Source organism: Corynebacterium sp. KPL1824, from assembly GCF_000478095.1.
Classification (GTDB): domain Bacteria; phylum Actinomycetota; class Actinomycetes; order Mycobacteriales; family Mycobacteriaceae; genus Corynebacterium; species Corynebacterium accolens.
Window position 1 is genome coordinate 1,132,656 of record NZ_KI515750.1, and the last position, 54,397, is coordinate 1,187,052.

The following is a 54,397-nucleotide window of genomic DNA, read 5'->3' on the forward strand; positions in this document are numbered from 1 at the left end:
CCTTTCTGTGGGGGTTGCAGCCCCCTTGCTCTCTTGCTTACATGATCTACTATACCCCATGGTTTACATTTTGTAAAATAATAGGGTTATTGCAGGCCATTACCCGATGAGCCAAACCCGTCTTCAGCACGCTCCGACTCCCCCAGCGCATCAACCCGCTGTAGCTCCACCCGAGGCAACTCCTCCACCACCAGCTGCAGTACAAACTCCCCCGCATGAAACCACACTGGATCCCGCGACTCATTATGCAAGCTCGCCTTAATCGTCCCCGTGTAGCCCGCATCAATAATCCCCGTGCCATTCGATAGGCACACGTGCCGCTTCACCCCAACGGAGGAACGCACAAATAGCTTCCCCACGTACCCGGCGGGGATATTCACCCGCACCCCAGTATCGGCCACCGTATGCCCACCCATCGGTACCCGGGTGCGCTCAATGATGGCGAGGTCAAACCCGGCATCATCGGGGTGAGCGCGGCGCGGCTCCCGCGCCCCATCCTCCAGCATGAATGGAATCGTCAGCATCAAAAATATCCTTCCTATCGTAAAAATTGTTTACATTAGGCCTGTGCCAGGGCTGGTGCGGCCCGCCGGTACAGCTCCCGCTCCCGCGCCTCCTTACCGGGTGGGCAGTCCTTGGGTGGGCACGGGAACCATAGCCCCGCTCGGACGAGGCCAATATTATTATTTTCCAACACATCAGCGGCGCATTCAGCGAGCACCGGGCACCCCTCGCATAGCTCCTCCGCTATGCGGCCTTTCTCATCCCGGCGGATACTCCGGTCGCGATCCAGGTCGTACCGGTTGGGGTCATCATTCCGGCATTTGGCGCGGTTCCACCAGTTCTCTGGCTCGGTGCTGGTTTCAGGCTCAAACGGGGTGTTGCTCATAATGGGGTCTTATTCTGCGGCCTTGCGGCGGTGCTTGCGGATGAGGTCAGCGGCGTGGCGTGGCTGGGACATGTTCTTCGGGTTGTGCTTTGACTTGCTCATGGTGGTATCTCCTGCGGGTGATTATGGCGTGTGGTGGGTTGCGGTTGGTGCGCGTGATTATGGGTTGGTGTTGCAGCTTGGTGTCTTAGAATTAGCTGGTTGCCAATCGTGGGGAATGCGCGCCCCTCCCCGGGGGGCCGGAGGGGTTATCCGGCTACTTGGTTCCATTCTTCGGGGGTGAGGCTGCTCGGCCCGAGGGTGGGCGTATCGTGAGCTTCTTCGTACTCCCTGAGGGAGTGGCAGAGTGGTTCGTACTCGGGTTTGATGTACCAGTCTCTGGTGGTGTACCGGTGGCCCCACTGGTCTACCCGGCTGCCGTCGATGCGGCGGGCGATCCCTTTTGCTACGAGGCTGTTTTTCACGAGAGTGCTTTTGCCTTCGATGCGGAGGGCTCCATCGTCGCCGCGTTCATTATTGATGGCGGCCCAGGCGAGTAGCATTTTTTGGGGGTGGGTGAGTTTGATGATTTCCATGATGTTTCCTTTTCTGACTGGCGCTTCGCTTGCAGGCGAGGGGTGGGGGTTATAGGGAGTTGTTGGCGACTACGTCCCAGAAGTCTTTGGTGTCATCGATGCGGAAGCCGGTATCGGTGGAGGTGATGAGTTCGTCTGCGATGGCGTCGATGTTGTGCTCCTTGGCCCATTCGCCGAGTGGTTCGATGATTTCGTACTGGATGGCGTCGTTCTTGGTGGTGTAGGTGGTCATTGTTTTAGCCTTTCTTTGTGCTCTCTTGCTTACATTTATTACTATACCCCACCGTTTACATTTTGTAAAATCATGCGTGTTGGTTAGGTGAAATAAGGTTTTGGAGGCCCCTCCGCCACCCATAAATCAACCCACAATTTCCCCTGCTTACCCCGCTCTGGAGGCCACAAAATGGGCTCCGGCTTCCCCATAAAATACGGGGTATCATCCTCCACGATCCCCAGCCCGGGAATCCGCTTCGATCCGCCCGCCAAAGCGTCCATAAGGGGCTTACTAGAGGCCGTCACATTATCCGTATCCCGCCGTCGCCTATCTGGCACGCGGTAATTCATCTGCACCAGCAGATATCGCTTCCCCTCCGGCATACGCAGCCCCCGGCCTAATAGGTGCAGGGTCTCCTGAATCTCCCGCTTCGCCGCAGCACGCCCATACACCGCACCCCGCGACGCGGGCGACGCATCATTCATCGACAACGGCGGCTTAGACCACGGCAGCTCAACCCGCTTCCAGAAAGTCAGATCCTCGGGATAAGTCATCACCATCGGCGGATACTCAAGCATGACCTACATCCCCGCCTCAAAAAGTGGCATTTGCACCGCGAGGACAGTATTCCGCTTCGGCGGGGCACTATGCCTCCTCCGGTCGATGTGCTTCCGCAAGCCCCGGTGGGCGCTACCCACATTGTTCTCCCGCTTCCATGCGGTATAAGCCGACCGGCACTCGGTACAGAAGCCCCTCGCATAGTGCTTCACATAGCCGTCGGGGGTGATGGCGCGGTGCCACTTCACCATCGGCTGGTGACAGTTCCTACAGCGATCTGGGGCCTGGGCGCGCTGCTCCCGCGCCGCCGTCGGTACCTCCTCCCGCTCCGCTATCTGGGAGAGTCGCATCATCGTCTCAAAATCGCCGTAGCACACCACCCCGGCCTGGATTACATCGGAGGCGGGGGCGGTGCCGGAGTCATTGAGGCCACTGCCGGAGGTGAGGGCATTTTGTGCGCATTCCCGTCGTATCGGGCATTGCTCGCACATTGTGATGGCGGCGCGGACAGCGGCGGGGTTCGCGGCGTTAGGGTTGATGAATGCGGTGTTTTTAGTCTTGTGGCAGGCGGCCTGGGTGGGCACGTGAGGCTCCTAAAAAGGGGTGGTTGGGGTTGTCCCTGCCTATTTTTGTTGCCTCGATCCTATGTACCAATAAAGTCCGCACACATGTATCGGTGCGGACTCCATCGAACAGGTTGGGGGTGCCCCTCCTACCCCATCCGTGTGAGGTTCGACTGCAGCGCCTCAATCAACTGGCCCGCTTCCTCACGATTCAAATCAAACTGCGACCCACCAGCATCAAGGGTGACTACAGAATACTCATCCCCCGGCGTATCGTCCGAGAAATTAGACACGGTCAATGTCCCCATCGGGGTGCTAATGCGCTCCATTCACGTCTCCTGCTCGTCGAAAATTAGTGACCACAAGAATAGAACACCCTAGCGACATGCGCCGGGTGCTCCACCCCCACGATTCCGGTTTACCGCTGCTTAGAACGGAGGTTCGGAACCCCCACCACCGAAACCACCGGTCTCGGAACGCGGCTGCGAGTTCCACGGATCACCCTGCGTACCACCGGAAGCGCCGTTCGAGGCGTACCCTCCACCATTATTCTGCGCGGATACACGGCTAACCTGCGCCTCCTGCCCAATCATGGATACGCCGACGTGCTGCGCCATCATGGTGAATACGGTTTGCTCCCCCTGGTCTGAGTTCCATACCTCCGGCTTGAGGTCGCCGGTGACGATAACTCGGTCGCCTTTGCCGAATGTGCCGCAGGCGTGCTCCGCCTGACGGCCGAATACGGTGGCGGAGACCCACACGGTCGGGCCGTCAAAATACTCTCCATTGCGGTCGCGCTGGCGCTCACTCCACGCCACGCTAAGCCGCGTCATTGATTTACCCTGCTGGGTCTGCTTCAGTTCTGGGGCCTTGCCCAGGTTGCCTTGAATGGTTGTGTTTGCCATAAGAGTATCCTTTCTGATGTGGTGCGGCGGTCATCGCCGCCATGATGGTGGGGTTGCAGCCCCAAGGTGGTGTTACCGGTCTCCCGCGAGGATACGGGTCACCAGCGGCCGTGAGATTCCCGTGCGTTCCGCCAAGATACTGGCTGGCACCCCAGCGGCTTTCGCCCTCCGGAACGCCGCCGTTCGACGTTTCTTCGCTTCCTCTATCTGACTGTGTAGAGTGAGAATTTCCTCATGGGTAGCGACGGCCTCGTCTTCAAATTTCTTTTTTCTATCCTGCAGTTCCTGCTCGCTCATGCTCATATCGACCATCTTTCCACACCCCCCTCCTTCTACCTCCGGTTCGCTCATAACTCCTCCCAGTCGCTTTTCCACTGGCGGTGGGTGGGGTCTCCGTCGAAGTAGAATACGTCGGTCATGCCGTAGTGGTCGCCGAGGTATTCGGCGTATTCCCATTTCCCTGCTAGCGGCTGGCCGTTTGGTGCCCAGGCGCGAGGCAGGTCGTAGAGCGGGGCTACTTCGTCTAGTTTGGCGTTGCAGAGAAATGGGTGATGCCGTCCTGGCTTGACGAGTAGGACGCAGGGTACGCGTGGCTCTTCTTTTCTAAGGCGGGTGGGGGTTGCTGTACCAGCAATAATCCATTGTTCCGTCCCGGTTTTTAGTATTGGGTCGGTGTAGTCGCACCACATTCCGACGCATTCTGCGCGCTCTTGTGGTGTCATGTCTGCGAGGGTTTTAGTCATAGCGTGGTGGCTCCTATCCACAGAATGGCTGCTAGTGCGGCGTAGGTGAGGGTGGGGGTGAGGTCGGGTTTCTGTCTCCATTTTGCCCGCCTGGAGACTTGAATTAGGCCTAGGACGGTGGCGCTGAATGTGGCGGCGCACGCCCCGGCAACAATGATTGGGTTCATGCTTCCTCCCAGTCCCCTATCCATCGGCGGATTTCTTGGTGTGGGCCTACGTTCAGGTCTTCGCCTGTGGTGAGGGTGATGCCGTCGGAGTCGGTGTAGTCGTCTTCCCATTCGCCTTGTGGTGGTTGTCCGTCGGGGTGCCAGGCGCGAGGTAGGTCAAATCGCGGTGTGAGCATCCATGGGTCTGGTGCCCATGCTTTAGGTTCTGGTGCTCCGGGGTTGATGCATGAGACGCGGCCCGCTTCGTTAATGTCTTCAATCATGATTACAAAATCTTGCGGTTTACCGCCTTTGAGGTGGCGATTGTATCCGCACCACATGCCTACGCATTCGGCCCGTTCCTCTTCGGTCATGTCTGCGAGTGTTTTCATGCTTCACTCCATTCTGTGACGTGGCGGTACATGAGGGTGCCGGGTGGGGTGTCGAAATAGTGCGGGTCTTTCGCGTCGCCATTCCAGCTTCCGCGTGGGTGGGGTTGGGTTGTGAGGGTTTCGGTGTCCATGTCTGCGATGGTTCGTAGGGCGCGGCGTACGTGCACTTGTGGCACGCGGCCTTCGTATAGCTCCTCTTCGAGCCAGCGCTGCGCTTCTCCGGGTGTCATCGGGGGCATGCTTGCTCTCCGTATTGGGCTTCTGCCAGTAGCGCTAGGGCTAAGGGCTGGAGCTCGAATCGGCGCAGCAATATTGTATCGTCCTGAAAATCGTCTTTGATGGAGACGCTATCCTCTTCCGATTGATGTTCGACGACTATTGTCGTGTCGCCCTCCTCCCCTGGTATCTCTAGCGGCAGTGGGTATCGCGGTAGTGTGACCTCGATTGTGCGGGCGCGCTGGTCGGCGTAGGCCATGGCCCCACGCCAGGTAGCAAATATTCGCTTTTTGCCGTCACAGCAGGCCGCCCATATAACCCTCCTTCTTGGATAGGAGATAACTCGACGGTCTACTTTCCACCGGCTCATGCTTCCTCCTCTGCGTGGTTGGCTGCTGCTAGTAGGGCGAGGGCGAACTGGCGGGCCTGCTCAGTGCTCATGTAGGCCGACGCCTCGTTATATCCGCCGAGTAAGAATTTGACATCCCCGGCCCAGACCCCGACGAGAGCACTATCGTCGTCATACCGCTCGGAGTCATCCCCTATGTTTATGAGGGAGTAGCGCACTGGCACTTCGATACTGTCGTAATCGTGGCGCAACGTGGGTAGGTCTGGTGCGAGTAGGCCTGCGTCATGAAGTGCTTGCGCGTGCTCTTGGCAAGCTGTCTGAGCGGCATGTCCCTCCACCCCTGAGCGCTGATAGAGAATATCAGCGGCTTTGCGAACAGTATCAGTCATTGGTTTCTCCTAGGATTGAGTCGATGTGGACGAGCACTTGGGCGGCAAGGTCTTTCTCGATAGTCATTCGCTGAAGGTCGTTTACGACAGATAGCCAGGCCCTTCTCATGGCGTCAAGCTCGCTTCGCATCCGTAGGACTTCTTCCGCGAGTTCTGGGGCGAGAGTGGCGAGGCGCACGTCTGGCTCGTGCATGATTCCCATGTACTTCCCGGCAGCGCTTATTATTTCGCGGGACGAATCCGCTCGGGGCTCACCGTCGGAATACATACTTGACTCTTCCCATGGCCCTGGTGTGGATTGGTCGAGTAGACGCTGGAGCTGGGTGGTGGTGAGGTCAGTCATTCATTTTCCTTTCGATGAAGTCCAGATATGCTTCCCACTCTGGTTGTTCGCGGGTGAGCTGGGCTTTTTCTTCCTGCGTTGCTTCCTCGCGTAGGTGGAGGTCCATGTGGACATCTTGGGCGAGCTGCATCTGGGCGGTGAAGTGAAGTTCATCCCAGTGCTCCATGACCCACCTGGTGGTGCGTCGGAGGAGGAGGGATTGCCTTTCACGGCAGTGGCGCATTGCGCTCACGATGATGTGCTGGTCATGTGGTAGCAGCATGGGTTCGGGCATGATTCTCCTGGTGTTGTAGGCTTGTGGGTGTACACCGCGTCCGCTCACGATTGTGATGACGCGGTTTTCTCATTCCGCTAGCTCTTGCTCGTAAGCGTTAATTGCTTCCCGGGTGAATTTCACCGCCAATTCCGGGGTGACTCTACTGACACGCAATACGTGGTCTCGCTTGGCATCATCCTCGAGGTCGTAGACATTTACACTGATGGTGTCTTGCGAGCCTTCGAATGATGAGCCGACTATCGTGTAGGGGCCTTGGTAGTCGTGCAGTTGATAGTCGTGCACGATGCAATCTATGCCACCGTGGCTTTCCCAGAAATCGTTAACTTGCACGTGGCATCCCAGAAGCTCAAAGAACTTTTCAACGGTTGAAATAGCGGTTTCTTTCGGGGTCATTATTTCTCCTCTTGGAGTACGTAGCGTCGGCCGGTGGGTGCGAGCCATTTCGGTGGTAGGTGCTTTATAAGCCACTCATTGCCGCAGTATTGGGCGACGGTGATTAGACCATTTTCTGGGTCTTTATCTAGCATGACGTTTTTCGACTGCGCTGGGCCTGCGGCTTCTGCGAACTTATGTTCACTTTCAACCCAATCAATATCGTGCATTGTTCGGCCTTGCGGCATAGATTTTTCGAGCATTTTCCGGTAGTTAGTCATGACTTCTTCGCGATTATTCACGAGGTTATTCAGGGCCATTTTCATATGATGGTTTAACTCTTCGGAAGTCATGCCAGTCCTGTTTTGGATGTCCTGCATTAGCTTTTTAGCGAAGCTATTTTTAGTCATTGTCAATTTCCTTTAGTGTGTAGCGGCGACCAGTCGGGGTGAGATACTCGGTGTATGCTACAAGCGTTCCGCATTCTGGCTCGCCGGGAACGATAAATTCGATGTAGCCTTCTTTGCCTTTTCGGAGCATTATGACGCGGCCAAACTGGTCGCTCGTGGCTTCTGCGAGGTAGTGCTTCTCGTCGTCCCATTCGATTTCGGCCATTGTGGGTTGTGGCTTGGGCGGGAGGGCTTTCAGAATCTCGTTCTTCCACATCAAGAACTTCTCTGTGTCGCCGCAGAAGTCGGCTGCGCTCAAAGCTACATTCTTCAGCTCCTCTAGTGCGCTGTACGCGTCCAGGATTTCTTGGCGGGTGGGGTCAGTCATTAGGGGTCTCCTTTTTGAGGTTGTATTTTTCGCCTGTGAGGGTGAGCATTTCTGGTGAGTAGCGGCTGATTTTGTCGTCGAAATGATTGACGTATATAAACCTCTCACCGTCGAGCCTTACGTCATAGGCGAGCAGCATGCCCAGCTCCCCCGTTCTGATGTTTTCTACCTCTGCAAAAAGCAATTCATCCACGTTCCACGGAACATCGTCCAATGTGTCAATGGGTACGTCTGGGAGGATTTTGCGGATCGCCCGGCTACATTCGAGGGCTGCTTGTTTCTTTTTAATACTGGGGTCGGTAATGGATGCTAAGCGAACTAGCTGCAAAAGTGCGCTATGCGCTACTTGGATTTCTTCTTTGGAATGGTCGAACATTGTTGTTTCCCTTTGGTGGTGTGGGTGTTTGCCCCGCGTTATTGGCGGGGCTGGGTGTTTAGATTCCGTCTTTCCACATGTCGTAGGCTGCGTCGCAGTTCCCTACCGGCTCGTCGGTGTCAAGGACTTCGATGTCGAGGATTTCGCCCATGTCAGCGAGTGCCGCTTCGAATTTTTGCGGGTTTTGGGCTTCGTAGTAGCCGCAGTGAATCGCGTATCGGAGGTCGTCATCGTCTGGGCTGATGGTGACGATGTGAGTGCTGGCGGGCTGGTTGTGATCGTGGAAGATGGTTACTTCGCATACGGCGTTCATGGTGTTTCCTTTCTGTGAGGGGTTGCAGCCCCTTTTTTCTTGGTACGTTTATTACTATACCCCACTATTTACGGTTTGTAAAATTATGTGTGAAGATTAGGTTAAATCACATATCATCCCCCGAACCGCCGCCGCCGCGCACTGCGGCACCACCCCATTACCAAGCGCTTTAATCTGCTGATTACGGGTGAGGCCCGGCACCTCGGTCACCCACCCCGCGGGCAGGCCCATGAGCCACTCAATGAACTCGGGATTGGTGGCGGCGCGTGATTCGGGGAACCGTGGGTGCAGTTGCCGGTCGGGGTGGTCGATGACTATGGGCGGCGGTTCGTGGCCGGTCGCCATGGCCCAGGTGAAGATTGCGGGGGCGGTATCGCCCCATCGCAGTTTCATCTCATGGTCGATGTCGGCGGCGCGACTAAGCCCGGCCAATGTGTCGAGCAGGTCGTTATCCCAGGTGATTTGCGGCGCTGGTCGGCGGGCGAGTCCGCTCGCTTGTGGTCGCTTGCCGTTGGGGTAGGCAAGTATGAAAAGCCGTTCCCGGTGGTGTGACGCTCCCACCTCGGATGCTCGTACACATGTCCACTGCGCATCCCACCCGATGCTGGCAAGATCTTCCAACACTTCGGCGAGTCCCAATGTGAGGTGGCCGCGTACATTTTCGAAGAATGCGGCGCGTGGTCGAAGATACTTAATTGCGTCGAAGACATAGGGCCAAAGATGCCTTTCATCGTTCGTTCCTTTACGGTGACCTGCCTGCGAAAAGGGCTGACAAGGATAACCTACGGTGAGAATATCGATTGGCTCCACGCTCCCCCAGTCCACGCGGGTCACGTCCCCAAGGTTCGGAACCTGCGGGTAGTGATGCGCGAGGATGCAGGCCGGGGCGGGGTCAATCTCCGCAAACCAAGCAGGGGCCGCGTCGAGAACCTGCATAACACCCATTTCTAGGCCGCTGTAGCCCGCAAACATGGAGCCGATCTTCACTTGGTCTCACACCACCAGTCAGTGTGCGTGCTCCGTGTAGAGGGGTTGTAGTGGCGCGATTCGCGGTATTCAGTACCAGGGCCACAATGCTCACTATTGTCCACGCCCTTGGGGGTGACGTAAACGGCTATTGAGACAAACAGGATTAGGCCGGTTACCCCACCGCCGACAAGTGCCCATCCCCTTTTATCGTTGTGGGAGTGGAACACCTCTTCTCCGCCAACGTAGATTGCGACCATACTAGCGAGACCAATTGCTACAAGAAAGACAGAAGCAACCACTTTAATGATGTATTCCATACCTAGCTCCCTGCGATGAGTTTCAACGCCCACAGCAGGGCGTACACGGGGTGATTAGGGTCAGCCACACCACCATCCGGCGTGTAAGCGGAGCTAGCGAGTAGGTCGATCAGCTGATTAAGCAACGTTCTTCCCCTCCTCCGCGGTGTACGGGTTCAGGTCAGTAACCTCGGCCAATTCGGCCTGCTGCGTATCCCCTTCCTGGTCGAGGAGCCAGCGGCCGCCCTCCACGATGAGGAGGAGCACGCCGCCCCCGGCGATAATCCCCACGAGAGGGTTGAGGGCGATCCATGCCTGCGCCCCAATGAGGGAGGGGAGGCCGATGAGGAAGATTCCGGCGATGAGGTAGAAGAAGATAGCGTCGAAGTGTTCGAGCTTCATGGTGTTTCCTTTCCAAGATGTCCACTTGCAGGTGGATTGAATTATGTGGTTATACGCGGTGTGGTCGGTGATTTTTGTTTAGCACGGTGCGGAAATCTTCGGCGACTTTCGCCACGTCATCCAGCTCGTTGATGTACTCCCCTAGGGCGAGTGGGTGGGCGAACTCGTGCATGGGGTTGATCTTCACACTGACTTCCCATTCAGAGTTGCAGGTGTCCCAGTGTGGGTTGATTTCTGCGGGTGCCGTCCCATTGCTTTCGTATTCGACGTTGGCGTCTTGCCCCTGCACTTCCATGCGGTATGCGGTGGCATCGTCGATGTAGGTAGTGGCTTGGGTGAGTCCCATGATGAGTGTTCCTTTCTGGGGGTTGCAGCCCCTCTCTCTTGGTGCATTTATTACTATACACCACTATTTACTAATAGTAAAATTATGCGGTGCGATGAGCACGTAAACGCTCCGCAATACCCCTAATATCCTCAATACTAGGCTGCGATACCGGGGCCTCCACAGCACGCGGCCGATAACCCCGCTCACGCCCAAATGTCCCGGCCGCTAGCTGCCTATCACGCTCCACACGCCGCGCCTCACGATGCTCGTCCAGCATCGCTTTACGCTCCGGCACATGCTCCCAACGCTCCACGACCATCTTCGCAGCCCGCTTAATTTCACGCGGGGTTACCATACGCTCCCCCACCAGCTCAGTGGCCCAGAGTTTCACCGCCTCCGGCCACACCTCACGCGGGAACCGCATCCCGGCCATCACACTGGCCCAGGCGTTCACAACCTCCATCGATGGGGATGGGAACCTATCCGGCGCGAGGCGCTTTCCGTATTGCAGCACGTAGGCCGCGAGTTCCTGCGCATCATCATGCGCCTGATTAGGGTTCACCACGGCAGCTCACCCCTCGATTCCCAGTTGTGCTCCGGGTACTCCAGCCCGCGTGACGTCTCGGTCTCCTGGCGGCGGGATTCATTGAGGAGGTCTACGAAGTCCATACCGCCGCCCTGCTGCGGCTGCTGCGGTTGAATATCCTGCGGGCGGGTTTCCTCATCGTCCCACGATTCCGCATTGAGCCACGTCGCCGGGTACGGGAGCTTGTCCTTAGGCCGATTCTCCACCGCCCAGGAGCGCTTAGAGCGTTCTAAACCGTCCTTTAGGGTATTTACCTCAACCCCCGCCTTTCGGGCCTTAAGGAACGCCTTGCGGGCCGCTCCCTTGCCGGTCTTGCGTGGATAATCCTTGTACCAGTCATCGAACTCAGTCACCAGCTCCGCCTCGGCATCGGCCCGCTCGCCCGAAGGGCGGGCATAAGGATCTTTGGGTTCATCTTTGGGTTCAAGGTTTGGGTTCTCTTTGGGTTTGTATAAAGACGTCTTAACCCCGTCCGTTAACACGTCTTTACCCCGTGCTTTAAAGACGTCTTTACCCCGTTGAGTTAACACGTCTTTACCCCGTTCATCCTGCGGAGTAAATACGTCTTCACCCCGATCCAGCACCTCAGCTACGCCGTTATCATCCTCACGGCCACCCTCCTCGGACTTCACCATATCGAGGTTCAGCGTCCACACAGTCGGCCTCCTATCGGGCCTCAAGTGGGCGACCCAGCGCGGGTTACCCCGGGTAATGAGACCGGCCTCCTCAAGGGAGCGGATCGCCTTGTGTACCGTCGGTACAGACACCCCAATATCTTTCGAGATGCTTTTAATCGACGGCCAGCACACGCCCGTATCGTCGTTGTACCGGTCGGCCAGGGCTATGAGTACGAGCCGGTTACGGCATTGAGATGCGTTGCGCTTAATTGGCGCTTTCGACATTGCCCATTGCATAGCAGTGAGGCTCATGCATGCACCTCCGCATTATTCCAGCCGCGTGCACCCTTATGCCTATTGCAGCTGCGGCACATAGTTTGAAGGTTATTGTCGGTATCCGTGCCGTTTTTGCTGAATGGCACAATATGGTCGAGCGTTAACTCATGGTGGGAGTGGCATACGACGCACTCAAAATTATCCCTCCGATAAATTCTTAATCGTTTGGTTGGAGAGATACTGCCTCTAGTGCTCCGCTGGGCTTTCTGCCGTTCCTGTGATGATTCCTCATCATGGCGCTGGTATTTCGCCGCGTAGTACGGCAACCAGAAATATAAGTATTTATGGTCATACCCGGTGAAAAATGCGAACTTTTTCTTACTCAACTCGACCAGATCATCCTCTATCCCCCTTGTATCGGCACGAGAATTACTAATATCCTGAATCGGCACACGCTGCTCATCATCTTTTGAGTCTGCAGAATTGCAGAGGATGACCAAAAGCATTTTTTGAGAATCGGATAATCCTGACTGGTCAAGTGCCCACCTAACTTGAGATGTAGTCATTATGGACGCACCTCCGTCCGTGAGGTCGTGCCGTCCTCTGCGAGGAGTACCCAACTGCCTCGGATGCACATCGGTACCTCCGCAGGGTTAGGGTGATGGGAATGCACGATGAGGCCAAGGTCGCGGCCCGCCTGCGGTGAGGTATGAGTGATGTAATCGTGGCAGGCGTGACAGAGGGCGGCACCGTTGCTCACAAGATCGTTATTCCGCTGGCGGCGCTGCCGGTGGTGCCATTCCTCCGGCGTGCCGGTGCAGCCGGGTAGCCCGGCCTCACAGCGGCCCCGAGACCTATCCATGACTAGGCGGTACACCTCGGGCGGCATTGAGCCGCCTCGTCGGGGTCGACGTTTCATCGGGGTGCGCTTGAGTGGTGTGCGTTTCATTCGGTTTCCTTCCTGTAGGTAGACGCTTGCAGGCGTCAGTAATGCGGGGGTTAAAAATAGCCCCACCCGCGAGGCGGGCAGGGCGAGGGGAGGCGCTTAAGCCGCCTCGGTCTTAGAGTCCTCCACTACCTCCCCATCGAGAACATTCTTTACGGTGTCCTGCGCTTCCTGCGATTGGACTTTCTGCAGGCGCTGGATGGTCTCCTGCGCCATCTGCACAAGCTGCCCGTCACCCTGCTGTTGGTAATAGCGGAGCGCCGCGTTGAGCTTGTCGAGGTCACGGTTCTTCTCCGCATCCATTAGGCCCTGCGCCTGGGTAGATACGTAACTTTTTCGCCGCTCCTCTACTGCTTCACGCTCGGCACGCTCCGCTTCCTCACGCTGCTTCTCCTCATCGAACTCACCATCCGGGCGGGTCTCCACATACGTAGTAGGGGCCGCGTCGGCACCAATCCCCATTGAGGTGAGAAGCTTCTCCACGCTGAAGTCGTTGAATTGCATCTCCCCGCCTACCGGCAGTTGCAGCTCCGGTACGGTGGTGGCGATCTTCGTCAACGTCCACTGGCGGGGTGCGCGGGCCTGTAGCACCACTTGGCAGTTGTAGGGCATGTTCTTCTCCGCCTGGATCTTCCACTGCTTATCACGGGTCGGATTGCCCTTATCGTCCATCGCGGTGACGAGTTCGAGGCGGGAGGTCATGAGGACGGGGCCGGGAAAGTGGCGGCACTGCTGGAGGATACCGTTCCAGACTTCTTTAATCTGGTTCCATAAGTCCATTGATAGGCGGACGCCTTCCTCTGGGATTTGCTTACCCTTGCGGCGGGCGCGCCGGTTCGCTTCCTGCTGCCCATTATCCTGCAGCAGCTGCCAGATTTGGGTCATCGAGTCGATGATGAGCAAATTGAATTTGCCTTCTACTGGCTCCTGCGCCGCCGCCCACTGTAGGGCCTCACGTATATTCCGGATGGTGCCGTCGTGCTCAATAATTTCGAAGTCAGCGCCCGGCACAGCACCATAGGCGTCGGCTTGTGACTCCCCTACTTCAATGAAGAAAGCTCGGTCTACCTGCTCCATTGCGGTGGCTTCCACCGCCGCCCAGGTCTTGCCGGTACCCTCCTGTCCCGATAGGAGTACGAGGGGGAACGATGCCCGGCCGGAGGGCTTACGGGTCTTAAATTCACGCATTAGTTGGCTTCCTTTACGTCAGTGATGGCCGCGAGGGAGTCGGAGGCGGCGGTAATCATGTGCTCAATCGATGCTTTGGCGACCTTGTCGGATCCTTTGCGGATAGTCATCCGGGCCGTGGAAGCGTCGGTAATTTCCCATCCTGCGGGTAGCTCGCCGGTGATTTGCCACTTCTCTAGCACCTTGTCTGCGAGGTGCTTTTCATCCGCTTTGGAGACTCCCGAGTCGAGGAGGTCAGGGCGGATTTCAAAAAGGAGATCAATAATTTCTTGGTGGCGGGGGTCGCCCTCCGGCGGGAGTGCGTCGATGATTTCTGCCCCGTCCTCGTCGGCCATTGCGAGGAGGGTGGCGCGGTCGCTGCAGACTGCTTTCTTGTTCGGCTGGCTCATGGAGGCGGTGCCGAGTTTTACGCCCTGCTCATTGGTGACGGTGCGTTTATCGCCGGGCTGTAGTTCTTTCTCCAGCTGTTTCTTTTCTGCCTTGTGTACCTCGTAGAGTTTGCCGAGGATGGCGGCTTGGAGGATGACGCGCTGTGCGAGGTCGTATTTCGCGTTCGCGTGCTCTGGGGTGTTATCATTGGGTTGCATCAGGTTTTCAGTTTCCTTTCTGACTGGTGCGAATCCCCCACATTTATGGTGTTGCAGCACCGTGGGGGTTTTCCTAGTTTTATGCTGCGTCCGCCAGTGTTTGCTCCACATTGATGAATGTGTCGAGGTCGTGGCGAGTGAATAGGACTTTGCGTCCGGGGCGGGATGCTTTGATGAGTCGGTTTTCATGATCGGGGCGGTTCATGTAGCTGTAGATGGTGGTACGGCTTATCCCGCCGAGGTACTGCTGTGCCTCTTTGAGGTCGAGCAGTCCTTCGGGGTGGCCTTTGATGTAGATAGCCATGTGGTGTTTCCTTTTTTGACTAGCGGTTCGCCTTGCAGGGCGTGGGCTGTATCTCTCTGCCCTGTACTAAATAGTACTATACGGTACTGGCTAATGTAAAATCCGGTACCAAAGCGCCTGATTGATACGCTAAAAGCATGACAACCCACGACCAATGGCTACCCGGCCAACTCCTCCAGCAAGCCCGCGAACACAGCGGCCTATCCAAAGCAGAAGCCGCCCGCCGCTCCGGCCTCTCCGAATCATGGTGGCGCCGCCTCGAAACCGGCGTCAATATCCGCGACGGCAAACGCATCCCCATCTCCGCATCCCCCGAAGCCCTCGCCAAAGCAGCCCAGGGCGTAGGTCTCCCCATCAACCGCATCTTCGATGCCGCCGACATCACCACAACCCCCACCTCCGAGGACTGCCACGCCGAAATCGTCGCCGAAGCGCAACGCCTCCCGCCTCACCTACAGCGAGAGGCCCTCGCATTCATCCGAGGCCTAAGCATCGCCTCCCGGCAAACCGAGGAAAGCTGAATAATCCGCCAGTGCCCGCTGCGTCTGACCCGCATTAACGTGCACGTAGTTAAACGTCGTATCCACCTTGGAATGCCCGAGGATAGCGGCGATAACCTCCGGCCCCACCCCGCATTCACGGAGGAGGGAGGCGGCAGTGTGCCGCGCCGTGTGTAGGTCAACAATCGGCAGCCCCGCGTCACGAAGCGCCGCTTTCCATCGCTTAAGCACCCTCTCCGGACGTATCGGCCTCCCCTTCTCTGATAGCCACACAAGATTCCACTCATTCCCCGGGGCCGTGTCGATATGGCGCCGTAGTACTTCATCGAGCGGAGCTGGCACCGGCACAATCCGCCGCGAGGTCAATGTCTTAGGCCGCGCCAGAATCATCGACCCGCTTAGCTCTTCCCACTCATACCCCGGCGGTACCGCATGCTCATGCAGAGGGCACTTATCGCTCCGTACCCCATCGGGGCATCCACAGTCACGGCCATGCCTCCACGGCACGCTAGATAATGCCCACGAGAGATCAATCTGCGCCATACCCTGCACGAGGGAAACCCTGTCGCGGGTGAGGCCCAGCAGCTCCCCCTTACGTGGCCCGAGGAAAAGGTACGCCGCCCATAATGATGCCAGCGGGTCGCCCGCACGGGAGGAATGCAGGATAAGATGCCGTGCCTGGTCAACCGTCAATGCAGTACGAGGATGCGACGCCGCACGAGGCCTATCCACCCGGGAAACGGGATTCACCTCGATAAGGCCACGCCGGACGGCATCACGCATAGCTGCTGAGAATGTAGAGTGCACGATTTGCACTGTCCTGTCGGAGCATCCGGCGTTCCTGACGGCCTGGTCGAGTTCTCTCACCTCGTCGGCTCCAACGTCCTTTATCTGGTATTGGCCGAGCGTTGGAATGATGTAATTCCTACAGTGGCCTTTGACGTTTCGTAGCGAGTTGGGTGAGTATTTTTCGAGTGCTGCCGTGTCTATCCACTGGTGTATGAACGTTTCGACGGTGACTTTGGTGGGCGTCGTGGTTTTCTGCTGGAGTTGCAGGTACAGCTCGTTCCGGCGGCGTAGGCATTCTGCTTTAGTTTTGCCTGAGGTGGTTCTGCGTATTTGTCGGCCTTTGCCGTCGTATCCGATGGTGATGGCGGCGCGCCAGTCGCCGCGTTTTGTCTTGTATATAGAGCCGAGTTGGAGGTTTTTTACAGATCGCATAATGGTGTGTTGTGTAGCTGGGGTTGTAGCTGGGGCGGGTTGTGTAGCTGTATTGGTAGCTGACAGCCTGTACTGCAATGCACACCATAGTACAGTGTTTCACCTCGGGATAAAACATATTGAAACTAATTAGTACCCTGTACTGGTACTATTCTGCGATGCGCTATCAAATTCCCAAGCTGCTGGCGCGGGTTCGATTCCCGTCGTCGGCTCCAATGTCATGAGTCGTGACATGCTTGACAGGTCAGTCGCGACATCGTTGACAAACCGGCATCTCAGTTGTTTTTGTTCTGGGGTGCCGGTTTTTCGTGTTTTGGCTCTAGGGGTGGGTCGCCTTTTTTCCAGTAGGGCTTTTGGTAGTCGCGGGCTGTGTCGATGTAGTGCTCGGTGATTATTTCTCCGGTCGCAGCTAGTGATGTGGTGACGTGGTTGTCGGCGATGACCATGAGGATTTGAAGCGTCCTGGGTTTAGTTCCGCTTCTTTTACAGCCCTGTGTTGATGGGCTGGGTGAGATAGTACTCGGTTTCTACTTCCTGTGGGGTGGCGTAGTCCAAAGCTTCATGAAGCCGCTTGGTGTTCCACCAATGCACCCACCGCAAGGTGGCCAGTTCGACTTCTCCGACCGACGTCCACGGGCCTTGGGCATGAATCAGTTCAGCCTTGTAGAGACCGTTGACTGTTTCGGCTAGCGCATTGTCGTAAGAATCGCCGACTGTTCCCACACTCGGGCGGATTCCTGACTCAGCTAGCGCAGTGGAATACTTCCACGACACATACTGGCTGCCCCGATCGCTATGGTGAATTAACTGGTTTCCATGAATTCGCCCTGCAGTCGTTAACGCATGCTCCAAAGCCTCCATCGGCAGCGCGTCGGTGCGCATTGTCGATCGTGTAGCGACACCAACAATTTTTCGGCTGAATACATCCACGACAAATGCGGTGTAGGCGAATCCTGACAGGGTGCGAACGTAGGTAATGTCGGCAACCCACAACCTGCCTGGCGCCTGCGCACGGAAGTCTCGCTGTACAAGGTCTGGGCGATGATCCGGTGCCTTCGGGCTAATCGTTGTCACAGGGGTTCGTCCACGTCGGCGGCCGGAAACACCTGCGAGTTTCATCAGACGTGCGGTCTTGTCGCGGCCGATATGATAGCCTTCACGGTTCATAGTGTGCCACATTTTGCGGATGCCGTAGACCGAGAAATTCTGCGCATGCACACGCTGTATTTCTGGGATGAGAAGGCTATCGCTTAAGGTTCTTGCGCTGGGAACGCGTGTGGTGGCTTTGCGGTAGCCGCGTGAGGTGATGAATCCACGATCTGCTTGTTTAAGGACTCTGCAGATGGACCCGGGCCCCAAACTGATCTTTATACGCGTCGATGTAGGAGATCATTTGGTCTTAGGGTCGGTTGAGTTCCGCTGCGAAAAAAGCCGAAGCAGTCTTAAGAATCCCGTTTGCTCGTTTCAGTTCGCGGTTTTCTCGGCGCAGACGCCCCAAGCTCTTCTTCCATTGTTTCGCCGCCTGAAGCGTCAGAGTCATCACGTACTGAAGCGCTGTCACGGTACCAAGCCCGCAACGTAGGGTGAGATACTCCAAGCAGCTCACCGACCTCCGTGTAGGCGCGTTGCAGTGCGCAGGACTCCAGGCGGACCATTTCGATGATCTGATGGATCGCCTTCTCCTTGAACTCGACGGAATACTTTCTAGGCATAGTTCAATCCTTCCTTAGCTGAGGTAGGAACTAAACCCAGGACGCTTCAGTCTGCGATAAATCCACCGCAGACGCCACTCCTAGCACACTCACCGATGACTAGCGCCGTCCAATGGGGTTACGTAGCCGGTAAACCAATCGGACCGTCGCATACACAGCGAGGAAGCTTACCAGTATAAGAACCAGAGTGCTGTTGGCGGAGCCAATCGCTAAGTAGGCGCAAATTGCTAGAACTGTCACAGTCAGGAAAAATACAGCCACCTCACGACGGATCGTCGGTGCTGGAGTCAATCGAATCATGTCTTGAAAAAGTTTCATGAGAATGCCTTCCCTTGGGTTTATATGGTTCTTATGCTTCAACTGTGCCGATACTGCCGTCTGAATCCTAGTGCCAAATGTACGTAGGCTATATGAGCTTTATCCTTCGTAACCGATGGAAAGGCGGGCCATTCCACATTGCTAATAATGACAAATGTCATGCTGCTCTAATGATCTTCCATATAGAAGGTAGTGATCAATCCCCGCATTCAAACGACTCAAATTTTGCCAGCATAGAGGCATGAACGAAATAGCAAAACGTGAAACAGTCCTCCAAGTCAGAAACCTCACCCGTAGCTACGGCAAAGGAAAAAGGAATTTCAGGCTGTAAAGGGGCTTGACTTCTGCGTCAGCCGCGGCGAAGTTTTTGGCCTTCTTGGTACCAATGGTGCTGGAAAAACATCCACGTTGGAGATTCTTGAAGGCCTGGCCCCTGCATCTTCTGGGGAAATCAAAGTCTTTGGGAGAGACCCCTTTGTTGATAAAGCTCTCATTCGTCCAAGAATGGGCATCATGCTCCAGTCGGGTGGGCTTCCCGCGCAGCTAACAGTACGCGAGACTATCAAAATGTGGCAGGGTACGTGTTCGAATCCTAGAGATCCTGAAGAGATACTTGCAGACGTCGAGCTACTGCACCGGCTTGATGTTCGGGTAGGGGTCCTGTCTGGTGGCGAGCAACGTCGACTCGACCTCGGCTGCGCCCTGCTCGGAAATCCGGAGCTACTGTTTTTAGACGAACCTACCACGGGGCTCGATCCAGAGTCCCGGAGAAATGTGTGGGATCTGCTCCTGCGACTCAAGGAGCAGGGAGTCACGATGGTTCTGACCACCCATTATTTGGAAGAGGCCGAACTGCTTTGTGATCGCATCGCCATCATGAATGAAGGAGCCGTTGCCCGCGAGGGTACGCTCTCCGAACTGGTGAATTCGGTTTCTGCCGAGATCACGGTATCCATTGCCCGTACCCCACCCCGGATTCCGGGCACTACCGTTACCACCGAGCGAGGATACCACACGATCTCTACACAGCAGCTGCCCCGAGACGCTCTCACTATATTGGAGTGGGCGCGTGAAAACCACCTTGAGTTGGAGCGATTCTCCGCTCGCCCTGCGTCTTTAGAAAAGGTGTTCATGAGTATTGCTGATGAGCACAATCCTCAACCTAGCTACAAAGGAACGCGATCATGACCTCTGCTACCTCCAACCGTGTGAATGTCGGCAACGCGTCACCTTCGGAATATGCCAACCACCGGAGTTCCAGCTGGAATCGTTATCGAGCCTTGGCTGTGGCCGAAATTCGACAATACCTGCGCAACAAAACGCTACTTTTCATGGCTGTAGTATTCCCCATTGGGGTGGGACTATTGATGCAGTTTATGGGTGAGGACGGACAGCCTGCAAGCGCACAAATACGAACCGCAATTTCAATGGAAGTGTTTTTCCTAATCGCGCTGATGTTTGTCCAGTTCTACTCCGTTCTGTCAATGACAACTACGCGACGTGATGAACGCGTTCTGAAGCGATTATGCACTGGTGAAGCTCGCAGCGCCGAGATACTTGCGGCGTTGGCCACCCCCGGAGCGATCATGTCGCTCCTGCTTACTGCGCTAATGTCAGGCATACTCATCTTCTACACAGGTGACCTTGGGGTTGCCCGCAAATCGTGGACACGTAGTCAAGCTACCTAGTGGTTAGGCAGCTATTTCTTTTCTGCTGGTGGTTAGGCTGGTGTGGTTTTCGAAATCGACGGGGCTGACCATCCCGAGAGCGGAATGCCGGCGCCGACGGTTGTAGACCACTTCAATCCAGTAGGCAACGGCCTGACGCGCAGCATCGCGGGTGGCCCAGCGCTTCCGGTCGTAGAACTCGGTTTTCAGCGTCGACCAGAACGACTCGGCCATCGCGTTATCGAAGCACACCCCGGTACGCCCTACAGATTGAGCAATGCCCAGGTTGCGGCACACCTCCCAGAGCTTCTCGCTGGTAAATTGCGTCCCCCGGTCAGCGTGAAACACCAGCCCGTCAGGAACGTCACCACGCAGCGTATGTGCCATCCGTAGGGCCTTTTCGACCAGGGAAGTATCTTGCACGCTATCCATAGCCCAGCCCAGCACCCTGCGGGAATGACCATCGCGGACCGCACATAAGTACAACCAGCCCTCGCCAGTGCGCAGGTAAGTAATATCTGACATCCACACCCGGTTAAGTTCACCGGTATCAAACATGCGCTTGACCAGGTCAGGAAGACTTGACTTACGCTTAGATTGAATCGTTGTCACCGGCACAAAAGCACGCGGTGAAATCCCTTCAATGCCCATCAGACGCATCCGCTTGGCCACAGTCTTGCGATTCACACTGATCTGGTAGCGCTCACCTAGCTCTGCGGTGATCCGCGGAGCACCATAGACCTCATCGGAGTCTTTCCAAATCTGATGAATCTTGCGATCAACATCATCGTAAAATGATGCACGATTATCTTCGCCGGATAGTCGTTGCTGCTGTATATGGGTCCATTTGTAGTATCCAGACCGAGATACCTTCAACAAGCGTGCCATGCGCTTGATGCTGTAGTTCGCCTTCTCTGGCTGCATTAATTCGAACTTTTCTGATCGCGTTGCTGTGCGGCGAAGAAGGCTGTCGCTTTTGACAAAAACTCGTTATCCATCTTGGCTTCTGCCAGCTCACGACGCAGACGAGCATTCTCAGCACGAAGATCAGCCTCGCTTAATCCATCGGAAGATCCTCGGCGTTGACGCTCATTTTTTACCCATCGGCCTAAAAGGCCAGGTGCGACACCAATTTCTTTGGCTACATGAGCAATTGGGCGCTGCGATTCGATTACCAGGTTCGCGGCTTCGCGTCGATACTCAGGTGTGTATTTCTGGCGTTGTTGACTCACAATGAACATCCTCTCTTACGGACACAAGATCCGCACTAATCGGGTGTCCACTAAACGAGGGTAACCTCAACCTACCGAGTACAGGTATTTTGCTATTTCTGGCCATGATTCTAGGAATCGTCATCTCAACAGGTTTAGCGCTACTCACCAGTTCGGTCACAGCCAATGCCGAAGTCGCACAGATGACTTCTCTTCCCGTCATGGTTTTAGCCATGCTCTCCCAGTCTCCGCTTCGTTCCACGCTGCCTGACCAGATCCAAGAACCCTTAGCACGTACTCCTTTTGCACTGCTTGGAGATCTCACCTTCATCGAGTGGGCGGGGGAGCCTTATATTGCAGCTGCCGACCCTAGACTTGGCGAACAAACTGCCGGTATGGTCACAGCCTTGGGACCACTTGCACTCATGTTGGTCTGGAGTGTTGCGCTAATGTGGGCAGCGTTCCGCTACATGCAATGGGAAACTAACCGCTGATTACTAATTAAACCCAATGTATTCTGACAGCATGACTGTGCTGCAGGGGTTCATGGAGATGCCAGAGACCGAAAAATTCTCCGCCTATGTTCGGCTTTCAATGCATGTAGCACTGCTAGCAATTGCTGTCTTGAGCTTCCGACAGGTCTTGGTGTCGCTCGGAGAATTTCAGCCTAGCCCTGTCCTGCTGGTCGTATTACTTAATGCGGGGCTCACTGCACTGGTAATCGAACGAACGTCGGCATTTTCAACGGCGTCTCGACCGCTCGGGTTTCTTTATCCGGCAGCTATCGCCATAAATTTATTGTGCTGGGCTGTCTCCATTGGCGTCCTTGCCATACAACGCGCTCCCCAGCTGACGGGTACCACTAGCGGGCTGTCGATATTCTTGTTATGTAGCTTCGCATTCGTGCTCTCGATCCACATAAAACACGCTTACCTTATTGTTGTGGCGTTAAGCGTAATTACCGCATCCGTGGTTAAGCACCCAGAGCTGGATCATCCCATGTATATCGTTGCCTTTGCATTAGTGTTGGTCTGGGTGAGCAGGGTGACTGTGTGGTCGGTAGGGATCGTCAAAGAGCTCTACCGGACGCGAGGGTTGCAGTCGCAATTGAAAGTACAGGAGGAGCGCCTGCGCTTCGCCCAAGAGCTGCACGACAGTTTAGGACAACGCCTAGCGGCGATGTCCCTGAAGACACAGCTCGCCATTTCGCTGCACAGGAAAGATGGCGACAGGACAGTTGGTGAACTTCGCGAGCTTGAAAAGCTCGTACGGCTCATGCGTATGGATCTGCATCAAGTTGTAACGGGCTACCGTACCCTGCATCCAAAATCGGAGCTGGAAGAAGCCAGTAAGCTACTGGGAGGATCTGACATCGAGGTCACCGTGACAGGATCCCCACAAGACATCCCTGACGCCTGCCACCAGACCGCCGCTTGGTTTATCCGCGAAGCAAGCACCAACGTGATAAAACACTCGAGCGCGAGCATGGTGAGTGTCAAGCTCTCTGAACACATGGTATCCATCACCAATGATGGTGTAGAACGCACTATCGGACCGCTCGGCGGTATACAAGCACTACAGGAACGGGCGAAGCAGATCGGTGGCACTATCTCCCTTACCCACCAAAACAATCAATGCACTGCGACACTTTCATGGAAGGACACCGACAAATGATCTCCCTAGCAATTGTTGATGATGAGCAGCTGATTGCTTCTTCGCTAGCCACCTTGTTAGAACTGGAAGACGATCTTAAGGTGACCGAGACCTTCGCTTCCGGTGAAGAGGTGATCTCTTGGTGGAAAAGGGCCAGTACCCTCGACTCCCCACTGCCCAATGTGCTGGTTACGGATCTGCAGCTCGGAGGCATTGATGGTGTCGAGCTAGCACAGGAAATTTCGCGCCTGTCGCCCCAAACGGCTATCGTCATAGTTACGAGCCATTCGAGGCCACGCCAACTGAAGCGAGCGCTGACATCCGGTGTACAAGGATTTCTGCCGAAAACCGCGACTGCAGAAGAATTTGCCACCGCGATTCGAACGGTACACGAAGGCAGAAGCTTTATCGACCAAGAACTGGCAGCTACAACCATCACCGCAACTTCCAGCCCGTTGACTGAACGCGAAGCCGAGGTTATCGAAGCCGCTGGTAACGGAGGCTCGATAGAACAAATTGCCAAGGAGGTATTCCTGGCTACCGGAACAACTAGGAACTATCTGTCCTCGGCAATGGCTAAACTTGGTGCGCAGAACCGATTCGAAGCATATTTGCGCGCCCAAGAATTAGGCTGGATTTAGAGCGAAAATTCTAGTCCTTCGCCACCGTCAGCGGTATCCATCTATTCGTAGGCACCATTCGCAATCGAGCGAGCAGACCTTGGATTCTAAGGGTCGTTCCAGCGGTGGCCATTAAGCACTCTCTCGTCATGCGTGGAAGTCTGGCTGCGGACGCTGGACAAATTTGACTAGCTTCTTATATGGCTCTGGATGTGGTGATTGCTGCAGAACCGTCATCGGACCTGACCCCGGAAAGTGGACGCGTAGGGGCCAGGCCCGCGTATTTGTTCGTTCGTCTATAAACCACTCCAAACAGGCAAATAGTGGAGCGGGTCAAGGAAAGTAAGGGGAGTCATTCTCAAAGCATTTAAAACACCTTCACTTGCAGTTTTCTTCCAATGAGGTTCTGCCTAACTGGTTAGCCGCAAGGGGATCGTATATTACTTACGGTATTGCCCCTTACACCGCCCCCGTGGGCGTTTGAGTCCCTCCGAGCGTTAATACAGCAAGTATCGACAGTGAATAATTTTCGTTATACGATATATTCATGCCTGTGAACATCACTCAAGACCAACTCGACAATTGGGTTTCCGAAGCAGAAGAAGGCTACGACCCAGAAGTGTTGAAAAAGCGCGGACGTGGACGCCCCGGTCGCGGGGCAGAGCCTGCTCAGGTTGTCGCTGTGCGCCTGACTGCCGATGAACTTAGCGCCCTAGATCGCCTAGCTACGGAAAAGAATCTCACCCGATCTGAGCTTGTCCGCCAAGCAATCAGCGCACTCACGGCGGCATGAGAACAGCCAAATCTGCCACTAAACACGGTATTGCAGAAACCGACGGAATCTATGCAGCTTCCTATCCACTGTGGATAGAGCCTCTTGACGATGCTGGGGTTGCCCGCAACTATGTCGCTTCGCTCAGGGAAGGGATTTAAAGATGAGTGTGTACCTGCGGCGAGATATTGATTATCTGCTAGCCCCGTATTCTTATGATCAGTTATTTTTGAAGCTGCCTTTTGATTATGCGGTTGAGGCTGCCGCACGGTCACATGTTTTCCACACGCCTTTAGACACAGCTAATAGTTACTGGTCACAGCAGTATGTGAACATTGATACCACCGTCGATGATCTTCCCCATGCGCTACGCCTTGGGGTGCACGATCCGAAGTTTCCTCGTCGTTGGGCAGCAGTTTTGGAAACCACGAATCCCGATTGGGTGTGGTTTATCAGCGATGATTCGAACAACTATCACGATTTTTTCGCAACCGTTAGGTATAACGGTTCTATTCCTTTTGTTCCCGGTATGACACAGCTACGTATCGTGGATGAGCCAGATGAACGCAAAATCGTCACAGGGTGGAATTACCGCTCAGGCAGCAAGTCCCTCATCATCGGCACCTACGATATGGATGCCGCTATCGGCAAACGCGCCCCTGCCGCTGAAATCCGAGGATACGACACTTTTATTGTAGGAATCGGGGAAGGAGAAACCCGGTTCCAGGCTTTTACCGACTGGCCTGACGGCGAAGACTTCGCTTTCCCCGGACTAGAAAGACTCAAAACCAAAAAAGGTCCATTACGCAAGCGGTTTACTACCGAAGATCTCTTCGAGTGCGCACAGCTTTTTGGACTCGATCCCTTCAACAGACAGTTCCTCACTGGGCGTGCAACACTTATCAATAGTGGATACCCTTTGCCTAAAAAGTACGGACCATGCGCTTTATTTGAACGTCGTGAACACACCTGGGACCGCGAACACGAAGGGAACTAAAGACAATGACGAAGTATTTCTACACCAATTCCATCGCACCGGTATCCCATGCTGTGGCGCTTCTTCGGTTTCCACTATCTACCGTTGTTGAAGAATTTCAGCAGTGGGCATCAGGAATAGAAAGCATTTATACAAGGGAGTATTTCCACAGGAAGAAGCAAAAGGTTGAATGTGTAGTTCATGCGGACAAGGTATCGGCCAGTAGGAACCAGCTTGCAGAGTTACTTAAACCGCAAAATCACATTACGCAGTTTGTATTCGTCCCCACCGAGTCAGAATGGACTGCAGTGTTTAGCCCCTGCTGCTTTACCAAAGCGCCAAAGATGCCACGGATTGGTGAATTTGCCGACCTTTTGGCGCGCAAGAAAGAAATTGAGTCACAAGTTCCTTACTACATCGAAATCAAGCACACGCCGTGGGTAGATACCGACGATGTAGCCTTTTTCCATCGCGCAAGCTACGGAGAAATAGAGTTTATGATGTGCGCGCTTCCCTCCGAATTACCCGATGACCCTTTAGGCCGATTTGATTGCTGCTTCTACAGATCTTTTAGCAGCCATAAACAGTTAAAAGCTGATGGTACGCTGCATCGTTCCATGTCGTACCTTGAGGATCAAAGTGAACCTTTTAAGGATTACGGGTTTGATTTTAACTCCCTGCCAAAGGTCACTGAGTTTCCGCAAGAAACGTTTACACAAGAACACGCGCAGATTATGTGGTCTCAGTTTGGGGAGAAACAGATAGAAGCCATCCTCGCACCACTAGGTGTATCACCATATGATGACGCTTTCTATGGGACGGACGGCTATTTGGCACGTCTAACACCAGCATGCGTTGTCGACCCACACACTAATGAGTTAACAGCAGCTCCCGACTTCGATCCCCCTGCGCGTATCCCGCTAGAAAAGTACCAGTTTTTCCAAGGACTCCACGACGGTCCTCTCCGCTCTTGGTCGTCAACACCTATTGCAGAATAGAAGCCAGAGGAAACAAAGGCCTAACCCCGATGGGTCCACTTTCCAGGGGCATACCCCTTGCTAGTCTGTGACACTTAGCCACTGGGCAAACTTTTCTTGTGCTTGCTCTGACCAACGCAGATTGGATTCAATGACCACGCTGCCAAAGCTGAGCGTGGTCAAGGTTCGCTCCTCCGAAGTGCCGAGGCTACTAGCCGCACCGCACGATGGGCTGTGGGTCGTAAACCGTGGTCTTGGTCTCGCGGGAAAGCTCCTTGCCCCTGAGATCCTTGATGATGCGGGTATCGGACGTCGTAAAGCCCGGTGCACCGGATGATGGCGAACAGTCGCTGCCCGGCACGGACCTCGGTTGTGGCTCGGTCTTGGCCCATCGGCCGTTATTGATGGATTCCACCTCTACCGTCTTGGTGCCTTTCAAGCGGACGGTGATATTGCCGCCGCCAAAGCTGGTCTCAATCTGCACTGGAGTATTGAAGGTATTGGTAAATTGCAGGTCAATGGCACCCTCGTACACGGTGGCCTCGCGGCCGGCTGGGTAGCGGGAAATGTAATACGAGTGCGGGGTGTGCGCGGTATCTTGCATGCCGGCGAAGTAGGCGGCGTTATACAGGGTGGTGGCGAACTGGGAGATGCCACCGCCCACGGCGGTACCGGAGTGGCCGTTGATGATGATGCCGGATTCCACATAGCCCTGCGCGGTGCCGCGGGGGCCGGTATAGCCATTGAGGGAGAAGGTCTCACCTGGGTTCACCACGGCACCGTTGACCTCTTGGGCCACCAGCTGAATATTGCGGCCGGAGGCAGAAGAGAAGCCACCGGTGGAGAACTCGCCCACGGTATCGTTAAACGTCGCGTTTTCGGCGTCCTCGGTGGTGAAATCGGCCGGGTCAGGCTTGTAGGTTGCGTCCCACTCGCGGTCATCGCCAGTCACGCGCTTATCAAAGCCTTCCATGGTTGGCTTCCAGTCAATAATCTCGCCGTCCTGGGAGGGCGTGACCTGCTTGGAACCACCAGCGAATTTCACTTTGGCGTTCACGCCAGGCACATCGGCGCCATCGGTGCGCTCTTGCAGCAATTGCTGCGCGCGGTTGCTATCAACCACTAGGTGCAGCCGACCATCCTTTTTCTCAATGCTGGTGAACTGGGAAATCTCCGGCTTATTTAGCGTGGCGGTTACGTTATTTTGGGCCTTCAAGGTCAACGGATTATCCAGGGCCTTGGCGGCGTCACCGGTACGCATCTTTTCAATGGCCTCGTCATTAATGGCCGGCTCAATTTCTTCCGGCTCCACCTGCACGCCAGCCTTATCGAGCCAATTCGCTGCCACCGCATCGTGCAATTCGGTGCCTTCTACGGTCTGCCCCAACGTGGGATCGGTGACCTTGAGCTGACCATCATTAAGCTCCAGCATGCCGTCGACCGGCTCTGTAGAAAGCTCGTCTTTTACGCGGTCAAGGGTGGGCTGCAGCTTATTATCGTCTACCTCGGTTTCTACCGGGATATCTTCGGTAGAGCGAAAGAAGCTGGCCAGGCGGGTAATCGGGTTGAGCGAAGGCTCCTCAATGCCATCGACGGCGGCCTGGTTATCCAGGGCCAGGCCGGATTCGGCAGGGATAAAATCAGACTGCAGTTCGCCGGCGGTCACGGTCACGGGCTGGGTTTCGACACCAGTGAGCTCGTCCTCGAGCTTGGCCACGGCGGCGGTGCGCTCCATGGCGGAAATATCCACGCCGCCCACGGAGACGCTGCGCGGGATCTTGTCCTGGTTTGCTATGACATCCCAGGCATAAGCGATGCCAGCAATGAGGACGAAGCCAACGATCACGCCAAGCGTGATAAGCCAGCCCTTTGCACCGTTTTTTCCTTCTGCCTTCTTCACGCCTTAAAGGTTAACGGGTAAAGGGGCGTTTTTCCTAGTCGCTGTCCCCATCGTGCACGTGGCGGGCGGCATCACCAAGGCGATCCGGGGCCAATCTGCCCTCATCCACGGCGCCCACGACGGCATCGATCACCGCATTGATATCCGCCTCGGTGGACCACAAGGGCATGTCGGCACCGGCAGCGAGGGAGGTAATGACGGCATCGGCAAGCGGCAGCGAATCTGAAATGGCCGCCATGCCGCCAATGTCATCGGTATAGATGGTGCCGTCATACTGCAAGGCCTCGCGGGCAAGGCCGTAGGCTTCCGGCAGGATGGAGGCGGGGGTCTGGCCATCGCCCAGGCCCGGCACCGCGAGATGGCCCATCATCAGCGCCGCATTCGGTGCTGCGGGAATGGCATCCCGGAAGGGAATGAACTCGTGGTTCTCAAGCTCTTCTAGCGGCGGGGTAATGGCCTCCGCCAGGTGGGTATCGCCCGAGGCGCGGCCGTGGCCCGGGAAGTGCTTGAATACGGCCTTGACCCCGGCGGCATCCAGCCCGCGGGCGAAGGCTGCGCCATAATCGCCGGCCTGGGCGGGGTCGGTGGAAAAGGCGCGGTCGCCCACGACCTCGAGGCCATCACCATCGACATCAAGCACCGGCGCGAAGTCCACGTTGATGCCGTAGTCCATGAGCCGCTTGCCGACGTCCCCCGCCAGCTGTTCCACCTGCTCCGGCGAGTTTTCCGCCGCCATCTGCTGCGCGGAGGGGTATTGGCCCAAGATTTCAGAAAAACGCTGCACGCGCCCGCCCTCAAAGTCGATAGCGACCTCAAAATCGCGGCCTAGTTCCGCGCGCAGGGCATTAATATTGCGGCCCTCTTCTTCCAGCAAACCGGGATCCGCCCAGCTGGGGATGAAAATGCCTCCCACGCCGGCCTCCAGCTTGGCCTTGGCGTCCTCATAGCTTGTTGCCGGCGGCATGAGCACCGAGGCGGCGGTGGCGCGAATATCCTCGGGCGCAGGTGCTGGTGCCGGGGCTGGGGCGGCCTCGGTGGCGGGCGCGGAGGTACCGGGTGACGAGGACGCGGGAGCCGCAGATTCGTGCGACTTGTCCTCATCCGAGGCGGAATTAGAGCAGGCGCTCAGCACCGCCACGAGGCCCAAACTGACAATGATGCGGGAATATGTCATGCCTTCCAGTGTGCAGCATTCCTCGCGAACTGTCCCAAGCGGTGGGTAGACTAGTGACATGAGTAACGGCAAAACAATGTTAATTGCCTATGATGGCACCGAACGCGCCGACCGCGCCTTGGAGTACGCCGCCCAGCTTTTGCGCCCCTCCACGGTGGAAATCCTCACCGCGTGGGAGCCGGTGGCCCGCCAAACCGCGCGCGCCGTCAGCCGCACGGGCATGCACCAGTCCACCGTGTCCCCCGATAGCGTGGAAGACGATCCGGCTTACGAAGAGGCGCTGAAGATCTGCCGTCAGGGCACCCAATTGGCAGAGAACCTCGGCCTGGCCGGCCGCGCGCACCTCGTGGAATCCGCCACCACCATCTCTTCGGCCATCGTGGATGCCGCGCACGAGCTCGACGTGGATGTCATCGTGACCGGCACCCGCGCGCTCACCGGCTTCCGCGCCTGGTGGACCAACTCCACGGCGGACCAGATCGTGCGCAATGCGGGCCTGCCCGTCTTTATCGTCCCGCAAGAAAACGACGAAGACGCGGACGAGGACGATCCGGAATACTTCTAAGTAACTGCTAATATCTTTAGCCATGGCTCTGGAATCCGATTCTTTAAACAAGCGCACCCTCGGCCCCGCCGTGGGTAGCGCTGTTGTGGGCATCGCCCTGGGCATTATCACCATCATCGGGATCGCCCAGTTCTCCGGCAGCGATACCGTGCCGGAAGGCAATGCGGTCTCCGCCGATGATGCGGTGCTGGGCGGGCCTGAATACGGTTCCCGCAATTAGATGGGCGCACCGGCGTGCATGACCGGGATCGGACCGACCAGCTCACCCGCGGCCTGCACAGCGGTTCTTATTTAAACCGCTACCGCAGAGCCACCCGCGCCCTGCGCCACCACTGCGCGCGCCTTGCCCGACCCTATCCGCTGGGCATTATTGCCTTGGCGCTCATCCTCGCGGTACAGCCATGGGGGCTAACCGCCGCCGATACCAAACACGATCTGGCTGCCAACCCGCGGCACTTCCTGCGCGGCGCGCTCGATGCCTATACCGATATCTTTACCCTGGGCCAGCTGCAGAACCAGGCCTACGGTTATCTCTTCCCGCAGGGCCCCTTTTTTGTTTTAACCGAGCCCCTGCCGGATTGGATAGCCCAACGCCTGTGGTGGCTGTTGGTCTTAAGCGTGGGCTTTATCGGCTTTTACAAGCTAGCTACCCGGATAGGCCTGCGCGGCCGGTGGGTCTGGGTAGCGGCGATGCTCTATGCGCTGTCCCCGCGCTCGCTCTCCACGTTGACGGCCATTTCTTCTGAAACCTGGCCCGTCATGTTAGCCCCGTGGGTCATCCTGCCCTTCCTGCGGGAAAAACTCACCTGGCGCGATGCTGCCGCCGCCACGATTCCCGTGGCGCTGATGGGCGCGGTCAACGCCACCGCCACGCTCGCGGCGTGCACCCCGGCGCTTGTCATCGTGGCCTACCGCCGCGCCTTCAAGCCCGGCGCGGCCTGGCTGCTTGGCTGCCTGTGCGTATCCGCGTGGTGGATTGGCCCGCTTTTAATCTTGGGCCGCTACGCCCCACCGTTTACGGAATTTATCGAATCCTCCCGCGTGACCACTCGGTGGCTGAACCTGCCGGAGATCCTGCGCGGGACAACGAGCTGGTCACCCTTTGCTGATGCCGAGCGCATCGCTGGCAACGAGCTCGCGACCTCAGCGTTTTTTGTCCTTATCACCATGGCTGTGGCCGCGATAGGCATTTATGGCCTGTGCCGGCTGCCCCGCGTGTGGTCCATCATGCTCATTACCGGTGTGGCAATTTTGGGCTGCCAGGCGGCGTGGTACCTCGATGCGCTCGATGGGGCGCTGGCGCCCCTGCGCAACCTGCACAAATTCGATCCGCTGGTGCGCATCCCCTTGCTGTTGGGCTTTGCCCGCGCCTGTCAACGCCTGCCGCTGCCCACGGGGCTTCGCCCCACCAAGAAGCAGATGGTGGGCGCGCTGGTGCTGCTCGTGTGCATCAGCGCGCTCTCCCCGGCGTGGTCGCAGCGGCTGCTGCCCCTAGGCGCCTACGACGAGGTGCCGGGCTATTGGCATGAAGCCACGGATTACATCAACGAGCATGCGGAAAATACCCGCACCCTGATCTATCCCGAAGCCTCCTTCGCCCGCCAGGAGTGGGGCTGGACCCGCGATGAGCCGGCGCAGCCGCTTCTTGATGTCCCCTGGGCCGTCCGCGATGCCATCCCCCTCGTGCCGCCGGAGGCCATCCGTGGCCTCGACGGCGTGATGGCAGCGCTAGACGAGGACCCGGCCAGCGGCGTGCGCGCCTTGCAGCGCCTAGGCATCGGCGCGGTGATGGTGCGCCACGATCTTTTTGCCGCCGATAATGACACCTTGAGCAGCAAATTTGGCGGTGAAGTGCATACTTTTGGCGAGGTCGATGTGATCCTGCTCGAGCAGCATTCCATGGCCCTGACCGCCGCCGATCCCGTCCGCGTGGCCGGTGGCGGCGAGGCGCTGGCCTTCCTCGACGCCCACAATGGCCCCGCCGCCCGCGAGCTGGTGAACAGTGATGCCGATATCGTCACCGATACCCCCACGCTGGTGGATCGCAACTACGGCACGCTCCACGGCGCCGCCTCGGCGCCGCTATCCACAGACGATCCCAGCCACGTTTATAACCGCCTGCGCGATTATCCCTCCGCCGGCCCGCTGACCACGGTGGAGACCCACGGCGGCGATGTCGAAGTCTCTTCTTCTGCCGCCGATGCCACCGCCTTTGGCGGCGCCCAGCCGGAAAAGTCCGCCACCGCGGCGGTCGATGGGGAAAATTCCACCGCCTGGTGGCCCGCGCCCGGCGATGATGAGGGCTGGATCGAGTTGCGCGGTGACTTTAGCCAACCGAGCCTGAAGCTCATGGCCACCAGCTCCACCACGGTAACGGTGCGCTCGGGTGGCGCTGCAGTAGAAGTGGATCTCCAACCCTTCCGCTCCAAGACGGTGCGCGTGCCCGGCGGGGATTCGCAGGCCATCCGCGTGGAGCTATCCCACCGCACCGGCATTGCGGAGATGGAAGTAGAAGGCCACCCCATCGAGCGCGTGGTGACCGTACCGGATACCTCGCCGAATGTGCACCAATTCTTCTTCCAGCAGATGGTGCACGATACCGGTGTGCTCATTCGCGATGTCACGGTGCCGCGCCGCATGGAGGTCACCGTGGATTCCACCAAGCCGGTGCTCATCGATTCCCACCGGTACTCCCCCGGCAGCACCCTGAGCCTCGAGCCCGGCGTCCACCGCGTGCGCACCACCGGCGCGTGGGTGTCCATGACGGAGAAGGGCTGGACCCCGCCGAGCGATTATCGCCTCACCGATTTTTCTATCGCTGCTGCAGAGGATGAGCGTCTGCTCATTACCGGCCGCGCCTTTAATAAGGGCCTGCGCGGGTTTATAGGCGATACCGAGCTCGCCCCGTACGAGATCGATGCCGCCACCCAGGCGTTTATCGTCCCCGCGGGTACTCATGGGGAATTCCGCATGACTTTTAAGGCGCAGCCTGCCTACCGCGCCGCCCTGCTCTTTGGGGGCGCGCTCGGCTTGACCACGCTGGGGTTCTGCCTGCTTTTCGCCGCGCGCCGCGGCCCGCAGCCCACCCGGTACCCGCATCCTGGCGGCATGGCCTCTGCGATGTATTCGCTGGCCTGCCTGGCGCTGGTGGGATGGCCGGCAGTACTTGCGGGCATGGCCGCCTGGCTCATCGTGCGCTGGACCACCATTCCGCGGGCTTATTTGGCCAGCGGCGTGGTAGCGGCTGCCGGGACCATCCTCGCCCGGGCCCCGTGGACCTCAGGGGCCTATGCGGGCGATTCCGTGCTGCTTATGTGCTTATGTGCCGCGGGGCTGGCCTGCCTTTTCGCCGCCGACGGCCCTGGCCCCGGCCCCGGACCCGGCCCATCAGAAGGTCGCGGCCCGGGCGCTCGATAAGCGTATAGCTCGCCGCAGAAACCACAATGGTGCCTATCACCGTGACGGCAAGGATGACCCAAAAATCCAGCGGTTTCCCGCTAAATAGCGCCACCCCGGTCAGCGGGAAGGCCACGGCGAGCACCGCCACGTGCCACAAGAAAATGGAATAGGACCACGCGCCCAGCGCCTGCATCAGCGGCGAGGTAAGCCACGAGGTTCCACGTGGAACCAAGGCCACCGGCACCACCACGCACGCCGCGAATATCGCCCCGGCGATGATGCGGCGGGCAAATTCCGCCGGCTCCGGATGCACCAGCCCGGCCGGGCCAAACCAATCCCGGCTCGCCACCCACAGCACGAGCCCCGCCAGCACAACCCAGGCCCAGCGCACCTGCAGAATGCGCGCCGTGCGCTTGCCGATGCCCCTTTCTTCCACCTCCGCCGCCAGCATGCCCACCGCGAACCAGGAGGCATAGGCCGGCGGCCAGATTTGCGAGTTAACCTGGTCCTCGGAGTAGTCCGCGACAAAGGGGATAAATCCCCACCCCCAGCTCAGCACGGCAGCGCCGGCGATAACGCCCATGCGCCAGCGCTGCGGCAGGCCGCCAATGGCCCACACGAGGAGCGGTAGTACCAGGTAAAAGAAAAACTCCACGCACAGCGACCACAGGTGGGTAAGGCCCGGGGCAAGGCCATCGGCCACATAGATCTGCGTGGAGGTCAGGTTGGCGAGGATCTGGGTGGGGGTGATGGAGTGGGCATCGGGAAGCAGCAGCACAACCGATACCACGCAGGCATAATAGGCCGGTGCCAAGCGCGCGATGCGGGAGTGGGCATAGCCGCGCACCGTGTGCAGCCCGCGCCGGCGCCACAATAAAAAGGCGCTGAGGGCGAAGAAGACGGCGACGAAGAAATCGAAACGCCCGGCAAATCCCCACCCGGTGCCGGTTTGGAAGGATACGTGGGTGACAATGATCCCTAATGCGGCAACCGCGCGTAGGCCGTCTAGCTCCGGCAGGTGCTGGGGTAGTCTTTTCACAGATGCCTGCGCGCGCACGCTTGCTCCTTTACCCCGGAAACCTGAAACTGATTGGATATAGTACTGCAATGAGCCGCTACCTTTGGCCACGCTCGCCACGGGCGTGGGTTGTCATTGCCGCAATCATTTTCCTCCTCATTGGTACCCTCGCGCCAACGCTCTACAATAACCGGACCCGCCCGCTGGGCTTGGATAAGGATTTTTCCACCTCGAGCGGGCCCACCGACGCGGTGTGGATGGACGTGCGCGCCCTCATGGCCGGCGAGGCCCCTTCCGATACCGCATCCAGCGATGACCCGCGCTGCGCCGAAAAATCCGCCCCGATGTGGTGCTACCAGCACCACGAGCCGCTGACCTTGGAGCGCACCATTGCCACCGGCGAGGTCGACGATGATGACACCATCGCCACCACCGACTCCGTGACCAGCCTACTTGCCGGAAAAGCTGGGGACTCCCAAGAGGAAATCGCCACCATTGATCAGGACTCGGTGCTCAACCGCGAATCCACGTTCCCAGTCGCGGATCCGGTCAATAAATGGGCCCTCGCCTTGCCCCAATTCAACGCCGATCTAACCCGCGCGGACTTCGAGCGAGACGGCCTGACCTATTTCTTCCCCTCCGGCACGGAGCAACGCTCCTACGCATTTTTTGATGTCCTGGCCCAAGAATCCACGCCGATAGACTTTACTGGTGATTCAAAAATGGATGGCATTCCCATCTATTCCTATCACCAGGACGTACAGCCGCTTCCGCTGAAAAACACCTTTAGCAATATCAGCGCGGGGCTAGATAGCACCACTAAAACGGACGAGCTGAAATCCAGCGATTTCCAGCTGAAGGGTCCCGCCAGCCGTTTTTATGACCGCCACTCGCGCGAGCTTTTGGACTTGGATGCGGATGCCACCGTTATTGTCGAGCCCTTTTATACCGTGGGCCGCGATATTTCGGTCGAGCCCACCACCGGCACCATCGTGGATGTCCGCGAAAACGTCAAGGTCTTTTTCGCCACCGATATCCAGCAGGCGGGAACCCTCATCGCAGAAGATGACACCGAAGATCGCTCCGTGCTGGCAGCGGATTTCCGGTGGGCAGAGGATACCCGTGCGGAACGCCTCGCTGAGGTCCGCCCGGTAATCTACGCTATCCGGGGGCTTATGGCCGTTGGCTGGCTGGGCAAGGCCATCGGCGTTTCCCTGCTCATTTTCGCCGCCTACCAGTACATGCGCCGCCACCGTGACGCCCATGATGCCGCACACGCCTAGGCGCATCCTCCTCGGGCTATGGGGAATTATCCTCGTGGCCGCGGTGTGCTGGCCCTTCGCGCTGCCCGGCGAATTCCTCTGGCGCGATATGGTGCTCCTAAACAATCCGGGGCTTACCCCATCCGCGCTAGGCGCAGGAAGCCTGCCCGCCCGCAACGCACCACAAGATGGGTTTTTGGCCTTACTCGGCGGCGCCTGGGCCGCCCGGGTGCTCATCTTTGCCGCCGCCGGGGCCGCCGCGTTCACCGCCGCGCTGTGGTCTCGAACCACGGTAGCGGCACTGGCCGCGATGACCATCGCGGTGGCCAATCCCTTTGTCATCGAACGCCTCTTACAAGGCCAGTGGTCCCTGGCCATTGCCGCTTGGTTGCTCCCGGTCATCGCCTGGGCGGGGCGCCGCCACAGCTGGCTGGCGTGGATCGCCATGTGGGGCGCATCGCTTACCCCTACCGGTGGGCTGTTCGCGGTGGTCACAGCCCTTTTTACCTGCCGGAAGCGGGTCGCCCTGGCAGGCTGCCTCTTGTGGCTGCCGTGGCTGGTTCCAGGCCTTTTCCACCCCAGCGTGCCCGGCGATGCCGCAGCCGCCGTCGCGGCCTTTTCCCCGCGCGCAGAAGAACACGTGGGCACGGTGGGCGCGCTGCTGCGCCTCGGCGGAATCTGGAATGGCGAGGCCGCCCTTGGCCTGGCAGTGTTCGGCCTCTTCGTCGCAGTTCTCGCGCTGGCGGGTGCGCACCGCGTCCCGGCGCGCTTGACCGTCCTAGCCGCGCTGGGCATAGGTGGGGCGCTGGCATGTTGGCTACTGCCCGGCATGCTGGAATGGGCCATCGATAACGTTCCAGGGGCGGGACTCTTGCGCGATAGCCACAAACTCACGATGCTCGCGCTGCCGCTATACGTTGCCTCCATCGGTGCACTGCCGCAGATTCCAGCCGCACTGGCGCTGGTAGCCGCCACGATTCAGGTCCTTCCCGCCCCGTCCCGCCTTGCCGTGCTTTCTCCCCGCGATACCGGGGTGGATGAGCAGTTGGTGCGCGATATCGACGGACGCCTGGCGTTCTTTCCGGAGCGGCCCAATTTGGTGGAGGTTCCCACGGGAAATGGCCGCGCGCATGGAGAAGCCACCCCGGGAGTCGCGGTCGATCCCTATTCCAAGGCCGTGCCGATGGTGGAATCCGGCGAGCTCAGCGTGGACGGTGACGTCATCGATCAAGCCTCACCGCAGTACCGCGCGGCGCTGCGCGCCTGGCAGGACCAAGATATGGCAGGCCTTGCGGAACTTGGCGTGGGCGTCGTGGTGATAGATGGCGCCATCGCCGCAGAGACCACCGCCCCGCGCCCCGCGCTACCGTGGGCGCTTACCGCCCTGTGGACGGCTTACCCGCTACTAAGCCTTGGAGCAATTGCGCAAACGCAACGCCGGTCTTCTCCCACGAAAAGCGCGCGGCAAACTCCCGGGCATTAGACCCTAGGCGCCGTCGCAACTCCGCGTTCTCCAATAGCTCTTGGGTGGCCGCCACGAAGTCGCCCTCTTTTTCTACAAGGATTCCGGTCTCGCCATCGATTACGCTATCGCGCAGGCCAAATGCATAACCCACTGTGGGAACCCCATGTTGGGCGGCCTCCATAACGGCAAGGCCCCATCCCTCTTTGCGGGAGGGCATGAGGTGGGCATCGGCACGCGCGAGCAAGGCGTGCTTATAGTCTTCCGTAACCTGGCCGCGAAAGCGCACGCGATCGGTCACGCCGAGCTTTTCGGCATAATCGCGCAAGTTCGACTCCCACCAGCCCGAGCCAATCACATCCAAAACCGCGCCCGGCGTGCGCGCCACCGTATCCATGGCGTGCTCAATCTGCTTGTGTGGGACTAGCCGCGAGAGGGTCACCAGGTGCTTATCCGCCTCGCGCTCGAGGGAAGGCACGTGCGCCGGAATGGGGTCTAAGCCATTGGCGATGATCCGCGCGCCGTCAATGCCGAGCGCCTCCAAATCCTCGCGCGAGGCCTGCGAGACCGTGACGTAGGTCGAATCCCGATATACCCGCGGTGCCACGCGCGATTCCAAAAACCAGCCCAGCCGCCCGAGCACCGGACCGGCCACGGGCCATTGCTCGCGGTGGCAATGGTGGGTAAGAAGCACCGTCGGCGCGCCGGAAATCAGCCGCGCGAAGAAGGGAATGCCGTTTTGGGTATCGATAACCACGTCAATGCCGCGCAGATCCCCCAGGCCCATTCTCCCGGCCACAATGGCCACCCACGCGCGCGGGTACACGCCAAACTTGGCACCACCGCGGCTATAGCGCACGCCATCCCGAACCTCCCGGCGCGCTGCATTCATGTGCTTAGAGGTGCGAAAGACCACCTCGTGGCCCTGCGCCGCTAGGTACTCCCCCACGCGTTCGAGGTAACGCTCGGAGCCACCGCCCTGCGGGTGGGTGGAATCGCGCCAGCATAGTAAAAGAATTTTCATCGTGGGGTATTAGCCTAGTGGTTTATGAAACACACCCGCGACATGGCCACGCTCTCCCGCTCCTGGGCGCTGCTGCGCTCGTTCCGCTTCGAGCAAACCCGCCCCGATATTTTCTACGGCGGCCTAGCAGAAGATACGGCCACGCTGGTGGAGAACTTGGGCCGCGATTTGGGCGTGCCGCTTGCCGATTCCCTCGTGCTCGACGTAGGCGGCGGCCCCGGCTATTTTGCCGCCGCCTTCGCGGACCGCGGTGCGTCCTACGTTGGCCTTGAGCCCGATGCGGGGGAAATGTCCGCGGCCAATATCCGCCTCAGCAATTCCGTGCGCGGCGATGGCACGCGCCTGCCCTTCGCGGACGATTCCTTCGATGTGGTCTATTCCTCTAATGTCGCCGAACACATCCCCCGCCCGTGGGATATGGGCAAAGAAATGCTGCGCGTTACCCGCCCCGGCGGCCTGTGCATCATGAGCTATACCGTCTGGCTGGGCCCCTTCGGCGGCCACGAAACCGGGTTATGGGAGCACTACATAGGCGGCGCCTTCGCCCGCGACCGCTATACCCGCCGCCACGGGCACCCGCCCAAGAATGTCTTTGGCACCTCGCTATTTAATGTCCCCTGCTCCACCGGCCTTACCTGGGCCGAGTCCACCGGCGCGCTAAAGCTCGCCTTTCCGCGCTACCACCCCAGCTGGGCGTGGTGGCTGACCAAGGTTCCTGGTCTGCGCGAATTCGCCGTGTCCAACCTGACGCTGGTACTGCAGCCCGACTAAGCCACGCCACAGCTCGCGCCGAGGTTGACCTGCTATGCTGCCCAGCATGCCGGACCAACTACAGCGCTCACAGCTCTCTCCCGCCGTTCGCGCAGCTCACCTGGGGTGGGCCGTAGCCAGCGTCGTCGCCACATTTGCCGGTGCGGCACTCATTGGCATCGCCTGTGGCCTCATTACAAAGAGCGGTTCCTGGGTCGCCTTTGGCATCGCCATCGGCGGCGCCTTCTTCGGCTTGGGAACGGTCTGGTACGGATTTTCCCGCCGCTTGGGCTGGTCGTGGCGCGATGCCGGGTTTGTGAAATCCGAGCATTCCTTATGGCACCTGCTGTGGTGGATTCCCCTCGCCATCCTGAGCTCTGGTGCGGCCACGGGCGCCGTCAATGCACTCCTGGGCAGCGAACCAGCCGGCAATAACCTTTCCGCCGGCCTAAAGATCAGCCCCGCCGCCACCATCATGGTGGTACTCAGCACCGCGCTTGTCATTCCCCTCGTAGAAGAGGTGGCCTTTCGCCGCGTCCTATTGGATTGGCTGCAAAATTCCATGCCCACCTGGGCGGCAGCGCTTATCACCATCGCCGTCTTCGCCCTCGCACACGGCATCCCCGCAGTAATGCTCTACATCGCATTCTTTGGCACCTTCTTAGTGCTAGCGCGCCTCTGGTTCAAGACACTTACCGCTCCCCTGTGCATTCACATTGCAAATAACACGGTCGTGGCAATCACGGCCCTAGCGGGACTATCGGGCTAAGCAGTCCCTGCGCAGCGGAAAAAGGAAGCGCTAGTTCAGTAGCCTAGGTGGAAAACACGCCCAGAACGCTTCTGTGCGCCAGTCCATGGGAGCAGTAGGAACGAGCGCAGATAACGCCCTAGCAGAATCCTTTAACGCCACGCTCAAGCGGGAAGTACTGCGAGAGCGGAAAGTCTTTGACAATCCGATCACCTGCCGGCAGGAAGTCTTTCGATGGTGCATGCGCTACAACACACGCCGACGGCACTCATGGTGCAATCTTGTAGCCCCTGATGTCTTTGAAGCCGAGACTTCAGCTACTCAGCTACACTGACCAAAGCAGCATAGCTAACCCCCCGACGTGTCCACTGTCCGGGGGTCAGGCCCGGTGGTTTAGCCCCTGGCCAGACATCGTGGTGGGCCTCGTCGTTGCCGTCATCAACCTCGGCGCAGCAAAAGAGGTCCTCGAGGCCGCACAGGCCGAGGACCCCGAATTGGAGCTGGACGAGTAACTGCCAGGAAGACTCAAGGTTTCGTTAATCGATATGCCAGTACGAAGCCGCATAATAGCCTCATGCCTTTGAGAGAGCGCATGAGAGAGATAGAGACAACTTCAGCGCCCTGCGGCCCCATGTGAGGCCCGGGCGCTGAAGTTGTTTTTGCGCCTCTCGACCCCAGCCAATTGGTATCACCCAGGCGCGAGGGAACACTCCCCGCTTTCCGTCACCTCACCCCACCGCTAGGCCACACTCCTTTCTAGACATTGATTTCTCTCCGGAGCCCAAAGCTCCTTCCTCCGCCAGAAAGGACCAAGCCCGTGCCTACTGCCTATCTCCTGCCTGACACCGCCACCGAAGCCGAAAAGAAGCACGCCCGCGCTGCGGCCCTGGCCGATATCCGTCATCGTCGCGAGCAAGCCGCAATCATGGCCGCCAAGGCCCGCGAGGCAGAAAAGGCTGCACAGCAGGCTACGCTCCTCGACAGCTTCGATCTGGCGTTCCTCGGCACGCTTGTTGCCATGCTGCTCATCGGCGCACTCGCGATCCAGATGTGGCCGCTGGCCATCGGCATCGTCTCTGTCGTCTTCGTTCTATTCGCACTAGGAGCTTTCCGCGACTAAGGGCCTCCGGGGCTGCAAATAGTTGGCGTTTAGGCCACATCTAACAAGCATTGGTGGTCTTGCCAACTCCACGTCTGGGCGCATGGTCCGAAGTGGGCAAGCTACATCAAGTTATGGTCTGCCGCCCCGGCTTGGCCCACGAGCGCCTCACCCCAGCCAATTGCAAGGAACTGCTTTTCGACGACGTGCTGTGAGTCGAGGTTCTTAACATGCGCGCCATCCTCGAAGAGACGCTAGTTATTGGAAATCACCGACGCCGACACCGCCAATGAGGCACTGCAGACCATCGACGAGTTCGACTTGCTTCCCTCGCAACGAGCCAACGCTCAGTGAAGCAACCTAGTCCGCGAAACGAATGACCTCGCGAGCAACCGCTTCCACAACGATTGGGATTCCGTAGGACTTTGTCTTCTTAGCACAACCAACTTGAGCCCCGATCTTTCTAATCGACATACCCTGCGGGCGCGGTACCGCCTACCTGTTAGCCGTGCTGTGCGCCTTGGTAGGTATCAGCATCTTCATCAAGTTTTGGCCGTGGGTGTTGGTTTCTGCGCAGTCGTCATCACGACGATTATCGTCGTCGCCCTTTTCCCCGCCTCCTGTGACGAGTCCTACCCCCAGACGGGTGCGACGCGAAATTCCTGAATCTTTTGCAAATTATGCAAATCTTATTCACTACCAGCAGCATGAATGATATGTATGATTCACATTACTATTCATTTCGACATGTGACCCATAACTCATAAGCCTTTAGTTACTGTTGTCTCCAGCGCCAAATACCTAAAAAGGAAGGCACAGATTTACATGATGGACTCTGTTGAAACCACCTCCGGCAACGGAGACAAGGGCGGCCAGCAACTCGGCGCTTGGTCCGAGGTGGGCAAGCTCCGCCAGGTAATGGTCTGCCGTCCCGGCTTGGCACACGAGAGGCTCACTCCGAACAACTGCAAGGAGCTGCTTTTCGACGACGTCCTGTGGGTCGAGGAAGCACAGCGCCACCACGATGAGTTCGTAGCCCGCATGGAAGAGCGCGGCGTCGAGGTGCTACACATGCGAATTCTGCTGGAAGAAACGCTGGCGACCAAGGAAGGCCGCGAGTTCATCCTCGGCAACAAGCTATTGGATAAGAACGTCGGCGTGGGCGTGGGCAGCGAATTGCGCGAGTGGTTTAGCGAGCTGGACAACAAGACTCTGGCCCAACTTCTCATCGGCGGCGTGCCTTTCAACGAAATCCCCAGAGGCCTCGGCCACGGCGTCATCGACACCATGCGCAACGTGTACGCGCCCGATGAGTTCGCGCTGCGGCCCCTGCCCAATAGCCAGTTCTCCCGCGACAACTCCGCCTGGATTTATGGCGGCGTCTCCCTTAACCCGATGCGTCTTCCTGCCCGCCACCAGGAGACGATGCTCACGCGCGCTATCTACCGCTACCATCCGCGCTTTGTCAACGCATCCTTTGAGTTTTGGTACGGCGACACCGACGAGGACCCAGGCCTTGCCGCCCTCGAGGGCGGCGACATCATGCCGGTGGGCAATGGCGCAGTCTTGGTAGGCATGGGCGAGCGCACCACCTGGCAGGGCGTTAGCCGCTTGGCTAGCAACCTGTTCAAGGCCGGTGCGGCTGAGAAAGTCATCATCGCGGCAATGGCTCCGGAGCGCGCCTCGATGCACCTGGATACCGTATTCACCTTCCTCGACGCGGACAAAGCCACCGCGTATCCGCGCGTGGTGGATACCATCCGTCCGCTGATTCTGCACCCCTCGGAGGATCACACGAAGCTGGAACTGGAAAGCCCGGACAAGCACTTCGCCACGGTGGTCGAAGAAGCGCTCGGCCTGGATAAGCTCCACATCGTCGAAACTGGCGGCAATTCTTATGCCGCCGCGCGTGAGCAGTGGGATGACGCCAACAACGTGGTTGCCTTGGAGCCCGGTGTGGTCGTGGCTTACGATCGCAACAAACACACCAATGCCAAGCTTCGCGACGCCGGCGTCGAAGTCATCGAGATCGGTTCCGCCGAACTGGGCCGTGGTCGCGGTGGCGGACACTGCATGACCTGCCCCATCGTGCGCGATGCAGTGGACTACTAAGGGGAACACTAGCCGATGACAACATATGACGCTGCCGCGCCCGCCGCGGACGAGACCGCATCTACTGCCTCCCCAGTAGGCCGCGAGGGCAAGAAGACCGAAGGTACCGCGCTGGGCTGGGTGCTCGCGCTCTTCGGCACCGCAATAGGCGCAGGTATCCTCTTCCTTCCGCTACAGGCGGGCACCTTTGGCTTCTGGCCACTGGCCTTTGCCACGGCGATCATCTTCCCGGTGGTTTACTTCTCCCACCGCACCTACGCGCGCATCGTCTCGGGCGCTCCCGTCGAAGACCACGGACTCGACGTCCTCGAGCTAGTACGCAAGTACTTGGGGCGGCACACCGGCCTCTTCGTGGCATTGATGTACTCGCTGGCGAATATCCCCACGGTGTTCATCTATGCCATCTCTTTGACCAACGCCATCGACAGTTTCATCGTTAATCAGCTGCACGGCCCATCCATTAACCGTTGGGTTCTTTCGGTCCTATGCGTGGGAATTCTAACCGGCATCGTCGCCATCGGCCGCAAACCCATGCTATGGCTGGCCCAAGCGCTGGTTTATCCGCTCATCATCTCGCTGGCTGCGACCTCGATTTACCTAATTCCGCAGTGGGATCTGCGTTCCTTCATGGAAGTGGAATACCAGGATGGCAGCTGGCCGTATATCCTGCTGGGCTCCGTGCTGATTCTGCCGGTGCTTGCTTTCTCCTTCTCGCACATGGCCGGCCTCTCCCAATTCTCCGTGGATATGCAGCCCACCTACGGCGAGCAGACGGAAAAGCGCGTTACCCGCATTGAGCTCTACACCGCAGCACTGCTGGTCATCTTCACGATGTTCTTCGTGTGGTCCTGCGTGCTCGCCCTCGGTGCCGACGGCATGAAGGAAGCAACTGAGCAGAACCTGCCAGTGCTCTCCTACTTCGCTAACGTCACCGGCGTACCGCTGCTTGCCTGGCTGGCCCCGATGGTCGTTATCTTCGCGATTATTACCTCTTACTTCGGCACCATGCTCGGCGCTGAGGAGGGCACCTCTTATATGGTGCGCCTCATCGCGCCGCGTACTGCGAACCGTTTGAACCGCCGCGGCCTGCTCACCATCGTCTACACGTTCATCTTTGTCACCGGCACGCTGGTTTCGGTGTTCAACCCGCCAATTCTCAACCTCATCTACTTGGTTGGTGGCGTCTTCGATGCGGTGCTTATCTTCCTGCTTCCGGTCTACATGTTCCACCGGGTCAAGGAGTACAAGGCCTACCGCCATGACCCGTGGAACTACTTCGTATTCTTCTTTGGTTCGGTGATTCTGGCAGTCACCATCTGGGACTTGTTCTAGTCCGCTTTCTGGAGCGGCCGGTTTGGGGTGGTCTGGGTTTCCATGACCTCGCCCAGCTTGCCCGCCGAATTCGAGATCATGTGCGCATTCTTTATCTGCTGCTCAAAGCCCACGTTGCCCACCACCATTGTGATGGCACGGAAATCCGCACACTTGTCTAACAAGCCCGCCAAGATTGCTACGCAATCATCCTAGGCGGTATCGGTATCGAGAATAAAAGGAACGGTAGACATTATCTTCCTTAAGCAGTGTGGACATCGGCTAGTTAGGCCTCCAATTTATCCCGTGCACGGGCGCGCAAAAAGCGCGCAAGGAGAACCTTGCGCGCTGTGGAGGTTAGACCCGAGAAGGCGGAACCGGAGCACCCTTTGGAGGAAGCACCTTGGGGTACTTTTTCGAAGCTGCGGTCTGGCCAGCAGCAAGCGGCTTAACGCCAGATGCCTCAGCCTTCGGGGTGGCAGCACCCGGCTGCTCGCGCCACGGGGTGGGATCCCAATTGGTGGCAACGAGTTTGCGCTGGGAGAACCAGCCCAGTGCCAAGACAGCCACGCCAAGAACAGCGATGAGCACGAGGCCCAGCGCTCCGCCGGCCTTGGAGGACCAGCCCAGGAGCAGGCCGAACCAGCCGAAGTCGGCGTCGCCGAAGGTGGTGTTGGCATCGCCGAAGGAGCCGAGGACACCGAGGAGGAAGGCCGGCAGGAAGGTGATGATGAGGCCGTTGACAAAGGCGCCAAAGATGGCGCCGCGGCGGCCACCGGTGGCGTTGCCGTAGACGCCGGCCGCACCGCCGGTGAAGAAGTGCGGCACGAGGCCTGGCAGAATCAGCGCCACGCCGAATGTTGGTCCGAGCCATGCGGCCAGAACAGCGAGGCCGATGAGGCCACCGATGAAGGAGAAGATGAAGCCCACCAGCACGGCGTTTTGTGCGTACGGGAAGACGATAGGCGCGTCCAGAGCCGGGATGGCACCGGGGACGACCTTGGCGGCGATGCCCTGGAATGCTGGGACGAGCTCACCCAGGATGGTGCGCACGCCGAAGAGGATCACGGCCACGGCCACGCCGAATTGGAGGCCTTGGGTAAAGGACTGCATGAGGTAGTTACCCACGTTGGTGGCACCGCCTTCGAATGCAGTGAAGGCCTCCTCGGTACCAGCGCGCACCATGAACATGACGGCGAGCACGATGTACATGAGAGCCATGGACAGTGCGGTAGCCACCATGGAGTCACGCAGGAAGCGCAGGCCTTCGGGCAGCTTGAGCTCCTCCGTGGACTTGGACATCTTCTCGCCCTTGCCGCCAACTGCCTTGCCCACGGCACCGGCAGCAAGGTATCCGGCGGTGCCAAAGTGGCCGATGGCGATGGAATCATCGCCCGTAATGCGGCGCGTCCACGGGTGAGCAATGGCAGGCAGGGAGACCATCAAGATGCCCAGCAGCACGGCACCGAAGAGGACGACGATCCAGGAGGCATAGCCAGCCGGTGCGAGCACCATGGTCAGCAGCGTTGCCATGAACAACACGTGGTGGCCGGTCAGGAATACATAGCTCATCGGGGTAAAACGCGCCAAAATTAGCGAGACCACGAAGCCCAGGATCATAATCCAGGCCACTTGGGAGCCGAACTGGTCCTGGGCAATGCCAACGATAGCCTCGTTGGTAGGCACCACGCCCTGCGCGCCGGTGGCGCCGGTGATCATGGCGCCGAGCGTCTCAAGGGAGGCGGTAACCAAGCCGGCACCCGCGCCCACCAGGAGGAAACCGAGCGTGGCCTTGATGGCGCCGCCGAGGACCTGGCCCACGCCACGGCCCATCGCAGCGAGACCCACCGCGGTAATGATGCCGATTAGGAACGCCGGCACGGAGAGAATTTCATTGACCAAGAAGTTGGCAATGTTCAGCAGGACATCCATGAGTGCTCCTTAGACGTCGTAAAGCTCGCGCAGAGCAGAATCGATTTCGGACACGTTCGTAAAGTCTTCGATGACGTGGACGGGCACCCCGACGTCGCCAAGCGTTGCAGCGATTTCCCCGGAAGTCAGCAGGAAGTCAGCTTCCTTCGCACGCCCCTTGGCCGAAATCGTGTCTGTTGCCTCGACGGTGAGGTACTTGCCCCAGCCCCATTCATCGAGGACCTGCTCCAGCGTGTTCTTCAGGAACAACGACGTGCCCAGGCCATTGCCGCACACGGTGTAGATTTTGCCTTTTGAAGCCACCGAATCAGCCGCGGTCTGGTGCTCGGCACCATCTCGCACGTCACTGTGATCAGCTGCATGAGCCGCGCTTGCCGACGCCGCCCCTGCCCCACCGTTCGCAACATCCACAAGCACCTGGCGCAGCTGGGCTTCGCTTTCTATGGAATCCAGACGCGCACGCACGTCCTTCTTCCCCAGCAGCCCGGCCAGCTCTTTCATTGCCTTCAGGTGCTCGGATGAATCCTTCGCCGCAAGTGCTACGACAAGATTCACCGGGTCATTGGCCTTGGAGCCAAACTCCACCGGAGTATCCAAGCGCACCCACGACAACGCCGTTTCGCGCACTGCCTCCGACGGCCGCGCGTGGGCAAAGGCAAAGCCCGGCGCCACCACAATGTATGGACCATTTTCTTCCACCGAGCGCACCATCGCCTCGGTGTATGCCGGGCTCGTCTTGCCCGCCCCAACGAGCAAACCGCCCGCCAGCTCAATAGCCTTACGCCAGTCACTCGCACGGCCGTGCAGGTCAACCGCACCTTCTGCAAGCAACGCATTCAGCATGGACATACGTGTCCTCCTACCTTTATTCTTTGCCGGCCACGAAAGATATGACCAGCCCTAGCTAAAGTAATTACCAGGTATGCAAACGTTTACCTAGTCCCTGCCGAATCTTTGCGCGTGATTAACCTTATCCGCGATGATTTCCGCTAGTGCACACCGATCGCTGGGTGGGTCACTCTGCTAACCCGAGCCATGTCAATCCCGGCGCGGTAAGTGCCGTAACGAGCGGGCGCCGCGACAAGAACTCGACGTAACCCATGCTCTCGAGCTCGGTAATCCCTTTACGCGCGGTCGGCTTGGACACTCCCACAACGCTGGCTACCTCGTCCAAGCTCAGGCCAGCACGTGGACCAAAAAGCGCGACCTGTCCAAGCAAGAATGCGATTGATAATGCCAGCTCGCTTGCAGCTCCTTCGCTCTCTAGCGCACGCAGGCTCTGTTCCAGACTATTCAGTCGGTCGCTTCTTTCCTCGAGGGAGGACAACAAACGGGTCTGGGCGGCATTGACCATCGCAGCCATATCCTCGACAAAGAAAGTCAGCTCACCATAGTTCATGGGGTCTTCTGCCGTGGTGAAGGCATCGTAGTAGCGCCTCTTCTGCCTAAAGATTTCTGCCGAGAGCGACAACGCTGTCGGGGTAGAAAGCAGCCGTGATAGCCGAATGCTCAGGAGGAATCTCCCCATGCGTCCGTTGCCGTCGTAAAACGGATGGGTGTGTTCAAACATGAAGTGCTCCACAAAGGCCGCGAAGAGCTGAACTCCCCGAGCCTCGTGAACGGAATCGAGCATCACCTCGAGGCGCGCCCGAATGGCGGACTCTCCCCGTGCGCCCGCATGAAGCTCACGCACTCCATCGTTTAGCGAAACATCGCCAGTTCGGAAGAGCTCGCCATCGGGCACATCGGCTTTGTCTACTTCTTCGCCGACGAGGGAGTCGTACAGCGAGCGAATCTCAGACAGGTTTGAGGGAAAACCCAATGGTGGAAGGTCATCTCGCCCCCAAAAATCGCCGGGGAGGGCCAGGTACTGCCGCACCATTTCCCGGAATCGTCGCACTGGCGCGCCTTCCGACGCCTTTCCCATGCTGCGTTCAGCCTCAACCGCGGCGGCGACTTCTTTGCGGGTGGAGGAAATGTTCTCAATATCGTTGGTCGCCTTTATTTCATCGACCACCAGCTCATGAAAATAGTGTTCCCTAGCCGTCACTGGAAGTTTCTGCCACAACGCAGCAATCTGAACCTCTTGGCGCCAGACGCGCTCCACCCTTTCTGCGAGACCACGGGTGTGAACATAGAAAAGCCCGTGCTTGCCCACCTCATAGGGCCAGGTAAAAGCAGCAGGACTTGAACGCCGCACACGGAGCTGCTCAGCAACAAGCTCCCTGCCACCACTCGTGGCACGATAAAACACCTTTTTCAGTGGTTCGTATTTTTCCACAGGCATCACACCGCCTAAACGTTAAAAATCGCGATTTTTTCAATTAAGCTACCCGAAAAACTTGTCTAAAATGAAAAATTCGCCCTTTTTTGATTTTAAGCAATGCACGGGGTTGCGTTATTTCAGTCCCCTTGCTCCATGAAATCCCCTAGAGCTCCTGAATGAGGTCAGCGATCTCGTCCTGGTGGCGGTGACGGAAGACCGCCACAGTTCGCCGGCGCGGCGCCTGCGGGCTCAGCCCCAGCATCTCGTTAACTCGAGCTAGCGAATCTTCCGTCGATTCACCCGGCTGCATCAGCGTGCCGTCAAGTCCCACGAAGTCATAGAGGCGAGCCAACCCAGCCTCATGATGCTGGACAGCAGGTGCGATCGAGACATCAAAGGTCTTTTCTTTGCCCAGCTTGAGCCACACCCGCTGGCCCTCGTGGACACCGAGCTCGTCGAGGAACCGCTTTATCGTTGACAACGAGACTTGCTTGAGACGATTGACACGAACAAACTCCTCACCTAACCGGCTACTCAGCGCACAGCTCTCGCCCACTTTTACTCCGTAGTAAGCAGCAATGGGCGTGGGCACTGCGAAGCCGCTGCCACGCAGGTGGTCCTTGTTAACTGTCAGCAAGAGGTGCCAGTCGCCGTCACGGAGATAGGCATCGCGGGCATCTGCGATATCGCCCTCCATGACGTTTCCAGACTCATCCACTCGCGCAATAACCATGCCGTCGCGAGTCTCAAAATCTCCATTGGCCGCATATTGGCGGATCGAAAGTTCTGAAATTCGCAATCGCTCTGCCTGCGCTAGCAGCTCATTCAAAGCAATCGCAGGGACTTCCTGCGAGGAACCTGCGGCATCGACAACCATATGAGTACGGGTACTAGCGGCCAGGCGCGTAGAGATCCAGCTAGCAATACTCTTGAATTCCTCGTGACCCCACTCCGTCAGCGCCCATTGATCGGCAGAGACTTTTGTCAGACGAGGGTCGATGGAGAATTGATTAGAAGCAGACCGTGAGCTGCCACCCCCGAGGGTATCCATGATCGCTTCTGCAGTCATCGGCTCACCGTTTATAGCAAGCACGCTCACGGCACGGTCTTGGTAGCTGCCGACCTTTGTCAGCACGTAGTTGTCCAAGACTGCGACCTTAAGTTCATCGTTGGTCACGATGTACTGCTCCAGCCGGTCCGGCGTAACTTCTAGGCCCACGGCGAGTTCATCAATCCGAACAATACCGTGGTCATCCGCCAGCGTTGTTAGCCTCTCTGACAAGGCCTGAGTGAAGCCATTGAACACCAACCAGCCGTTAACAACTTCCCATTGCTTGCCAATGCGCGTGAAGATTTCACCGAACGTTGCGTCAAACTCGGCTGGCTTTCGTACGAGATCAGGAAGCTCCCTTCGGAGCTCATCCACAGGCAAGATTGGACGGGCACGCTTACCCACAGCCGCCACAACTTCTTTAAAGAGCGCACTATCCTTCTCAAAATCTTCCGCCAATTGTCGCTCCAACTGACGGATCCTCTCGCGCGTGAGACCAAACGCGGCACCGATGGAATCCAACGTCGCCTCACCAAGCCACCGGCTGCAAGCGATTCCGCGTTTGCGTTCATCACCGCCGGTGGCTCGAACGAGCTCATCCACGGCGCGTTGGAACAAAGTCCGCACTGGGGATTGCTGCTCCAGGTGTTCAGTAATTATGGGTACCTCAGCTGCGACGGCACTTGGTAACGACGCAACTTCTACAACCGCGCCATTTAGCTGTGCCCACCCGATGTACAACGCGGCTTGGTCCAACGCGCGGATTTCTTCGGACGTTCGACCCAAAAACTCAGCAGCGCGCCCAGCGGAGTCATCGTCGCTAAAAGGATTCTCACCAAAGGGGATGTCACCATAAGGGTTCTCCGCTGCGCCAATGCTATCGATCACCGCGGCATTTCCGCTGTCACTGGCTGCGAGAACCACAGCTTCCACCATGGCCACAAGCTTGTGTTCGCCTACTCCTGGTAGGTCACGCAAGTCCTCCACGGTTGCCTCCAGCGGTTGCGGGAACCGCGCAAACCACTGTGTGTACCCGCTCTTGTAAGAGCTTTGCACCTCGATCTCACTAAACGGTGTCAACTGGGGTGAGAGCTCCAGAAGTTTCTGTCTTGGGTGCTTGGCGCACCACTCCACCGCCAATGCCTTTGTGCCAGTATGCACACTTGTGCCAGAAACGCCAGTGCTCCACGGGAAGATCCCGTAGGTTTCTGTCAGATCAAGTTCAGCAGGCTGCGCCGACAGGTCCTGCTCCACGAGTTGCCCGCCCCCAGACATATTGCCCAACAGACGAGCAAAGGTCGTCTCACCAATAATTGGGACGCCATACTCCCTGGCCTTGCGCGCTTTTCCACTCATGGAGTCAGGGTTCGCTGCAACGAGTAGCACGGACTTCTTCGTCACGCCGCCGACGCTTAGCCCTACTGCCATTGCGCGACGTTCCCATTCTTCTCGGGGAAGATCGAACTGCCCCGTAAACGTCACTCTATCCCCAACAGACAGGCTGATGCCCAGTTCACTTTCCCCTCGCTGTGGTGCCGCAAGGAGTGCCTCGGCGGTATCGGCAGGCAGCCCCAGCTGCTCGTTGAGCAACAGCAGCGTGGCACGTTCTTCCTCTGTCACCTCACCATCAAGCCAAACCTCTACGGCGAGCTGCCGAATAAAATCTTCATGAATGCTCATCACGTCATTGCTGGTGAGACCCTCCTGCTGTGCTTGGTTCTGCAGCTCGGCAATTTCAGACTTGGAAAGTTCCTTATCTACCAACGCTGCCGCGAGCAGTTTCTTGTACTTCTCCGCGTCTCCGGAGCCTTCAGGTGCTGCAGTATCTGCCAGGCGGGCCAGCCATTCACCACGCTTGTGTGTCAAATCTTCTGCCAATGCGGTGCGAGGTAGAAGCGCGCCGCGGGCAGGAAACTCATGCGGCGGGAGGGTAATTGCTCTGCTGCTTATCACCACATCAGTCCCTTGGCTAACCAGCTGGGCAAACAGCTCTGCAGTCGCCAATGCATCTGCCAGTGCCGAGTGCGGACGGGCATTTGTAATCCCAACAACTTCCAAGGCGTGCTCAAGGGTTGTGCCCTCGCCTGGATACGTCTGCTGGAACAACCGCTTGGTATCAACCACCCACGCCCCGTAGTTAGGCCACGCCACCCCTAAATTAGAAAACTCCCTCTGCAAGAACCGCACTTCGAAAGGCGCATTGTGTGCGACCACCGTGCGCCCGTTGAGAAGTTCGAAGAATTCCCCTGCGACTTCGCCGAAAAGGGGCGCATCCACAACGTCAGTCGGTGTGATGCGGTGAACGAATGAGTTCGGAATATCCCGCTGCGGCTGCACCAAGGTCTCCCACGTTGACTCCACCTCCCGGTTGTGGTCCAACAGAACCACACCTATCTCGATGACTCGATCAGTCGAACCAAAGCCTGTGGTCTCGAAGTCAACGACGGCGTATCGCTTAGAGGCAACCATGGGGCCTTCCTTCTAGCTTTTTGGATCAATGCGTTGGGCTACTCAATTGCGCTGCACACCACATCATATGTGTCGACATGTCTCGAGTCTGTCGGCCTGGCCCAGAAGTACCTTGAATTCCAATCAGAACATGCACAATAGACTGCATGTCGAAACTGGGCCTGACCCCCGGACAGTGGACACGTCGGGGGTTAGCTATGCTGCTTTGGTCAATGTAGCTGAAGTCTCGGCTTCAAAGACATCAGGGGCTGAGGTTACCCTCGTTTAGTGGACACCCGATTAGTGCGGATCTTGTGTCCGTAAGAGAGGATGTTCATTGTGAGTCAACAACGCCAGAAATACACACCTGAGTATCGACGCGAAGCCGCGAACCTGGTAATCGAATCGCAGCGCCCAATTGCTCATGTAGCGAAAGAAATTGGTGTCGCACCTGGTCTTTTAGGCCGATGGGTAAAAAATGAGCGTCAACGCCGAGGATCTTCCGATGGATTAAGCGAGGCTGATCTTCGTGCTGAGAATGCTCGTCTGCGTCGTGAGCTGGCAGAAGCCAAGATGGATAATGAGTTTTTGTCAAAAGCGACAGCCTTCTTCGCCGCAAGGCAACGCGAGCAGAAAAGTTCGAATTAATGCAGCCAGAGAAGGCGAACTACAGCATCAAGCGCATGGCACGCTTGTTGAAGGTATCTCGGTCTGGATACTACAAATGGACCCATATACAGCAGCAACGACTATCCGGCGAAGATAATCGTGCATCATTTTACGATGATGTTGATCGCAAGATTCATCAGATTTGGAAAGACTCCGATGAGGTCTATGGTGCTCCGCGGATCACCGCAGAGCTAGGTGAGCGCTACCAGATCAGTGTGAATCGCAAGACTGTGGCTAAGCGGATGCGTCTGATGGGCATTGAAGGGATTTCACCGCGTGCTTTTGTGCCGGTGACAACGATTCAATCTAAGCGTAAGTCCACGCTTCCTGACTTGGTCCGGCGCATGTTTGATACCGGTGAGCTTAACCGAGTGTGGATGTCAGATATTACTTATCTGCGCACTGGTGAAGGCTGGTTGTATTTGTGCGTGGTCCGCGATGGTCATTCCCGCAGGTTACTGGGCTGGGCTATGGATAGCGTGCAAGATACTTCCCTGGTCGAAAAGGCCCTACGGATGGCACATACGCTGCGTGGTGACGTTCCTGACGGGCTGGTGTTTCACGCTGACCGGGGGACGCAATTTACCAGTGAGAAGCTCTGGGAGGTGTGCCGCAGCCTAGGGGTTGCTCAGTCTGTGGGACGTACCGGAGTGTGTTTCGATAATGCGATGGCCGAGTCGTTCTGGTCGACGCTTAAGACCGAGTTCTACGACCGGAAACGCTGGGCAACCCGCGATACTGCGCGTCAGGCTGTGGCTTACTGGATTGAAGTAGTCTACAACCGTCGGCGCCGGCACTCCGCACTCGGGATGGTCAGCCCCGTCGATTTCGAAAATCACATCACCCAAACCAGAAACGAAGAAAAAATCGCTGCCTAACCGCTAGGTAGCTCCACTACGTGTCCACGATTTGCGGGCAACCCCAACACCTCTTTGCTTTGTTGTCAATATTGGCGAGTTATCTTGTGTAGATGTGCTGATAGTAGAGCGGATTTATGGGTGAGTTTTAATGATGTTTACTGTTTATTATCTCAGCGAGTATTCGTAGCTTCAGCTGTTAATTTTTCGGCTACAAGCTAGGCAGCTGCGCGGTCACCGAATCAGACGTATGATGTCTTATGACTAAGGATTTCGTACAGATATTTCGCATCTAACCGGAAGGTAAAGACCATGTCCGCCACTACACAAAGTCCAGCCACTACCCAGCGCTCCGCGGCTACCCAGCCTGTGAAGGGTGTGGTCCCACCCGTACTCACGCCACTGAATGATGACTACTCCATCGACATCAGTACCCTTAAACGCCACGCTGAACGCCTGATCAAAGCCGGCGTCCACGGACTATTCGTCCTTGGCTCCTCCGGCGAGGTCGCATTCCTCACCCGCGAGCAACGCCGCGAGGTCATCGCCGCCGTCATCGAGCAAGCCCAAGGGCGCGTACCCGTCATTGCGGGTGTGATTGATATGACCACCCCACGGGTCATTGAGCATATTAAGGACGCCGTCTCCCTCGGCGTGGACGGTCTGGTCGCCACCGCCCCGTTTTACGTCCGTACGCACGCGGTGGAAATTGCGGAGCATTTCCGACAGCTCCACGCCGCAGCGCCCGATACCCCGCTGTACGCCTATAACCTGCCGGTGAGTGTTCATACTGTTCTAGAGATTGGGTCATTAGTTGAGCTAGCCAG

The 54,397-nt window shown here is 57.8% G+C and carries 62 protein-coding genes and 6 pseudogenes (1 of these 68 running past the window's edge); 23 read left to right on the forward strand and 45 right to left on the reverse strand.

The window, feature by feature from the left end:
* Positions 1-86: 86 nt before the first annotated feature.
* From HMPREF1267_RS11540 to HMPREF1267_RS11695, 31 genes are all read right to left on the reverse strand, one after another.
* On the reverse strand, positions 87-524 hold the full coding sequence (locus HMPREF1267_RS11540; protein WP_023029380.1) for a dUTP diphosphatase: 438 nt from the start codon (positions 522-524) through the stop codon (positions 87-89).
* A gap of 35 nt (positions 525-559) precedes the next feature.
* Positions 560-889, reverse strand: coding sequence for a WhiB family transcriptional regulator (locus tag HMPREF1267_RS11545; protein ID WP_023029381.1), 330 nt, complete (start codon positions 887-889; stop codon positions 560-562).
* Between the two features lie 248 nt (positions 890-1,137).
* Entirely contained in the window at positions 1,138-1,464 is a 327-nt protein-coding gene (locus tag HMPREF1267_RS11550) for a hypothetical protein (RefSeq protein WP_023029383.1), read from the reverse strand.
* 49 nt (positions 1,465-1,513) lie between these two features.
* Complete coding sequence (locus HMPREF1267_RS11555) at positions 1,514-1,696, reverse strand: hypothetical protein (protein WP_023029384.1); 183 nt, start codon at positions 1,694-1,696, stop codon at positions 1,514-1,516.
* Positions 1,697-1,779: 83 nt separating this feature from the next.
* A complete protein-coding gene (locus HMPREF1267_RS11560; RefSeq protein ID WP_023029385.1) occupies positions 1,780-2,256 on the reverse strand; it encodes a hypothetical protein in 477 nt (158 codons plus the stop codon).
* Between the two features lie 3 nt (positions 2,257-2,259).
* Positions 2,260-2,820 carry a WhiB family transcriptional regulator gene (locus HMPREF1267_RS11565; RefSeq protein WP_023029386.1) on the reverse strand — a complete coding sequence of 187 codons (561 nt, stop codon included), beginning with the start codon at positions 2,818-2,820 and terminating at the stop codon, positions 2,260-2,262.
* A gap of 128 nt (positions 2,821-2,948) precedes the next feature.
* Entirely contained in the window at positions 2,949-3,128 is a 180-nt protein-coding gene (locus HMPREF1267_RS11570) for a hypothetical protein (RefSeq protein ID WP_023029387.1), read from the reverse strand.
* Positions 3,129-3,227: 99 nt separating this feature from the next.
* On the reverse strand, positions 3,228-3,704 hold the full coding sequence (locus tag HMPREF1267_RS11575; RefSeq protein ID WP_023029388.1) for a single-stranded DNA-binding protein: 477 nt from the start codon (positions 3,702-3,704) through the stop codon (positions 3,228-3,230).
* Positions 3,705-3,776: 72 nt separating this feature from the next.
* On the reverse strand, positions 3,777-4,055 hold the full coding sequence (locus HMPREF1267_RS11580; protein WP_023029389.1) for a hypothetical protein: 279 nt from the start codon (positions 4,053-4,055) through the stop codon (positions 3,777-3,779).
* The gene (locus HMPREF1267_RS11585) at positions 4,052-4,447 is read right to left on the reverse strand and encodes a hypothetical protein (protein WP_023029390.1); all 396 of its coding nucleotides are present in this window, start codon (positions 4,445-4,447) and stop codon (positions 4,052-4,054) included. Before HMPREF1267_RS11585 ends, HMPREF1267_RS11580 begins: the two co-directional genes overlap by 4 nt.
* Before the next feature lie 163 nt (positions 4,448-4,610).
* Positions 4,611-4,985, reverse strand: coding sequence for a hypothetical protein (locus HMPREF1267_RS11590; RefSeq protein ID WP_023029392.1), 375 nt, complete (start codon positions 4,983-4,985; stop codon positions 4,611-4,613).
* On the reverse strand, positions 4,982-5,215 hold the full coding sequence (locus HMPREF1267_RS11595) for a hypothetical protein (protein WP_034667298.1): 234 nt from the start codon (positions 5,213-5,215) through the stop codon (positions 4,982-4,984). Before HMPREF1267_RS11595 ends, HMPREF1267_RS11590 begins: the two co-directional genes overlap by 4 nt.
* 352 nt (positions 5,216-5,567) lie before the next feature.
* Positions 5,568-5,939, reverse strand: a complete 372-nt coding sequence (locus HMPREF1267_RS11605) for a hypothetical protein (RefSeq protein WP_023029395.1) — start codon at positions 5,937-5,939, stop codon at positions 5,568-5,570.
* On the reverse strand, positions 5,932-6,282 hold the full coding sequence (locus tag HMPREF1267_RS11610; RefSeq protein ID WP_023029396.1) for a hypothetical protein: 351 nt from the start codon (positions 6,280-6,282) through the stop codon (positions 5,932-5,934). The genes HMPREF1267_RS11605 and HMPREF1267_RS11610 overlap by 8 nt, the downstream gene beginning before the upstream one ends.
* The gene (locus HMPREF1267_RS11615) at positions 6,275-6,556 is read right to left on the reverse strand and encodes a hypothetical protein (RefSeq protein WP_023029397.1); all 282 of its coding nucleotides are present in this window, start codon (positions 6,554-6,556) and stop codon (positions 6,275-6,277) included. Before HMPREF1267_RS11615 ends, HMPREF1267_RS11610 begins: the two co-directional genes overlap by 8 nt.
* Before the next feature lie 69 nt (positions 6,557-6,625).
* Positions 6,626-6,952: a hypothetical protein gene (locus tag HMPREF1267_RS11620; protein ID WP_023029398.1), complete on the reverse strand. Its 327-nt coding sequence runs from the start codon at positions 6,950-6,952 to the stop codon at positions 6,626-6,628.
* Positions 6,952-7,341, reverse strand: coding sequence for a hypothetical protein (locus HMPREF1267_RS11625; protein ID WP_023029399.1), 390 nt, complete (start codon positions 7,339-7,341; stop codon positions 6,952-6,954). Before HMPREF1267_RS11625 ends, HMPREF1267_RS11620 begins: the two co-directional genes overlap by 1 nt.
* The gene (locus tag HMPREF1267_RS11630) at positions 7,334-7,708 is read right to left on the reverse strand and encodes a hypothetical protein (RefSeq protein ID WP_023029400.1); all 375 of its coding nucleotides are present in this window, start codon (positions 7,706-7,708) and stop codon (positions 7,334-7,336) included. Before HMPREF1267_RS11630 ends, HMPREF1267_RS11625 begins: the two co-directional genes overlap by 8 nt.
* Entirely contained in the window at positions 7,701-8,084 is a 384-nt protein-coding gene (locus HMPREF1267_RS11635) for a hypothetical protein (RefSeq protein WP_023029401.1), read from the reverse strand. The genes HMPREF1267_RS11630 and HMPREF1267_RS11635 overlap by 8 nt, the downstream gene beginning before the upstream one ends.
* 58 nt (positions 8,085-8,142) lie before the next feature.
* Positions 8,143-8,397, reverse strand: coding sequence for a hypothetical protein (locus tag HMPREF1267_RS11640; RefSeq protein ID WP_023029402.1), 255 nt, complete (start codon positions 8,395-8,397; stop codon positions 8,143-8,145).
* Between the two features lie 96 nt (positions 8,398-8,493).
* Positions 8,494-9,369 (reverse strand): DNA cytosine methyltransferase, encoded by an 876-nt coding sequence (locus tag HMPREF1267_RS11645; protein WP_023029403.1) that lies wholly within the window; start codon positions 9,367-9,369, stop codon positions 8,494-8,496.
* Between the two features lie 11 nt (positions 9,370-9,380).
* On the reverse strand, positions 9,381-9,683 hold the full coding sequence (locus tag HMPREF1267_RS11650) for a hypothetical protein (protein WP_023029404.1): 303 nt from the start codon (positions 9,681-9,683) through the stop codon (positions 9,381-9,383).
* Positions 9,684-9,800: 117 nt separating this feature from the next.
* Positions 9,801-10,064 (reverse strand): hypothetical protein, encoded by a 264-nt coding sequence (locus HMPREF1267_RS11655; RefSeq protein WP_023029405.1) that lies wholly within the window; start codon positions 10,062-10,064, stop codon positions 9,801-9,803.
* Positions 10,065-10,113: 49 nt separating this feature from the next.
* Positions 10,114-10,410, reverse strand: a complete 297-nt coding sequence (locus HMPREF1267_RS11660; protein ID WP_023029406.1) for a hypothetical protein — start codon at positions 10,408-10,410, stop codon at positions 10,114-10,116.
* Positions 10,411-10,492: 82 nt separating this feature from the next.
* The gene (locus HMPREF1267_RS11665) at positions 10,493-10,957 is read right to left on the reverse strand and encodes a hypothetical protein (protein ID WP_023029407.1); all 465 of its coding nucleotides are present in this window, start codon (positions 10,955-10,957) and stop codon (positions 10,493-10,495) included.
* On the reverse strand, positions 10,951-11,907 hold the full coding sequence (locus tag HMPREF1267_RS12390; protein WP_023029408.1) for a helix-turn-helix domain-containing protein: 957 nt from the start codon (positions 11,905-11,907) through the stop codon (positions 10,951-10,953). The genes HMPREF1267_RS11665 and HMPREF1267_RS12390 overlap by 7 nt, the downstream gene beginning before the upstream one ends.
* A complete protein-coding gene (locus tag HMPREF1267_RS12395) occupies positions 11,904-12,437 on the reverse strand; it encodes an HNH endonuclease (protein ID WP_023029409.1) in 534 nt (177 codons plus the stop codon). Before HMPREF1267_RS12395 ends, HMPREF1267_RS12390 begins: the two co-directional genes overlap by 4 nt.
* A complete protein-coding gene (locus tag HMPREF1267_RS13050; protein WP_156906129.1) occupies positions 12,437-12,820 on the reverse strand; it encodes an HNH endonuclease in 384 nt (127 codons plus the stop codon). Before HMPREF1267_RS13050 ends, HMPREF1267_RS12395 begins: the two co-directional genes overlap by 1 nt.
* Before the next feature lie 96 nt (positions 12,821-12,916).
* Positions 12,917-14,005: an AAA family ATPase gene (locus HMPREF1267_RS11685; RefSeq protein ID WP_023029411.1), complete on the reverse strand. Its 1,089-nt coding sequence runs from the start codon at positions 14,003-14,005 to the stop codon at positions 12,917-12,919.
* Positions 14,005-14,592 carry a hypothetical protein gene (locus tag HMPREF1267_RS11690; protein WP_051141768.1) on the reverse strand — a complete coding sequence of 196 codons (588 nt, stop codon included), beginning with the start codon at positions 14,590-14,592 and terminating at the stop codon, positions 14,005-14,007. Before HMPREF1267_RS11690 ends, HMPREF1267_RS11685 begins: the two co-directional genes overlap by 1 nt.
* A 79-nt stretch (positions 14,593-14,671) precedes the next feature.
* A complete protein-coding gene (locus HMPREF1267_RS11695; RefSeq protein ID WP_023029413.1) occupies positions 14,672-14,896 on the reverse strand; it encodes a helix-turn-helix domain-containing protein in 225 nt (74 codons plus the stop codon).
* 137 nt (positions 14,897-15,033) lie between these two features.
* On the opposite strand from HMPREF1267_RS11695, the gene HMPREF1267_RS11700 reads away from it, so the two are divergent.
* Positions 15,034-15,417: a helix-turn-helix transcriptional regulator gene (locus HMPREF1267_RS11700; protein ID WP_023029414.1), complete on the forward strand. Its 384-nt coding sequence runs from the start codon at positions 15,034-15,036 to the stop codon at positions 15,415-15,417.
* Here the strand turns inward: HMPREF1267_RS11700 and HMPREF1267_RS13435 are convergent.
* The 4 genes and pseudogenes from HMPREF1267_RS13435 to HMPREF1267_RS11710 all read right to left on the reverse strand — a co-directional run bounded on the left by HMPREF1267_RS13435 (position 15,382) and on the right by HMPREF1267_RS11710 (position 18,329).
* Positions 15,382-16,179 (reverse strand): site-specific integrase, encoded by a 798-nt coding sequence (locus HMPREF1267_RS13435; RefSeq protein ID WP_232215150.1) that lies wholly within the window; start codon positions 16,177-16,179, stop codon positions 15,382-15,384. The two genes, HMPREF1267_RS11700 and HMPREF1267_RS13435, sit on opposite strands and share 36 nt — an antisense overlap.
* 90 nt (positions 16,180-16,269) lie before the next feature.
* A pseudogene (locus HMPREF1267_RS13610) lies at positions 16,270-16,617 on the reverse strand (integrase); the annotation flags it as partial.
* 275 nt (positions 16,618-16,892) lie between these two features.
* Positions 16,893-17,072, reverse strand: a pseudogene (locus HMPREF1267_RS13055) (hypothetical protein); the annotation flags it as partial.
* Positions 17,073-17,100: 28 nt separating this feature from the next.
* Positions 17,101-18,329 (reverse strand): annotated as a pseudogene (locus HMPREF1267_RS11710) (IS3 family transposase).
* 559 nt (positions 18,330-18,888) lie between these two features.
* Here HMPREF1267_RS11710 and HMPREF1267_RS11720 point away from each other — a divergent pair.
* Both HMPREF1267_RS11720 and HMPREF1267_RS11725 read left to right on the forward strand, forming a co-directional pair.
* Positions 18,889-19,835: pseudogene (locus tag HMPREF1267_RS11720) on the forward strand (ABC transporter ATP-binding protein).
* The gene (locus HMPREF1267_RS11725) at positions 19,832-20,335 is read left to right on the forward strand and encodes an ABC transporter permease (protein WP_023029418.1); all 504 of its coding nucleotides are present in this window, start codon (positions 19,832-19,834) and stop codon (positions 20,333-20,335) included. Before HMPREF1267_RS11720 ends, HMPREF1267_RS11725 begins: the two are co-directional and overlap by 4 nt.
* 3 nt (positions 20,336-20,338) lie before the next feature.
* Here HMPREF1267_RS11725 and HMPREF1267_RS11730 read toward each other — a convergent pair.
* Positions 20,339-21,555, reverse strand: a protein-coding gene (locus HMPREF1267_RS11730) for an IS3 family transposase (RefSeq protein WP_156906130.1) whose coding sequence is annotated in 2 segments (ribosomal slippage) — positions 20,339-21,294 and positions 21,294-21,555 — 1,218 coding nt in all. Because the reading frame shifts where the segments join, the coding sequence is not laid out codon by codon here.
* A gap of 95 nt (positions 21,556-21,650) precedes the next feature.
* Between HMPREF1267_RS11730 and HMPREF1267_RS11740 the strand changes: the two genes are divergently transcribed.
* From HMPREF1267_RS11740 to HMPREF1267_RS13440, 6 genes are all read left to right on the forward strand, one after another.
* Entirely contained in the window at positions 21,651-22,019 is a 369-nt protein-coding gene (locus HMPREF1267_RS11740; protein WP_023029420.1) for a hypothetical protein, read from the forward strand.
* Between the two features lie 31 nt (positions 22,020-22,050).
* On the forward strand, positions 22,051-23,199 hold the full coding sequence (locus tag HMPREF1267_RS11745) for a sensor histidine kinase (RefSeq protein ID WP_232215151.1): 1,149 nt from the start codon (positions 22,051-22,053) through the stop codon (positions 23,197-23,199).
* Complete coding sequence (locus HMPREF1267_RS11750) at positions 23,196-23,819, forward strand: response regulator transcription factor (protein ID WP_023018102.1); 624 nt, start codon at positions 23,196-23,198, stop codon at positions 23,817-23,819. The genes HMPREF1267_RS11745 and HMPREF1267_RS11750 overlap by 4 nt, the downstream gene beginning before the upstream one ends.
* A gap of 526 nt (positions 23,820-24,345) precedes the next feature.
* The gene (locus tag HMPREF1267_RS12875; RefSeq protein WP_005285139.1) at positions 24,346-24,591 is read left to right on the forward strand and encodes a CopG family transcriptional regulator; all 246 of its coding nucleotides are present in this window, start codon (positions 24,346-24,348) and stop codon (positions 24,589-24,591) included.
* 142 nt (positions 24,592-24,733) lie between these two features.
* Positions 24,734-25,567 carry a hypothetical protein gene (locus tag HMPREF1267_RS11755; protein WP_023029422.1) on the forward strand — a complete coding sequence of 278 codons (834 nt, stop codon included), beginning with the start codon at positions 24,734-24,736 and terminating at the stop codon, positions 25,565-25,567.
* A gap of 5 nt (positions 25,568-25,572) precedes the next feature.
* On the forward strand, positions 25,573-26,544 hold the full coding sequence (locus HMPREF1267_RS13440) for a hypothetical protein (protein WP_023029423.1): 972 nt from the start codon (positions 25,573-25,575) through the stop codon (positions 26,542-26,544).
* A gap of 190 nt (positions 26,545-26,734) precedes the next feature.
* Here the strand turns inward: HMPREF1267_RS13440 and HMPREF1267_RS11765 are convergent, their stop codons facing one another.
* Both HMPREF1267_RS11765 and HMPREF1267_RS11770 read right to left on the reverse strand, forming a co-directional pair.
* On the reverse strand, positions 26,735-28,423 hold the full coding sequence (locus HMPREF1267_RS11765) for a VanW family protein (RefSeq protein WP_023029424.1): 1,689 nt from the start codon (positions 28,421-28,423) through the stop codon (positions 26,735-26,737).
* A gap of 34 nt (positions 28,424-28,457) precedes the next feature.
* Positions 28,458-29,597, reverse strand: a complete 1,140-nt coding sequence (locus tag HMPREF1267_RS11770) for a glycoside hydrolase family 3 N-terminal domain-containing protein (RefSeq protein ID WP_034667302.1) — start codon at positions 29,595-29,597, stop codon at positions 28,458-28,460.
* Between the two features lie 58 nt (positions 29,598-29,655).
* On the opposite strand from HMPREF1267_RS11770, the gene HMPREF1267_RS11775 reads away from it, so the two are divergent.
* The 3 genes from HMPREF1267_RS11775 to HMPREF1267_RS11785 are packed head-to-tail and all read left to right on the forward strand — an operon-like array spanning position 29,656 to position 33,579.
* A complete protein-coding gene (locus HMPREF1267_RS11775) occupies positions 29,656-30,162 on the forward strand; it encodes a universal stress protein (RefSeq protein WP_005279803.1) in 507 nt (168 codons plus the stop codon).
* 22 nt (positions 30,163-30,184) lie between these two features.
* The gene (locus HMPREF1267_RS11780; RefSeq protein ID WP_023024221.1) at positions 30,185-30,382 is read left to right on the forward strand and encodes a DUF2613 domain-containing protein; all 198 of its coding nucleotides are present in this window, start codon (positions 30,185-30,187) and stop codon (positions 30,380-30,382) included.
* Positions 30,383-30,396: 14 nt separating this feature from the next.
* Complete coding sequence (locus HMPREF1267_RS11785; protein WP_023029426.1) at positions 30,397-33,579, forward strand: alpha-(1->3)-arabinofuranosyltransferase family protein; 3,183 nt, start codon at positions 30,397-30,399, stop codon at positions 33,577-33,579.
* On the opposite strand, the gene HMPREF1267_RS11790 is transcribed toward HMPREF1267_RS11785, so the two are convergent.
* Positions 33,473-34,618: an acyltransferase gene (locus HMPREF1267_RS11790; RefSeq protein ID WP_023029427.1), complete on the reverse strand. Its 1,146-nt coding sequence runs from the start codon at positions 34,616-34,618 to the stop codon at positions 33,473-33,475. The two genes, HMPREF1267_RS11785 and HMPREF1267_RS11790, sit on opposite strands and share 107 nt — an antisense overlap.
* Before the next feature lie 50 nt (positions 34,619-34,668).
* Here HMPREF1267_RS11790 and HMPREF1267_RS11795 point away from each other — a divergent pair, with 50 nt between their 5' ends.
* Both HMPREF1267_RS11795 and HMPREF1267_RS11800 read left to right on the forward strand, forming a co-directional pair.
* Complete coding sequence (locus HMPREF1267_RS11795) at positions 34,669-35,862, forward strand: porin PorA family protein (RefSeq protein ID WP_023029428.1); 1,194 nt, start codon at positions 34,669-34,671, stop codon at positions 35,860-35,862.
* Positions 35,843-37,324, forward strand: coding sequence for a hypothetical protein (locus HMPREF1267_RS11800; protein ID WP_023029429.1), 1,482 nt, complete (start codon positions 35,843-35,845; stop codon positions 37,322-37,324). Before HMPREF1267_RS11795 ends, HMPREF1267_RS11800 begins: the two co-directional genes overlap by 20 nt.
* Here HMPREF1267_RS11800 and HMPREF1267_RS11805 read toward each other — a convergent pair.
* A complete protein-coding gene (locus HMPREF1267_RS11805; RefSeq protein ID WP_023029430.1) occupies positions 37,218-38,327 on the reverse strand; it encodes a glycosyltransferase family 4 protein in 1,110 nt (369 codons plus the stop codon). The two genes, HMPREF1267_RS11800 and HMPREF1267_RS11805, sit on opposite strands and share 107 nt — an antisense overlap.
* Before the next feature lie 24 nt (positions 38,328-38,351).
* Here HMPREF1267_RS11805 and HMPREF1267_RS11810 point away from each other — a divergent pair, with 24 nt between their 5' ends.
* The 7 genes and pseudogenes from HMPREF1267_RS11810 (at position 38,352) to HMPREF1267_RS11835 (ending at position 44,368) form a co-directional block, all read left to right on the forward strand.
* Positions 38,352-39,098, forward strand: coding sequence for a class I SAM-dependent methyltransferase (locus HMPREF1267_RS11810; protein WP_023018114.1), 747 nt, complete (start codon positions 38,352-38,354; stop codon positions 39,096-39,098).
* 46 nt (positions 39,099-39,144) lie between these two features.
* A complete protein-coding gene (locus HMPREF1267_RS11815; RefSeq protein WP_232215152.1) occupies positions 39,145-39,846 on the forward strand; it encodes a CPBP family intramembrane glutamic endopeptidase in 702 nt (233 codons plus the stop codon).
* Between the two features lie 73 nt (positions 39,847-39,919).
* A pseudogene (locus tag HMPREF1267_RS12880) lies at positions 39,920-40,159 on the forward strand (integrase core domain-containing protein); the annotation flags it as partial.
* A gap of 483 nt (positions 40,160-40,642) precedes the next feature.
* On the forward strand, positions 40,643-40,945 hold the full coding sequence (locus HMPREF1267_RS11825; protein WP_023029431.1) for a hypothetical protein: 303 nt from the start codon (positions 40,643-40,645) through the stop codon (positions 40,943-40,945).
* Between the two features lie 59 nt (positions 40,946-41,004).
* Positions 41,005-41,136 (forward strand): annotated as a pseudogene (locus HMPREF1267_RS13060) (arginine deiminase); the annotation flags it as partial.
* Positions 41,137-41,749: 613 nt separating this feature from the next.
* On the forward strand, positions 41,750-43,036 hold the full coding sequence (locus HMPREF1267_RS11830; RefSeq protein ID WP_005279790.1) for an arginine deiminase: 1,287 nt from the start codon (positions 41,750-41,752) through the stop codon (positions 43,034-43,036).
* A 15-nt stretch (positions 43,037-43,051) separates the two neighbouring features.
* Entirely contained in the window at positions 43,052-44,368 is a 1,317-nt protein-coding gene (locus HMPREF1267_RS11835) for an amino acid permease (RefSeq protein ID WP_023029432.1), read from the forward strand.
* Here HMPREF1267_RS11835 and HMPREF1267_RS13215 read toward each other — a convergent pair.
* The 5 genes from HMPREF1267_RS13215 to HMPREF1267_RS11855 form a co-directional block, all read right to left on the reverse strand.
* A complete protein-coding gene (locus HMPREF1267_RS13215) occupies positions 44,365-44,532 on the reverse strand; it encodes a hypothetical protein (RefSeq protein WP_198012007.1) in 168 nt (55 codons plus the stop codon). The two genes, HMPREF1267_RS11835 and HMPREF1267_RS13215, sit on opposite strands and share 4 nt — an antisense overlap.
* A gap of 172 nt (positions 44,533-44,704) precedes the next feature.
* Entirely contained in the window at positions 44,705-46,279 is a 1,575-nt protein-coding gene (locus HMPREF1267_RS11840; RefSeq protein WP_023029433.1) for a PTS ascorbate transporter subunit IIC, read from the reverse strand.
* Between the two features lie 9 nt (positions 46,280-46,288).
* Complete coding sequence (locus HMPREF1267_RS11845; protein ID WP_023029434.1) at positions 46,289-47,128, reverse strand: PTS sugar transporter subunit IIA; 840 nt, start codon at positions 47,126-47,128, stop codon at positions 46,289-46,291.
* Positions 47,129-47,294: 166 nt separating this feature from the next.
* Entirely contained in the window at positions 47,295-48,566 is a 1,272-nt protein-coding gene (locus HMPREF1267_RS11850; RefSeq protein ID WP_023029435.1) for a Fic family protein, read from the reverse strand.
* Between the two features lie 142 nt (positions 48,567-48,708).
* Positions 48,709-52,065, reverse strand: a complete 3,357-nt coding sequence (locus tag HMPREF1267_RS11855; RefSeq protein ID WP_005279779.1) for an exonuclease domain-containing protein — start codon at positions 52,063-52,065, stop codon at positions 48,709-48,711.
* Positions 52,066-52,374: 309 nt separating this feature from the next.
* Here HMPREF1267_RS11855 and HMPREF1267_RS11860 point away from each other — a divergent pair.
* Together HMPREF1267_RS11860 and HMPREF1267_RS11865 are read left to right on the forward strand one after the other, a co-directional pair.
* Positions 52,375-53,591 (forward strand): IS3 family transposase gene (locus HMPREF1267_RS11860; protein ID WP_156906131.1). Its coding sequence is split into 2 segments (ribosomal slippage): positions 52,375-52,636 and positions 52,636-53,591, totalling 1,218 coding nucleotides; the frame shifts between segments, so codons are not numbered across the junction.
* 291 nt (positions 53,592-53,882) lie between these two features.
* Positions 53,883-54,397 carry the 5' portion of a dihydrodipicolinate synthase family protein gene (locus HMPREF1267_RS11865; protein WP_023029437.1) on the forward strand. It continues 466 nt past the right edge of the window, so the window shows 515 of its 981 coding nt (coding positions 1-515); the start codon lies at positions 53,883-53,885; its stop codon lies off the right edge, out of view.

Bases quoted from the DNA above. Each gene is read 5' to 3' on its own strand.
- HMPREF1267_RS11645 (WP_023029403.1), bottom strand. From the start codon at position 9,369: ATGTTTGCGGGCTACAGCGGCCTAGAAATGGGTGTTATGCAGGTTCTC.
- HMPREF1267_RS11630 (WP_023029400.1), bottom strand. From the start codon at position 7,708: ATGACTGACCCCACCCGCCAAGAAATCCTGGACGCGTACAGCGCACTA.
- HMPREF1267_RS11740 (WP_023029420.1), top strand. From the start codon at position 21,651: ATGATTCTAGGAATCGTCATCTCAACAGGTTTAGCGCTACTCACCAGT.
- HMPREF1267_RS11745 (WP_232215151.1), top strand. From the start codon at position 22,051: ATGACTGTGCTGCAGGGGTTCATGGAGATGCCAGAGACCGAAAAATTC.
- HMPREF1267_RS11815 (WP_232215152.1), top strand. From the start codon at position 39,145: ATGCCGGACCAACTACAGCGCTCACAGCTCTCTCCCGCCGTTCGCGCA.
- HMPREF1267_RS11855 (WP_005279779.1), bottom strand. From the start codon at position 52,065: ATGGTTGCCTCTAAGCGATACGCCGTCGTTGACTTCGAGACCACAGGC.
- HMPREF1267_RS11640 (WP_023029402.1), bottom strand. From the start codon at position 8,397: ATGAACGCCGTATGCGAAGTAACCATCTTCCACGATCACAACCAGCCC.
- HMPREF1267_RS13440 (WP_023029423.1), top strand. From the start codon at position 25,573: ATGACGAAGTATTTCTACACCAATTCCATCGCACCGGTATCCCATGCT.
- HMPREF1267_RS11795 (WP_023029428.1), top strand. From the start codon at position 34,669: ATGAGCCGCTACCTTTGGCCACGCTCGCCACGGGCGTGGGTTGTCATT.
- HMPREF1267_RS11590 (WP_023029392.1), bottom strand. From the start codon at position 4,985: ATGAAAACACTCGCAGACATGACCGAAGAGGAACGGGCCGAATGCGTA.
- HMPREF1267_RS11690 (WP_051141768.1), bottom strand. From the start codon at position 14,592: ATGCAACCCAATGATAACACCCCAGAGCACGCGAACGCGAAATACGAC.
- HMPREF1267_RS13435 (WP_232215150.1), bottom strand. From the start codon at position 16,179: ATGCGTGATGCCGTCCGGCGTGGCCTTATCGAGGTGAATCCCGTTTCC.
- HMPREF1267_RS11570 (WP_023029387.1), bottom strand. From the start codon at position 3,128: ATGGAGCGCATTAGCACCCCGATGGGGACATTGACCGTGTCTAATTTC.
- HMPREF1267_RS11750 (WP_023018102.1), top strand. From the start codon at position 23,196: ATGATCTCCCTAGCAATTGTTGATGATGAGCAGCTGATTGCTTCTTCG.
- HMPREF1267_RS11830 (WP_005279790.1), top strand. From the start codon at position 41,750: ATGATGGACTCTGTTGAAACCACCTCCGGCAACGGAGACAAGGGCGGC.
- HMPREF1267_RS11655 (WP_023029405.1), bottom strand. From the start codon at position 10,064: ATGAAGCTCGAACACTTCGACGCTATCTTCTTCTACCTCATCGCCGGA.
- HMPREF1267_RS11555 (WP_023029384.1), bottom strand. From the start codon at position 1,696: ATGACCACCTACACCACCAAGAACGACGCCATCCAGTACGAAATCATC.
- HMPREF1267_RS11695 (WP_023029413.1), bottom strand. From the start codon at position 14,896: ATGGCTATCTACATCAAAGGCCACCCCGAAGGACTGCTCGACCTCAAA.
- HMPREF1267_RS11545 (WP_023029381.1), bottom strand. From the start codon at position 889: ATGAGCAACACCCCGTTTGAGCCTGAAACCAGCACCGAGCCAGAGAAC.
- HMPREF1267_RS12875 (WP_005285139.1), top strand. From the start codon at position 24,346: ATGCCTGTGAACATCACTCAAGACCAACTCGACAATTGGGTTTCCGAA.
- HMPREF1267_RS11840 (WP_023029433.1), bottom strand. From the start codon at position 46,279: ATGGATGTCCTGCTGAACATTGCCAACTTCTTGGTCAATGAAATTCTC.
- HMPREF1267_RS11620 (WP_023029398.1), bottom strand. From the start codon at position 6,952: ATGACCCCGAAAGAAACCGCTATTTCAACCGTTGAAAAGTTCTTTGAG.
- HMPREF1267_RS11660 (WP_023029406.1), bottom strand. From the start codon at position 10,410: ATGGGACTCACCCAAGCCACTACCTACATCGACGATGCCACCGCATAC.
- HMPREF1267_RS11650 (WP_023029404.1), bottom strand. From the start codon at position 9,683: ATGGAATACATCATTAAAGTGGTTGCTTCTGTCTTTCTTGTAGCAATT.
- HMPREF1267_RS11780 (WP_023024221.1), top strand. From the start codon at position 30,185: ATGGCTCTGGAATCCGATTCTTTAAACAAGCGCACCCTCGGCCCCGCC.
- HMPREF1267_RS12390 (WP_023029408.1), bottom strand. From the start codon at position 11,907: ATGAGCCTCACTGCTATGCAATGGGCAATGTCGAAAGCGCCAATTAAG.
- HMPREF1267_RS11685 (WP_023029411.1), bottom strand. From the start codon at position 14,005: ATGCGTGAATTTAAGACCCGTAAGCCCTCCGGCCGGGCATCGTTCCCC.
- HMPREF1267_RS11585 (WP_023029390.1), bottom strand. From the start codon at position 4,447: ATGACTAAAACCCTCGCAGACATGACACCACAAGAGCGCGCAGAATGC.
- HMPREF1267_RS11770 (WP_034667302.1), bottom strand. From the start codon at position 29,597: ATGACATATTCCCGCATCATTGTCAGTTTGGGCCTCGTGGCGGTGCTG.
- HMPREF1267_RS11595 (WP_034667298.1), bottom strand. From the start codon at position 5,215: ATGACACCCGGAGAAGCGCAGCGCTGGCTCGAAGAGGAGCTATACGAA.
- HMPREF1267_RS11700 (WP_023029414.1), top strand. From the start codon at position 15,034: ATGACAACCCACGACCAATGGCTACCCGGCCAACTCCTCCAGCAAGCC.
- HMPREF1267_RS11575 (WP_023029388.1), bottom strand. From the start codon at position 3,704: ATGGCAAACACAACCATTCAAGGCAACCTGGGCAAGGCCCCAGAACTG.
- HMPREF1267_RS11550 (WP_023029383.1), bottom strand. From the start codon at position 1,464: ATGGAAATCATCAAACTCACCCACCCCCAAAAAATGCTACTCGCCTGG.
- HMPREF1267_RS11725 (WP_023029418.1), top strand. From the start codon at position 19,832: ATGACCTCTGCTACCTCCAACCGTGTGAATGTCGGCAACGCGTCACCT.
- HMPREF1267_RS11605 (WP_023029395.1), bottom strand. From the start codon at position 5,939: ATGACTGATACTGTTCGCAAAGCCGCTGATATTCTCTATCAGCGCTCA.
- HMPREF1267_RS13050 (WP_156906129.1), bottom strand. From the start codon at position 12,820: ATGAAACGCACACCACTCAAGCGCACCCCGATGAAACGTCGACCCCGA.
- HMPREF1267_RS11610 (WP_023029396.1), bottom strand. From the start codon at position 6,282: ATGACTGACCTCACCACCACCCAGCTCCAGCGTCTACTCGACCAATCC.
- HMPREF1267_RS11800 (WP_023029429.1), top strand. From the start codon at position 35,843: ATGATGCCGCACACGCCTAGGCGCATCCTCCTCGGGCTATGGGGAATT.
- HMPREF1267_RS12395 (WP_023029409.1), bottom strand. From the start codon at position 12,437: ATGACTACATCTCAAGTTAGGTGGGCACTTGACCAGTCAGGATTATCC.
- HMPREF1267_RS11775 (WP_005279803.1), top strand. From the start codon at position 29,656: ATGAGTAACGGCAAAACAATGTTAATTGCCTATGATGGCACCGAACGC.
- HMPREF1267_RS11805 (WP_023029430.1), bottom strand. From the start codon at position 38,327: ATGAAAATTCTTTTACTATGCTGGCGCGATTCCACCCACCCGCAGGGC.
- HMPREF1267_RS11850 (WP_023029435.1), bottom strand. From the start codon at position 48,566: ATGCCTGTGGAAAAATACGAACCACTGAAAAAGGTGTTTTATCGTGCC.
- HMPREF1267_RS11835 (WP_023029432.1), top strand. From the start codon at position 43,052: ATGACAACATATGACGCTGCCGCGCCCGCCGCGGACGAGACCGCATCT.
- HMPREF1267_RS11540 (WP_023029380.1), bottom strand. From the start codon at position 524: ATGCTGACGATTCCATTCATGCTGGAGGATGGGGCGCGGGAGCCGCGC.
- HMPREF1267_RS11755 (WP_023029422.1), top strand. From the start codon at position 24,734: ATGAGTGTGTACCTGCGGCGAGATATTGATTATCTGCTAGCCCCGTAT.
- HMPREF1267_RS11810 (WP_023018114.1), top strand. From the start codon at position 38,352: ATGAAACACACCCGCGACATGGCCACGCTCTCCCGCTCCTGGGCGCTG.
- HMPREF1267_RS11625 (WP_023029399.1), bottom strand. From the start codon at position 7,341: ATGACTAAAAATAGCTTCGCTAAAAAGCTAATGCAGGACATCCAAAAC.
- HMPREF1267_RS11635 (WP_023029401.1), bottom strand. From the start codon at position 8,084: ATGTTCGACCATTCCAAAGAAGAAATCCAAGTAGCGCATAGCGCACTT.
- HMPREF1267_RS11580 (WP_023029389.1), bottom strand. From the start codon at position 4,055: ATGAGCGAACCGGAGGTAGAAGGAGGGGGGTGTGGAAAGATGGTCGAT.
- HMPREF1267_RS11560 (WP_023029385.1), bottom strand. From the start codon at position 2,256: ATGCTTGAGTATCCGCCGATGGTGATGACTTATCCCGAGGATCTGACT.
- HMPREF1267_RS11615 (WP_023029397.1), bottom strand. From the start codon at position 6,556: ATGCCCGAACCCATGCTGCTACCACATGACCAGCACATCATCGTGAGC.
- HMPREF1267_RS11845 (WP_023029434.1), bottom strand. From the start codon at position 47,128: ATGTCCATGCTGAATGCGTTGCTTGCAGAAGGTGCGGTTGACCTGCAC.